47 protein-coding genes, 1 other RNA gene and 2 pseudogenes (2 of these 50 running past the window's edge) are annotated in these 57671 nt (G+C 43.2%); 25 read left to right on the top strand and 25 right to left on the bottom strand.

The features are described 5' to 3' along the window. From CW735_RS04130 to CW735_RS04115, 4 genes are all read left to right on the top strand, one after another. Positions 1-132, top strand: the final stretch of a protein-coding gene (locus CW735_RS04130) for a trehalase family glycosidase (protein ID WP_071978403.1). Its footprint begins 1410 nt before the window's first position; 132 of the gene's 1542 nt are visible here — the last part of the coding sequence; the start codon falls outside the window, past its left edge; its stop codon occupies positions 130-132. 508 nt (positions 133-640) lie between these two features. Then, on the top strand, positions 641-2098 hold the full coding sequence (locus tag CW735_RS04125; RefSeq protein WP_232368360.1) for an adenosine deaminase family protein: 1458 nt from the start codon (positions 641-643) through the stop codon (positions 2096-2098). 104 nt (positions 2099-2202) lie between these two features. Continuing rightward, positions 2203-3147 carry a 5'-methylthioadenosine/S-adenosylhomocysteine nucleosidase gene (locus CW735_RS04120; RefSeq protein WP_100971026.1) on the top strand — a complete coding sequence of 315 codons (945 nt, stop codon included), beginning with the start codon at positions 2203-2205 and terminating at the stop codon, positions 3145-3147. 318 nt (positions 3148-3465) lie between these two features. After that, positions 3466-4476: a carbohydrate porin gene (locus CW735_RS04115; protein ID WP_157812641.1), complete on the top strand. Its 1011-nt coding sequence runs from the start codon at positions 3466-3468 to the stop codon at positions 4474-4476. 61 nt (positions 4477-4537) lie between these two features. On the opposite strand, the gene CW735_RS04110 is transcribed toward CW735_RS04115, so the two are convergent. Both CW735_RS04110 and CW735_RS04105 read right to left on the bottom strand, forming a co-directional pair. Then, a complete protein-coding gene (locus CW735_RS04110; protein WP_100971021.1) occupies positions 4538-4975 on the bottom strand; it encodes an SRPBCC family protein in 438 nt (145 codons plus the stop codon). 165 nt (positions 4976-5140) lie between these two features. Then, positions 5141-6466 (bottom strand): TMEM143 family protein, encoded by a 1326-nt coding sequence (locus tag CW735_RS04105; protein WP_100971019.1) that lies wholly within the window; start codon positions 6464-6466, stop codon positions 5141-5143. Between the two features lie 206 nt (positions 6467-6672). Here CW735_RS04105 and CW735_RS04100 point away from each other — a divergent pair, with 206 nt between their 5' ends. The 3 genes from CW735_RS04100 to CW735_RS04090 are packed head-to-tail and all read left to right on the top strand — an operon-like array spanning position 6673 to position 8212. Beyond that, on the top strand, positions 6673-7329 hold the full coding sequence (locus CW735_RS04100; RefSeq protein ID WP_100973168.1) for a YigZ family protein: 657 nt from the start codon (positions 6673-6675) through the stop codon (positions 7327-7329). Between the two features lie 8 nt (positions 7330-7337). Then, a complete protein-coding gene (locus CW735_RS04095) occupies positions 7338-7862 on the top strand; it encodes a YgjP-like metallopeptidase domain-containing protein (RefSeq protein ID WP_071981102.1) in 525 nt (174 codons plus the stop codon). Further along, positions 7862-8212 carry a YacL family protein gene (locus CW735_RS04090; protein WP_071978408.1) on the top strand — a complete coding sequence of 117 codons (351 nt, stop codon included), beginning with the start codon at positions 7862-7864 and terminating at the stop codon, positions 8210-8212. Before CW735_RS04095 ends, CW735_RS04090 begins: the two co-directional genes overlap by 1 nt. Positions 8213-8220: 8 nt before the next feature. Here the strand turns inward: CW735_RS04090 and CW735_RS04085 are convergent, their stop codons facing one another. After that, on the bottom strand, positions 8221-9696 hold the full coding sequence (locus CW735_RS04085; RefSeq protein ID WP_100971017.1) for an esterase/lipase family protein: 1476 nt from the start codon (positions 9694-9696) through the stop codon (positions 8221-8223). A gap of 208 nt (positions 9697-9904) precedes the next feature. Here CW735_RS04085 and CW735_RS04080 point away from each other — a divergent pair, with 208 nt between their 5' ends. Together CW735_RS04080 and CW735_RS04075 are read left to right on the top strand one after the other, a co-directional pair. Further along, positions 9905-10825, top strand: coding sequence for a cation diffusion facilitator family transporter (locus CW735_RS04080; RefSeq protein ID WP_071978410.1), 921 nt, complete (start codon positions 9905-9907; stop codon positions 10823-10825). 480 nt (positions 10826-11305) lie between these two features. After that, positions 11306-11665: a hypothetical protein gene (locus tag CW735_RS04075; protein WP_071978778.1), complete on the top strand. Its 360-nt coding sequence runs from the start codon at positions 11306-11308 to the stop codon at positions 11663-11665. A 161-nt stretch (positions 11666-11826) separates the two neighbouring features. Here the strand turns inward: CW735_RS04075 and CW735_RS04070 are convergent, their stop codons facing one another. Both CW735_RS04070 and CW735_RS04065 read right to left on the bottom strand, forming a co-directional pair. Beyond that, positions 11827-13803 carry a M1 family metallopeptidase gene (locus CW735_RS04070; RefSeq protein WP_071978777.1) on the bottom strand — a complete coding sequence of 659 codons (1977 nt, stop codon included), beginning with the start codon at positions 13801-13803 and terminating at the stop codon, positions 11827-11829. Between the two features lie 189 nt (positions 13804-13992). After that, positions 13993-14421, bottom strand: a complete 429-nt coding sequence (locus CW735_RS04065) for an organic hydroperoxide resistance protein (protein WP_071978776.1) — start codon at positions 14419-14421, stop codon at positions 13993-13995. A 158-nt stretch (positions 14422-14579) separates the two neighbouring features. On the opposite strand from CW735_RS04065, the gene CW735_RS04060 reads away from it, so the two are divergent. Together CW735_RS04060 and CW735_RS04055 are read left to right on the top strand one after the other, a co-directional pair. Further along, entirely contained in the window at positions 14580-15020 is a 441-nt protein-coding gene (locus tag CW735_RS04060; protein WP_071978775.1) for a MarR family winged helix-turn-helix transcriptional regulator, read from the top strand. 200 nt (positions 15021-15220) lie between these two features. Further along, positions 15221-16389 (top strand): IS3 family transposase gene (locus tag CW735_RS04055; protein ID WP_100970886.1). Its coding sequence is split into 2 segments (ribosomal slippage): positions 15221-15470 and positions 15470-16389, totalling 1170 coding nucleotides; the frame shifts between segments, so codons are not numbered across the junction. A gap of 28 nt (positions 16390-16417) precedes the next feature. On the opposite strand, the gene CW735_RS04050 is transcribed toward CW735_RS04055, so the two are convergent. After that, positions 16418-16729, bottom strand: coding sequence for a hypothetical protein (locus CW735_RS04050; RefSeq protein ID WP_100971015.1), 312 nt, complete (start codon positions 16727-16729; stop codon positions 16418-16420). Positions 16730-17177: 448 nt separating this feature from the next. Between CW735_RS04050 and trhA the strand changes: the two genes are divergently transcribed. Both trhA and CW735_RS04040 read left to right on the top strand, forming a co-directional pair. Next, positions 17178-17834 (top strand): PAQR family membrane homeostasis protein TrhA, encoded by a 657-nt coding sequence (gene trhA / locus CW735_RS04045; protein WP_071978773.1) that lies wholly within the window; start codon positions 17178-17180, stop codon positions 17832-17834. Positions 17835-17842: 8 nt separating this feature from the next. After that, positions 17843-18361, top strand: coding sequence for a hypothetical protein (locus tag CW735_RS04040; RefSeq protein WP_100973167.1), 519 nt, complete (start codon positions 17843-17845; stop codon positions 18359-18361). 154 nt (positions 18362-18515) lie between these two features. On the opposite strand, the gene CW735_RS04035 is transcribed toward CW735_RS04040, so the two are convergent. Then, the gene (locus CW735_RS04035; protein ID WP_100971013.1) at positions 18516-19424 is read right to left on the bottom strand and encodes a hydrogen peroxide-inducible genes activator; all 909 of its coding nucleotides are present in this window, start codon (positions 19422-19424) and stop codon (positions 18516-18518) included. 202 nt (positions 19425-19626) lie between these two features. Between CW735_RS04035 and CW735_RS04030 the strand changes: the two genes are divergently transcribed. Beyond that, positions 19627-20607: a universal stress protein gene (locus CW735_RS04030; RefSeq protein ID WP_100971011.1), complete on the top strand. Its 981-nt coding sequence runs from the start codon at positions 19627-19629 to the stop codon at positions 20605-20607. A gap of 98 nt (positions 20608-20705) precedes the next feature. Here CW735_RS04030 and CW735_RS04025 read toward each other — a convergent pair whose 3' ends face one another. From CW735_RS04025 to CW735_RS04005, 5 genes are all read right to left on the bottom strand, one after another. After that, positions 20706-21977, bottom strand: coding sequence for an inorganic phosphate transporter (locus tag CW735_RS04025; protein ID WP_100971009.1), 1272 nt, complete (start codon positions 21975-21977; stop codon positions 20706-20708). 326 nt (positions 21978-22303) lie between these two features. Next, complete coding sequence (gene phoU / locus CW735_RS04020; protein WP_071978769.1) at positions 22304-23020, bottom strand: phosphate signaling complex protein PhoU; 717 nt, start codon at positions 23018-23020, stop codon at positions 22304-22306. 60 nt (positions 23021-23080) lie between these two features. Beyond that, the gene (pstB, locus tag CW735_RS04015; protein ID WP_100971007.1) at positions 23081-23887 is read right to left on the bottom strand and encodes a phosphate ABC transporter ATP-binding protein PstB; all 807 of its coding nucleotides are present in this window, start codon (positions 23885-23887) and stop codon (positions 23081-23083) included. An 8-nt stretch (positions 23888-23895) separates the two neighbouring features. Then, positions 23896-25458 carry a phosphate ABC transporter permease PstA gene (pstA, locus tag CW735_RS04010; protein WP_100971004.1) on the bottom strand — a complete coding sequence of 521 codons (1563 nt, stop codon included), beginning with the start codon at positions 25456-25458 and terminating at the stop codon, positions 23896-23898. Beyond that, complete coding sequence (locus CW735_RS04005) at positions 25451-27619, bottom strand: ABC transporter permease subunit (RefSeq protein ID WP_071978766.1); 2169 nt, start codon at positions 27617-27619, stop codon at positions 25451-25453. Before CW735_RS04005 ends, pstA begins: the two co-directional genes overlap by 8 nt. Before the next feature lie 220 nt (positions 27620-27839). On the opposite strand from CW735_RS04005, the gene CW735_RS04000 reads away from it, so the two are divergent. From CW735_RS04000 to CW735_RS03985, 4 genes are all read left to right on the top strand, one after another. Then, a complete protein-coding gene (locus CW735_RS04000) occupies positions 27840-28346 on the top strand; it encodes a glycine cleavage system protein R (RefSeq protein WP_071978765.1) in 507 nt (168 codons plus the stop codon). 113 nt (positions 28347-28459) lie between these two features. Then, positions 28460-30532, top strand: a complete 2073-nt coding sequence (ppk1, locus tag CW735_RS03995; protein ID WP_100971002.1) for a polyphosphate kinase 1 — start codon at positions 28460-28462, stop codon at positions 30530-30532. A 16-nt stretch (positions 30533-30548) separates the two neighbouring features. Next, a complete protein-coding gene (gene ppx, locus CW735_RS03990; RefSeq protein ID WP_100971000.1) occupies positions 30549-32081 on the top strand; it encodes an exopolyphosphatase in 1533 nt (510 codons plus the stop codon). Positions 32082-32369: 288 nt separating this feature from the next. Then, positions 32370-33536, top strand: coding sequence for a DUF418 domain-containing protein (locus CW735_RS03985; RefSeq protein WP_100970998.1), 1167 nt, complete (start codon positions 32370-32372; stop codon positions 33534-33536). Here the strand turns inward: CW735_RS03985 and CW735_RS03980 are convergent. Then, positions 33514-34269, bottom strand: a pseudogene (locus CW735_RS03980) (alpha/beta hydrolase family protein); the annotation flags it as partial. The gene CW735_RS03985 and the pseudogene CW735_RS03980 sit on opposite strands and share 23 nt — an antisense overlap. Before the next feature lie 968 nt (positions 34270-35237). Here CW735_RS03980 and CW735_RS03970 point away from each other — a divergent pair. The 3 genes from CW735_RS03970 to CW735_RS03960 all read left to right on the top strand — a co-directional run bounded on the left by CW735_RS03970 (position 35238) and on the right by CW735_RS03960 (position 38343). Continuing rightward, positions 35238-35891 (top strand): hypothetical protein, encoded by a 654-nt coding sequence (locus CW735_RS03970; RefSeq protein WP_100970994.1) that lies wholly within the window; start codon positions 35238-35240, stop codon positions 35889-35891. A gap of 134 nt (positions 35892-36025) precedes the next feature. Beyond that, on the top strand, positions 36026-37279 hold the full coding sequence (locus CW735_RS03965) for a hypothetical protein (protein ID WP_157812640.1): 1254 nt from the start codon (positions 36026-36028) through the stop codon (positions 37277-37279). A gap of 86 nt (positions 37280-37365) precedes the next feature. Beyond that, positions 37366-38343 carry a GIY-YIG nuclease family protein gene (locus CW735_RS03960; protein ID WP_100970990.1) on the top strand — a complete coding sequence of 326 codons (978 nt, stop codon included), beginning with the start codon at positions 37366-37368 and terminating at the stop codon, positions 38341-38343. A 46-nt stretch (positions 38344-38389) separates the two neighbouring features. On the opposite strand, the gene CW735_RS03955 is transcribed toward CW735_RS03960, so the two are convergent. From CW735_RS03955 to tkt, 9 genes and pseudogenes are all read right to left on the bottom strand, one after another. Further along, complete coding sequence (locus CW735_RS03955) at positions 38390-38920, bottom strand: hypothetical protein (RefSeq protein WP_100970988.1); 531 nt, start codon at positions 38918-38920, stop codon at positions 38390-38392. Positions 38921-38924: 4 nt separating this feature from the next. Beyond that, positions 38925-40943 carry a hypothetical protein gene (locus CW735_RS03950; protein WP_100970986.1) on the bottom strand — a complete coding sequence of 673 codons (2019 nt, stop codon included), beginning with the start codon at positions 40941-40943 and terminating at the stop codon, positions 38925-38927. Between the two features lie 9 nt (positions 40944-40952). Further along, positions 40953-42722: a hypothetical protein gene (locus tag CW735_RS03945; protein ID WP_100970983.1), complete on the bottom strand. Its 1770-nt coding sequence runs from the start codon at positions 42720-42722 to the stop codon at positions 40953-40955. Positions 42723-42724: 2 nt separating this feature from the next. Beyond that, complete coding sequence (locus CW735_RS03940) at positions 42725-44149, bottom strand: site-specific integrase (RefSeq protein WP_100970981.1); 1425 nt, start codon at positions 44147-44149, stop codon at positions 42725-42727. A 96-nt stretch (positions 44150-44245) separates the two neighbouring features. Next, positions 44246-45652, bottom strand: a pseudogene (locus CW735_RS03935) (DPP IV N-terminal domain-containing protein); the annotation flags it as partial. A gap of 300 nt (positions 45653-45952) precedes the next feature. Continuing rightward, positions 45953-46852 (bottom strand): fructose bisphosphate aldolase, encoded by a 900-nt coding sequence (locus tag CW735_RS03930; RefSeq protein ID WP_100970979.1) that lies wholly within the window; start codon positions 46850-46852, stop codon positions 45953-45955. 282 nt (positions 46853-47134) lie between these two features. Beyond that, entirely contained in the window at positions 47135-48310 is a 1176-nt protein-coding gene (locus CW735_RS03925) for a phosphoglycerate kinase (RefSeq protein WP_100970976.1), read from the bottom strand. Between the two features lie 93 nt (positions 48311-48403). Then, a complete protein-coding gene (gene epd / locus CW735_RS03920) occupies positions 48404-49414 on the bottom strand; it encodes an erythrose-4-phosphate dehydrogenase (protein WP_100970973.1) in 1011 nt (336 codons plus the stop codon). 17 nt (positions 49415-49431) lie between these two features. Continuing rightward, positions 49432-51423 (bottom strand): transketolase, encoded by a 1992-nt coding sequence (tkt, locus tag CW735_RS03915; RefSeq protein ID WP_100970971.1) that lies wholly within the window; start codon positions 51421-51423, stop codon positions 49432-49434. A 396-nt stretch (positions 51424-51819) separates the two neighbouring features. On the opposite strand from tkt, the gene metK reads away from it, so the two are divergent. Both metK and CW735_RS03905 read left to right on the top strand, forming a co-directional pair. After that, positions 51820-52965, top strand: coding sequence for a methionine adenosyltransferase (metK, locus tag CW735_RS03910; protein WP_100970970.1), 1146 nt, complete (start codon positions 51820-51822; stop codon positions 52963-52965). A gap of 332 nt (positions 52966-53297) precedes the next feature. Further along, entirely contained in the window at positions 53298-53768 is a 471-nt protein-coding gene (locus tag CW735_RS03905) for a hypothetical protein (RefSeq protein WP_100970968.1), read from the top strand. Positions 53769-53815: 47 nt separating this feature from the next. Here CW735_RS03905 and CW735_RS03900 read toward each other — a convergent pair whose 3' ends face one another. After that, a complete protein-coding gene (locus tag CW735_RS03900; RefSeq protein WP_100973166.1) occupies positions 53816-54325 on the bottom strand; it encodes a 3'-5' exonuclease in 510 nt (169 codons plus the stop codon). Between the two features lie 292 nt (positions 54326-54617). Beyond that, an RNA gene (rnpB, locus tag CW735_RS03895) (RNase P RNA component class A) lies at positions 54618-54969 on the bottom strand. A gap of 179 nt (positions 54970-55148) precedes the next feature. Between rnpB and CW735_RS03890 the strand changes: the two genes are divergently transcribed. Continuing rightward, positions 55149-55943: a peptidylprolyl isomerase gene (locus CW735_RS03890; protein WP_071978755.1), complete on the top strand. Its 795-nt coding sequence runs from the start codon at positions 55149-55151 to the stop codon at positions 55941-55943. A gap of 90 nt (positions 55944-56033) precedes the next feature. On the opposite strand, the gene CW735_RS03885 is transcribed toward CW735_RS03890, so the two are convergent. Further along, a complete protein-coding gene (locus tag CW735_RS03885) occupies positions 56034-57152 on the bottom strand; it encodes a zinc-binding dehydrogenase (protein WP_100970966.1) in 1119 nt (372 codons plus the stop codon). A gap of 269 nt (positions 57153-57421) precedes the next feature. On the opposite strand from CW735_RS03885, the gene CW735_RS03880 reads away from it, so the two are divergent. Beyond that, positions 57422-57671 carry the start of a M16 family metallopeptidase gene (locus CW735_RS03880; protein ID WP_100970964.1) on the top strand. It continues 2618 nt past the right edge of the window, so the window shows 250 of its 2868 coding nt (coding positions 1-250); the start codon lies at positions 57422-57424; its stop codon lies off the right edge, out of view.

Raw genomic sequence — 57671 nt, 5'->3', positions numbered from 1 at the left:
TTGTTGGAGAAATACAACGTCTGCACGCCGAATGAAACGGCTGGCGGTGGTGAATACGATGTTCAATTAGGCTTTGGCTGGACGAATGGTGTGTATACCTATTTCAAAAAAGCACTCAATAAGAAAAGTTAGGCTTTAGAAAGCCAAATAAATTTCTATCCAAACAATGGTTAAATTTTAGCTTTCGCTGAAGTTGCTATGTCATGCCCCAAAAGCTTATTTTTGGGGCATGATTTGCAGACGGCAATGGGAATCGCTCTATGGCTTCAGACCAAAAATATTTCTTGTTACTTATTACTGCGCACCATTTTTCACCACACTCTTACTTTAGGTGCAGTTAACATAATTTAGCTGTCAGCTATTTGCTTTAATCAGTTTTTATTAATATACAAAACAGTGTTTTACCACTAGTCTTTAAAATAGACTGAGTGGTCAGAGAATTGCACAGATAATTGCAACAACCTCCAACTAAGATTATAGCTTTGCCGAAGTAACATATAATATGGCACATAAGCGGCTGCAGCTGCACAGCAAAGCACAAATACCCAAGAAAAACAGTTGTGAATTGCTTACAGAATTATGACCCCAATCACTAAATTACAACATTAAACTCAATTATCAGTCTCATAGGAGATAGCTTTTGATAAATCGTATAAAGGTGTTTGTGTGCCTTTTTTTATACCTGCTAGTTTCGAGTATGCCCGCTGGAGCATCGAATACTTCATTGGTAATGTCCGATTGGTTTCGTGATTTTAAGCAGCAAGCCGCGCCAGCACAGCTATACGATTTTCTGCACGCTATGCCAAAAGGCGGCGACATTCATCATCATCTTTCCGGTTCTGGTATGGGAAATTGGTGGTGGGATATTGCCACTAATTTAAATAAAAATGGCGGCTACACCTACTACACCAAAACAGACCTTTCTCTGTGTCGAGGATACGGTACTAACGAATTTGGCACTAACCCACAATTATTGCTGTTCCATACTGTTTCAACGTTGAGTTATGAAAAGCTTTCAACATGTGAACAAGATAATTACACAGCGCTTAGCGAGCTAAACCAAAAACAAAAACAGGCATTTTTAAACAGCATAAAGTTAGATAAACCCCATGAAGGCAGAGATGAATTCTTTCAGGCGCACTGGCAACGCATGGGAGACATGCTGCAAAACCCATATATTTATGGCCATTTGCTGCTTAAAAATATGCAGGCTTATCAGCGCGAAAACGTATTGTATCTGGAGACTCAGCTACAAATATCGCAAATGCGCTATCCTGATGGCACTCCATACACGTCAGATGAAGTAGTTCAAATACTAAGTGACACGTTAAAAAGTGATGCTGCAAAAAAAACCAATGTTACGGTTCGCTTTCAGCTCGCTCTAGTACGCTTTCTACCTGATGCTGAACAGCAATTAGAAAAAACCTGGGCGACTGTAAATGCGCACAGAGAGTTATTCGTTGGCATAAACCTGGTGGGAAGGGAAGACAATGACAAGGGCTATCCTCTTCGATTTTTGCCCACGCTGCGCAAGCTTCGAGCTAAATCTGAGGCAATTCCGCTTAGTATTCACGCAGGTGAGTCGGATGAGCCCAATACACATATTAAAGATACCTTATTGCTAGGTGCCGACAGAATTGGACATGGATTTAACCTTATTGAAGACCCTGACACGCTATTGATGATGCGTAATGGACCGTACCTCATTGAGATAAATCTTATATCTAACCTTTTATTAGAGTATACAAACTCCCTAGACACGCATCCCTTTCCAGAGTACCTACGAACAGGCGTACCTGTTACTCTTTCAACCGATGACAGAGGCATGTGGAGCAGCAACTTAACCGATGAGTATTACCTTGCTGTAAAGCACTTTAATCTGTCGTGGGAGGAATTGGTCGCGCTTAATAGTAATGCAATTAAACACAGCTTTATTGGTGAAGAAAAGCGTCAGGCATTGTTGTTAAAGCTAGAGCAACAAACCGAAGACTTTATAAATGAGCGGTTGAACAATACACCGCTACCCAATATTGAAAACCATTTTCCGTTTATTTGCAGCTACGATCCGCAGGTTTGCAATAAAACCAGTAAGCGTTAAAAGCAATAGAGCGCTGCGTACTTAACACTTCGATTTAGGTAGTGTTTTCGGTGTAGCAGCGCAAAACATTCCTTTTCATATTCATTTATCTATTTGGGGTTTAAATGAGGGTTTCAAAATCAAAGGCTACAAAAACACTCACAGTATTGATTACGCTAGCAAGCTGGTTGTTCTGCGCGCTCAGTGTTGCTGCAGTGTCAGCAAACTCCGTAACTGGGAGTAATGATGATGTCGCACAACATCGCTTTAAAAAGATAGAAATCGATACTTCTGTGGCTAACCCCGCGCCTTTCATGATTCAAGGTCCAATGCCAATAGAGGCAGAATATTTTGCTGGCTTATTAACAGATGTGCGCATTGAAAAAGCAGGCCACGCTACTTTTTACCTTGGAAATCTCAATGGATATCCAATCGTTGTTGCGCAAACGGGAAAAGGGTTAGAAAACACTGCTGCCGCTACAGCAGTAGGTATAGAGCGTTATCACCCTGTAGCCATTATCAATCAAGGCACAAGCGGCGGTCATGATCCTACTCTCAATGTGGGCGATATTGTGCTGGGTAAGCGCGCTGTAAACGCAAGTAACTTTAAAACCCCGTTTAGAAAAAGAGGTGAAGGCTCTGCGCCATTGCAATGGTTACCTATGGATTTGCTGGCTTCACAAGGTAGCGCAGGTGAGGGTGACTCGGCAAAAGATGCCGAACGAATTCGCTATTATATGGGACACAAAGCCCTGCTTGATGCTGTACGAGAAGTAAAGCCAGAATACAAGCGAGGCAAAGTAGTAGAAGGCACTATAGCAAGCGGTAACTTTTGGAATAATGAACTAGATAGAATTGCATGGCTGCACGAGAAATTTGGTACTAGTACAGAAGAAATGGAAACCGCAGCAGCGGCGCAGATAGCTCATGGCTACGGTGTTCCCTTCCTAGGCGTTAGAGTGCTATCGAATAACCTTACCAACGAAGGCCACTACGACCCATCGACAGCAAAAGACTGCCAACAGTTCGTTAAAGCGCTTATAGAACACCTAATACAAAGCGGGTCATAACCACATTTACCAGCGCAGTCAAGAAGCTTTTAAGCTGACAGTTTATGCGCTGTTAATCTCTGCGCATTTTTCACCTGGGCAGTTAATTCGAGCCGCTTGTTTTAAAGCTGTTTTTACGGAGCTTATTTTTCAATAGTCGTTTCTTTTGAAAGTTCAGTTGAGCTAATTCATATCTGACCTACGTAGAAGGTGATATAAAAGCTGGTTGGTAGTGGTACTCAATCAGTAAATTGGAAGATAGGTTTTTCCCATTCTATTCGGTATTTCACAATTAAAAAAAGAGCTGCACGGCCTAACACGCTCAAGCTCAGTGTGATTTTGGCATCACACTTTTGTGCTGCCAACTCCTTGGCCAACCCCCTCTCACTTACTCTCGTTAACGACACAAGCTATGTGGCATCGGGTGGACTAGAGGAGCGCACTACGATAAATAGAACACTCGGTATTGTTGCCTATGAATATCGTATTAACGACAGCACGTTATTTTTTGCAGATGCTCAAGTATTACGGGGGAGCAATGCCAGTGACTCTGTTGGCGATCTTCAGGTATTTTCGAATATTGATGAAGCTGAGCTCACAAAAATATATGAAGTTTGGGTAGAGAAGTCATTTTATGAAGAAAGCCTGCGCTTCAAAATAGGTCAAGTCGATGCAAATAATGAATTCGCCTATGCTGAACATGCTGGAGAGTTTATTCAGTCGTCCATGGGTTTTAGCCCGACAGTTTCCTATTTCCCCACTTATCCAAGCCCCCGGCTATCGGTGAATGCGTTTTATAGCGCCACGCAAAATACACAGCTATCCATTGGACATTACGCCAATCAAAATCGCAGCTTTAGTAACGGTTTTACTGTGGGGCAATGGACCCAACACATGGGCTCTGTGACCGCTGCCATTGGCGGCTGGATTCAAACGGGCGACATTGCGCCATTAGTAGATAATGAAGGTGACGAATCAACGCCTCCTCAGGATGCAAGTGGGCTTTTCTCCACCCTGTCTGGTGAGTTTAGCTCTGAACTGTTTGCAGCACAAAATGGTGGTTGGTTTTTGCAGTATGGGCGAAGTAGCGATACAACCAGTGAGATAGACACCCATATTGGAGCTGGACTAACGTGGTACGGCATAAATAATCGAAAAGACGACGTGTTAGGACTTGGCATATCTCATATTACCACCAGCCCCCTTGTAGCATCTCAATACAAGCGAGACGAAACAGCGATAGAGCTGTTTTATCGTTTTCAGTTAACAGATACCCTTGCGCTTAAACCAGACATACAGTTTATTGAAATCCAGCCGCCGATAAGGAAGCAAAAGACGCCATTGTTTTAACAATGAGAGTGGAGTTTTCTATCTAAACATGCATCCTCTCAACGGAGCATTTTAGCCATAGTTATGAGTTGCCAATCTGCTTTAAAATACTACCAAACGCTCTTCCACCGTTTTTTTGAATTTGCTTATCGAAATACAAACTGCCCAGTAAGAAAATAGTAATGTGCCCCTTCGAACGCCAAGTGACATGGGTTTTGCCGTCTTGTTCTTTAAGCGTAATCTCGCCTAACTGATGATCGTAAGGAAGAGGTTTAGACTTTATAACTTTGTAGCCTAATTTGTAGGGCGGCTCAAAAGCCACTATTTCCTCATGCAAATTAGCGCCACCTGCGATAATTTCACGCACAGCGCCTAACCCGTTTTTGTCGTCTTTACCATGAACTAATAAGTTCGCTTCATCCACACCTTTAAACTGCGCATAGTTTTCGTGATCGCTCAGCATCGCAAACACATCGTGGATAGGTTTATCGATTACTCTTTCTACATGAATTGAAAACATTAGATACCTATTAGAAAAAACGTGAGCCTATTGGTTGCTTGAATATAGAGCAATGTGTGAATAGCTCAAATAACCACTTTTTATCTGCAACTATAGGCAATTCGGCCATCACTAGAATAGAACTGTTTATAGGGAAGCTGTGCCTTTTCAACTAAACCTACAAAGCTAGCCTTGGTAAATGTTGTCCCAATACTCGTCTAATTCATTAATAGCATTTTTTAACGGCTTTGCCGTGAAAAGCACGTAATTTTTATCTGCGAGCTTGGTTTCTACGAACTTTGTTGCTACGAGTCCTGTTTCTACTGGCTTTGTATCTACCAACTTCATTTTAACCAATTTATCGATAGCATCAGACACATCAAAGTCTAAGGTGCAATTGTGAGTGTGCTCAAACCAAGCTTCAATCTCTTTATCGAGTTCATCTGCGCTCATCCCTGCTCCTTCATGTTTTAATAAGAAGGTATAAGCCAATAAAGCTTCTTTACAGTCTTCCTCTTCTGCGGCATCTACCAGAGTGTGAAACACGCCAGCGTTGTTATCTAAATTCTTAAAATAAAGGTTGTCCGAAAGGGCTTTCATAAACCGTATTTTTCGATTTTTAAACTTCGTCCATTCTTTAAAGACAAAGCTACCGAACACTCCCATACCAATACCAAAGGTAATCAGGCTTTGCTTTGTAAGCTCTACCGACTCATCTTTAAGCCCTAACCAAAACGCTAAAAATGACGACAGCAGTAATATAGACGCCCCTAATTTCGTCACCAGCACAACAATGCCACCTACCGTTGCCGACGCCCCAATGATAAGTTTATCGAGCGGACGCATTTTCACTTCACTGTTTGGAAATAGCATTTCCAAATCTGCTTTGGGTACGTTTTGAAACAGCTTAATAATGGTGGCTCCAGGGGTGAAAGTGACAGGGAGCTGTTTTTTAGTACCTTTGCGTCGCTCGAAGTAGTCTTTATCTTTAAAGGTAATATAAACCGCCACTCGCTCGTAGTTGGTAAACGATATCGATTTTTTACGTAACCCAAAGAACGTACGTAGCGTTTCTGTTTTAACCGATTCACCTCGACGATAAAACACGACTTCTTGAAAATCGTCAAAACTTACCGCCAAACGAACTTTAAACAGCGACTCTTCATGCAGCGCATCTTCTAAATCAGTATCGGTGACTTTTTCAAAGTTTGCAGAATCTAATAATGTGGAAAACTCACTGGCGAATTCTTTTTGAACGGCCTTGCGTTCGCTATCTGTAATGTCTTTCAGCGTGCGGGTATCTTTGTTAGGGTCGAAAAGCGCGTAGCTGTTTTTCAAGCGCTCTAGCTGCTCGTGATACTGAAAGTGAATGCGGTTCACCAACAAATTGCAAAACACCTCAAAGGAGTTAGCAGTGCTATCAGCGTCAGCGGTTTCTTTGTTAATGAGGACATCGTTACACATGGAAACAACATCGGCCTTGCGAAAAGGAATAAATCGTTCTGAGGACATAACCGTTCTAACGTAGGTAATTCACTAACACTTGGCGCACCGTTTTTATCTAGTCAGTAGCGTTATACAAGTGGCTAACGAAACAAATTCATGTGCTCAGTAAACCATAAATAAGCGATAACACAATGCATCTAAAGGCTACATGCTCTGTACAGGTACGACTTAAGGCTCTTATTTGAATGAAGGCAATGGGGTATACTTACCAAATGAATTATCCCGTTCCCGCCAATCAGGTTGAAGTCCTGTTTGAAGTAAAAAAAAGCAAGTTTATTGCGATGGCATCATTTGCCAACTCTCGCGAGAGCGCAATGGCTGTGCTTGATGAAGTAAAGCAGCGCTACCCCGATGCACGACATCACTGCTGGGCCTATATTTTTGGTCCTCCAAGCTCTCCCGTAAGCGCTGCTATGGCCGATGATGGAGAGCCAAGTGGCACTGCCGGCAAACCTATTTTGAACGTGCTTCAGCATAAAGATATTGGCGATGTAATGATTGTAGTGACTCGTTACTTTGGCGGTGTAAAACTAGGCGCTGGTGGACTCGTGCGCGCTTATTCTGCGTCGGCGCAGCAAGCCATTGAACAACTTACAGTACGAGAAGAAGTTACTCTTCATACGCTTACCGTTGATGTAGACTTTAAACACGAACAATTTGTTAGACATTTGGTTCAGCAAGCGTCGGGGAATATTGCCGACTGTCGCTATGCACAGCAGGTAAGTATTGATATTCAAATACCCATTTCCCACGTAGAAGAAATAAAGCAGCAACTGGCGCCAATTGTTAATCAAGACATTAAGGACCAGCAAGGTGGCAGCCCGGACGTTGAAAGCAAGCAAGGCAAATTGAATGATTCGTCAATATGAGTGCCGATATGAGTAGCAGGCTTCAATATCTCTCACACTACCCTAAGAGACTGCAACAACAAATTCAACAGATGATTGACGACAACGCGTTGGGAGATTGGCTGCGCACTCGTTACCCTGCCACTCACTCAGTGGCAAACGACAACGACTTGCGCGAATATGTGATGGGACTTAAAAACCAGTATATGAAAAAAACTCAACCGTTGAGTAAGGTCATATACGATCAAAAAATTCATATAGTGAACCACGCCCTTGGATTGCATTCCTATGTATCGCGGGTACAAGGCGGTAAATTAAAGAGTAAAAATGAACTGCGAGTAAGCAGCCTGTTTAAAAACACGCCCGAGCCATTTTTGAACATGATAGTAGTGCATGAATTAGCCCACCTTAAAGAAAAAGAACATAACAAAGCCTTTTACAAGCTCTGCCAACACATGCTACCCGATTACCATCAAATTGAATTTGACGTGCGAGTCTATTTAACTGAACTAGAATTAACAGGGTATGTTTATGATGTTCCCAAGGAGGCCTGATGGATTTTCAATTTCGCACTGACATGTTAGGAGAGCCTTCCGCCAAATGTGATATTGAATGCGAAGCTTTTGGTGATTGGTTAAGTAACGATTTAGGCACCGATCGCGAAAGCATTAATACGGTGCTAGATGCCATTGAAAACCTGCTGTGTCGCAACATTCCTGAGTACCAATTTATTGGCAAGGAATATACGTTAACCATTGAAGACGACGAAGTAATACTCACCCTCAATCACAACGAAACCAGTCACAAAGAATTTGCCGAAGATTACGACGAAGAGATGCAAGCAGGTTGCGGCTTGGCAGATTTCAAACATTTACTGCAAGAATGGAAGGCATTCATTCGTTAAAAAACGATTTACGAAAGCCACCGGTGAATAACGTGGTAAATTGTTTTATTTCCCAGTAAACCAAGGTGGCTGATGTTATTCCCCACCCACTGATTCTCCGGTTTAAAATCTAGATTAAACGCTTCATTTTCATGAATACCTAGTGCGCTATTAAGGGGCACTAAACCATCACCAACGAGATGCTTATTAATAGCATTTGGCGATGCCGAGGACGTTGTTGCAATGGCAAAACACGCTACCCCATCAGGCAGTGGAATGGGTTCGCGTTGATCGTTAACAAAATCAAAAAGCCGTTCAGAGTGTGTGTCGCTTTCAACAATATATCCGTGCCGAAGGTCGGCAATACCTGCACTGCGAATTTGAGTAATGCGGGTTAGCGGAGCCGTGAAGTGATGCATACCTAAAAATAGGTCTACCCAGTTGCCTGCTTTTTCAAGAGGCGCACCGTGATGTGGGGTGCCAAGAAACACTATTTTTTGTAAATACTCGGCCCACTGTGCCTTTTCTTCGGCTGCCTCTGTAATTGCCGCCTCTTCTGATATTGCAGCTTTAGCATAATAAAGCGCGCTTCTTGTGACCAACCCGCCCATGCTATGGGCAACAACTGAAATATCTAATGAATGCTGGCTTTGTAGAGAGTGAAACTGGCTCGCCAACTCACCTAATAGCGCGTTTAACTCCATCCCATTTTGGTAAATGTGCCGCCCCGTATTGTAGTGCAAATAAACCGTGGTGCATGAGAGAGCATTAGCAAGGTGCTCACCATGATCGTGCTCACCTTGCCGCCACTGCACATCATTCATGCACAAGCCATGCACCATAATAAGAACCTTACCTTCGGAATCTACGATTTGCTGGGCCAATGCATCTAACTCTATATCGTTGCCGTGTTGACGAAATGTCATGGCGATGGACAGCGGATTTTGTTGTGTATGAAGGTAATCGCCGATAACGCCATTTATGGCTGAGAGTAATGTAGGCTTTATTGATGAAGGTGATGGTGAATGCGTTGATGATGGCGTTGCAGCTTCGCTTACATTGCCATTTACACTATTATCACTGTCACCAACATTGCCTTTAAGGCTGTCGCTACCTCTGTCATTCAAACAGTCATTCAAACTGTCGTTTAATACAGAAAGCGGCGTATTAATGCGCTTGCTTACCTCGCTAGTAATGCCACGAATACTTTCGTAAACCATGCCTGTAATACCACTGCTAAGCTGCTGCTTTGATTTTTGTGTTGATGATTGTGTTGATGGCGCCAGCCAATTCAGCGGATTAATACGGTTGTGCATTGTTTCAATTACCAAGGTAAGTTGAATAACCGCATCGGCAATTAGCCGATTAGCTTCTTGCGCCTGAGAGAGCTTTTTTGTTTGAGTTTGTTTGTCAGTATTTGAGACACCAGTACTTTTGGTATAAGTGCCCTTGGTATCAGTAGCCTTGGCATCAGTAGCTTGGACATCTGTTTTTGAGTTAGGCAAAGCATGCCCTTTCTATTATCAAGTTGATCTAAGCATAGCAGTATCAGCGCAAGGAGAACCTATTTATTAAACTGCGCTGTTTTTTGATAAAAAAGTGTACTAAATAAGGACAAAAAAATTATTTGTCACCCTGCATAAATTCGCTATCTTATTTTTAAAACAAGCGTATTATTCGCCGAATATTAACACCTGAGTCTTTGAGCCAAAAATGGCCATAGGTTTTCACCACACTAAAGAAAAAACCTTACTGCGGGTATCGTTTTACGTAGCGGGTTTGTTTGTATTTATCGCACTTGGCTTTGCTTTTATTACCCATTCAGCCGCCATCCTGTTTGACGGCGCCTACTCACTCATTGCCTTTTTCATGTCGTTGCTCACGCTAAAAGTAGCAAATTTAGTGCAGTTGCCCGATGACGACCGTTTTCATTTTGGCTACACGGCCATAGAGCCTACGTTAAACTTATTCAAATCCATTATTATCATTGCCACATGCTTATATGCCGTGGTGGGAGCTATTGGTAGCCTTGCAGACGGTGGCATAAAGGCTGAATATGGCTATGCAATAATTTACGGTGTTATTGCTACTACTGCGTGCTTTGCTGTGTCTGGCTACATGAAGTATCAAAGTAAGCCATTGCGTTCAGACCTAGTGGCAGTAGAAGCTCACACTTGGTTTGTAGATGGCGTATTGAGTGCGTCAATCTTACTGGGCTTTGCTATTGCATACGGAATTGAGCAAACCCGTTTTGCTGAGTATGCCTCCTTTATCGACCCCGTTTTGCTAATAATATTAGGGCTCGCGATATTGCCAGTGCCTTTTAAAATCATGCTTGACAGCCTTAAAGAAGTTATCAATAAAGCGCCACCAGAGTCGGTGACAGCCGTGATAGAAAAACGTTTAAAGCAAACCTTGATTGCAGTGCCCTATCAACATGTTGAAGTACGGATAAGTAAAAGCGGAAGAGACATTTATTTACTCGTGCATATTATTGTTGATAAATCGTTTTCCGTGGCAACCATTAGTGAATTAGACGATATCCGCATAGCCAGTGAGACCGCAATGCGACAGTGGGATCCAGCCATTATTATGGATATATTGTTTATCGCTAACCCAGCGCTGGCTGATTAGCGTTTGGGTACTGTTTGGGTACTATGCGCTAAATCGTACTTACAACAGTCTTGAAATGGGTCTCGAAAAAAAGTGCTTCGCACACAAGATATTGATCATCATGATTAAAGTAAGGGTGAGTGAAACAGCAAGTAAAAAGTGCTGTTGTCCATTTCGTAGTTATCACCAAATATTTTTACAAACCGTCCCTTTGCACAGATTACACATCAATTTCGGCATGCAAAAATTACTTTTCTTTGGCTATGGTGCTAAGGAAAACAATGCTTGAAATTGGAAAGTATTATGGAAATGGTAAAAGAGAATCAGATTAGAGAGCTTTCGATTGACGAAACCAACGCAGTAAATGAAGGTAACCCATAGGTATGGATGGCACTTGGATATGTAGGAAGAAAAACTCTAGATTCAGCTATGGGTATTTCTTGGGGGAGTGGGCAAACAAGTTAACACTGACGTTTGTGATTAACTTCTGAGGCGATGCACATGAATAAATACTTCTACCTCGCCTTGATAAGCACGATTGCAGGGATAGTTTCAAAAGTAGCAAGAGATATGAGTGTTGATAGCACTCCTGTCAATGTTCTTTTAGGCAGCGCCCCTTCATTTTTCTCTATTTTGGGCGTGCTATTTTTCTCGAAGGTAATGGTTGCCAAAGAAAAATATAGTTATAAATATCCTGCTTTTATTCTGCTTGGAACACTACTTTACGAGATCGAGCAAATTTGGAGCAACAGAGTTTTTGACGTATACGATATTCTAGCCCTGATTTTAGGGTATTTTCTATTTTTAATAATTACTGGGGCATCGGGAGTAGAGCTAAAAAAACAAGCATCTACAGAATAGTTTGGCTGATGTAGCGACAAAAGCAATCATGCTGGTCAATGCCGCGTTTAAACTGCATAAAAAAGCCCTACCTACCAAAGTTGATAGGGCCTTTATATAACGTACACTCTGAGAGAGCAGGCTTTACCTACTCACTCTTTAAGAGACTACTCATACAGCGCTTAGTTAACAAAACCTTCGTTGGCTCTTATCGTCAATGGATGGTAGCCAGGCTTTGCCTCTTCAAATGCTTTTTTCGCCAATGCTTTACCTTCGGGTGTTTGCGAAAGCGTGCGATAAAGCGGCTTAACCAGTTTGTTGCGACCAATGCTTACAAGGTAGGTGTATAAACGCTCGTATGCTGGCTTGTACTCATTGGCTACCGCAATCATCAGCCAGCTGTGGGCAATTTCGTTGTTTTGTGTTTCTGTTAGCGAGAACGCACTGTCTAATTCGACAAGCTGCGTGTCGGTCAACGACTCAGGCATGTTATTAAGGAAATACAACCACTCGTGCACAGTCCATTGCGCGGTTTCAATATCCGCTGCTTTTACGTCACCAGAAAGCCAAGCGCTTCGTGTATCATCGATTTTGGTAAAAGCATCAGACTCAGGCTTTGGTGCATCTTCTGGAATACCAGGCTCAAAAATCCACTGCTGAATACGCTCAGCATCTAGCTTTTCTGGATATTGCTTAAGTAGTGTCTCATCCAAATAGTCGATAAAGGTATCTGTAGTGATGCTTTTGAATGCAAAGTCTTCGAAGTACTGCATTAAAAATGCATCAAAATTCTCACGCCCAACTTTTTGCTCTAACTCTCGAAGGAAAAGCGCGCCTTTTTCGTAAGGGATATTTGAAAATACATCGTCAGGGTTACGACCACGTAAATCGATAGCAAGAATTTCATCGTTTTGTTCTAGTGAAGCGATATCGTTTCGCAAGTCTTGATAGCCTAGCATGGCCTCTTTTTTAAACCGCTCATGACCATAAATCATTTCCATGATGCGATAAGTTAAATAGGTGGTAAAGCCTTCGTTTAACCACAAATCACGCCACGTAGCGTTAGTGACGGTATTCCCAGACCAGCTATGAGCTAACTCATGGGCAATAAGAGATACTAGGCTCTTGTCACCCGCAATTACGGTTGGCGTGATAAACGACAGACGAGGGTTTTCCATGCCACCAAAGGGAAATGATGGGGGTAAAATTAATAGGTCGTATCTATCCCACTGATAAGGCCCGTAGGTCTCTTCAGTCACTTCAAGCATCGCCTCGGTGTCTTCAAACTCTTTTGCGGCACTTTCAAGAAGCGCAGGTTCGGCATACACCCCTGTTCTTTCTCCCATAGCCTTAAACTGCAAATCGCCAATGGCTAGAGCAATTAGGTAAGAAGGAATGGGTTGCGGCATGGTAAATGTGTATTCTCCATCGCGCTGCGTTTGCGGATCGTTTGCTGCGCTCATTACTGCCAATAGGCTTGGCGGTGTTTTAATGGTGGCCTCGTAAGTCACACGCACTTGTGGAGAATCTTGCAATGGTATAAAGCTTCGAGCGTGAACGGCCTGAGCTTGAGTAAATAAGAACGGATGCTTTTTACCTGCAGTTTGTGCTGGTGTGAGCCACTGAACGCCTGATGCATTCGGCGATGTGGCATAGTTCACCGTAACCTGATTGGCGTTCTCGGGTAACGAGATGGAAAGAGGCGTTCCTAGGTCAGCATCGGTTTCGCCTAAATCAAAAGGCACCGGCTCTCCATCAACACTAACACCTGAGATTTCAAGAGCTCTGGTATCAAGAACAAGTTGATTGTTGCCCGGAGCACTGCGCTCCACGCTTAAGGTTGCAGTACCTATTAATTGCTTTGTGTTGAAATTCGCAGTGAGGTCTAACGACAAATGCGTAACGCGTACTTCATCGGGATTAGAAAACGAGTGGTAATCTACACCCGAGGTCATAGCAGCGTCATTCACGTCTACTTTATTAGACATTTCAGACTTATCTAGGCTTTCGTTTGTTACAGCCGCCTTTGAATCTACGCTGCTTTTATTACTATTACTATTACTATTGCTGTTGTCGGTACACGCAAAAAGCGCGGGGACACAGATCAAAGTGGCAAGTAATCCACTTTTCTTCACAAATTGGTTCCCATTTGGTTTCATGTTGCTTCCTGTCTTTTATAATAATTCGTTCAACATCGTTATAGTAACAATTTGGCGCGAAAGGAGCGAAGGATAAACAAAGGGAATAAACCGGCTTGGTGAAAACGAAACAAGCAGCACCTGAATACCTTGCTTTAAAGTATTAGGTTTTCAGGCGCTAACTTATGAATTAAATGGTATTGCTACGCTTTACGCCAATGCAATATCTACTGCAATGTTTCCTCGGGTTGCATTTGAATAAGGGCAAACTTGATGTGCAGCGTCAACTAAGGCTTGGGCTTTTTCACGCTCCAGCTCGCCAAGATCTACAGTTAGTTTGACGGCAATAGCAAAGCCTTGTTCGATTGGGCCAATAGACACATCGCCCGTTACGTTTATATCGTCAGCTAGTTTAATTTTTTGCGAAGCCGCAACGTGTTTTAACGCTCCGATAAAACAGGCAGAGTACCCTGCTGCAAACATTTGCTCTGGGTTTGTGCCCTCACCACCTGCACCACCTAGCTCTTTCGGAGTCGAAAGTGCAAGCTCTAGTTTGCCATCGTCTGATTTCGCAGTACCTTCTCTGCCGCCTGTTGCTGTAGCCGTACCTGTATAAACAACCTGTTGTAATGTATGCATAATTTTCTCCTAATTCAAAGATAAAGGTGCAAAGTAAAATTTATTGCTCAAGCAAACACACGCGATTACTTTGCATGCAAAATAAAATAGCATTACGACGACTTGATAATCAAGTACTTTGCATACAAAATATATAAATTAAATGAGGAGTTTTGGTCGTGTCTGAATTATTGAAGCTAGAAAATCAACTTTGTCATCGCTTTTACACGCTGTCTAATGCGTTTACGCGTGCTTATCGACCACTGCTGCGAGAACTCGATATTACCTACCCGCAATATGTAACACTAATGGCGCTATGGGAAACCAATAACATCACAATTGCCGAGTTACTAGAGCGCACGGCTATCGACGGCGGTGCTATGACGCTTATTCTGAAGAAGCTTGAGGATAAGCAGTTTCTTAGTATTAAAAAAGATGAAAGCGACAAACGGGTTAAACGTGTGGTGCTCACCTCTAAAGGAATAGAGCAAAAACAAGTTGCTGAAAACGTACCCAAGCAAATGCTTTGCAAGTTACAAGGTATGAGTCAAGAGGAGAGTATTCAGCTACGTCATTTATTAGATAAACTGAGTGGGTGTTTCGATAACAGCAGCGACTAGAGAGAAGCAAAACTCCTGTCCTCGCCGCTCGCTGTTATTCAATAACTAGAATTCAATGGAAAATAAAAGCTTAGCGTGCAGATGCATAATTAACGGCAGTCGCATCAGATTCTTGTGCATATTGCGTTAGGTGATGAGCTGACGTGTTCCAATAGATTCACACACCCAGTTAAGAGATAATTATCTCAACTGGAGTGTATATGAAAACGCGAAAAAGCTACTCAAAAGAATTCAAACTAGATGCTGTGAGTCTGGTTACAGAGCAGAATTACAAAGTTGCTGAGGCAGCTCGTAGTCTTGGTATTAGTGCCAACATGTTAGGCCGCTGGCTTAAAGAGCAAGAATCTGAAGGTACCCACGCATTTCGAGGTAATGGCAAGTTGACGCCGGAACAGGAAGAAATTCGTCAGCTGCGAGAAGAAAATAAGCGCCTGAAAATGGAGAAAGAGATCTTAAAAAAGGCAACGGTCTTCTTTGCCAAAGAAACCATGTAAAATACGGTTTCATTACCCAATATAAGAAGACCTGGCCGATTAGCCTGATGTGCAGGGTTCTGGGAGTCAGCCGCCGTAATTACTACAGCGCCGTGCGGCGAAACGAGAAACTTGAACCAGACCCACAACATGATGAGCTAATTGATTGGGTACAGAAAATAGCTGATGCCAGTGATTTTACTTATGGCGTAAGGCGCATGAAACGCGCACTGAATTCGCTGGGTTATCCGGTTGGAACACAACGGACGCGTAGCTTGATGAACGAAGCCAACGTGAGCGTCAGAAGGCGTAAAAAATACAAAGTAACGACTGACAGCGACCATCAGAAACCTGTATTCGATAACGTGCTGTCACGCGACTTTGCTACAGAAAAAACCGACCAAGCGTATGTCTCGGATATTACCTATATCTGGACGCAAGAAGGCTGGCTGTATCTAGCCGTTGTCATTGATCTGTTCTCGCGCAAGGTCGTGGGCTGGAGTATGGCTTCACGGATGAATGCCCAACTGGTGTGTGATGCTTTAACAATGGCTTTATGGCAACGCAAGCCCAAGGCGGGCCTGATACATCATTCGGATCGTGGTTCACAATACGCAAGCCGACAATTTAGACAGCTACTGACGCGGTACAAGGTAACAGGCAGCATGAGTAGAAAAGGTGATTGCTGGGACAATGCCGTTGTAGAGAGCTTCTTCGGCACATTAAAACAAGAGCGAGTGCAATGGCGTTACTACCAGAGTCGCCGCGCTGCTCAGCAGGATATCCTGCAATACATCACTATGTTTTATAACAGCCAAAGAATGCACTCATACCTGGATTACAAAAGTCCAAATCAATATGAGGCTGATATGGCTAACTTAGGAAAAGCTGCTTAACTGGGTTGTGTGAATTTGCTTGACCACGTCAAGCTAACATATTTTCTACACGCTCTATCATCTGATCGCGCTTATAATCCCAACCACGCTTATCGGCTTGTTTTGCTTGCGCAATGTAGTAATCCATACGGCTTTTGCGTAAAAGGTGCGTTTTTTTACTTAGATCAAACTCGACTCTTGTGTATGTCTTCTCAATTTTCGTTATGTTTCCATGATAGGGCTTTGCCGTATCTTCGGCGGTAGCGCGACTAACAAATGTGTCTCCGTTACCTAAAACTCCCACCAATACAATTAGTAACGACACTACAATTCCAGAAAAAAACCAACGTAAAAAAGACATATATTACTCCTTGGGTGCACTTTATCATTACCGTCCCGACAAACCCCTCGTCAGTAATGATGGTCAAAACAATCAAATCAACGTTTTCCGTTGCAGCTTTCGCACCAAAAATAAACCTTCATAAAATCAGCAACATAAATAAAAACACAGTATTACGAATTCATTTATTGGAATTTTCTACACTCTACTCGGTAAATACGCGGTAAATACCCGCTTAAATGCATTAGCGCATTAAAGTGGCAGCTTTCACCAACAACAAATCAACCACACTTAATAATAAAAAGCGGTAACGTAAATATCATTTTGTTAGGCTCCTTTTCTGCTATCATTCTATTTCAGCGAACAAGTGTTCTCTGAAGTCTTTTTCAACCATTCTTTGCAGTGTTCAAAAAGATTAAACGGTTTCTTTAATCACCAGAGAGGAACAAAGGGTTCGATAGGAGGATTAATGTCAGCAGTAAAACATCAAATAGAACGCATACCTGCTAGAGCATATTCAATAATAGAAGAGTGGCTTAATAGTGTAAGTCATGGTGTGGGTTTAGTGGCCGCTATTGTTGGCCTCATATTTCTCCTCAATCGAGCAGACGACACCTTATCTCTCGTCACGGTTTCTATTTACGGCAGCACATTAATACTTATGTTCTTAAGCTCTACGCTTTATCACGCAATATCTCATCACAAGGCCAAAGAGTGGCTAAAGCTGTTCGACCACAGTGCAATATACTTATTGATAGCAGGTACTTACACACCGCTCTTATTGGTCTCTATTGGCGGCGTACTGGGCATTGTCATGACTACCCTAATATGGGCACTAGCGTTTGCTGGTGTTGCGTTTAAGCTGGTTGCGCAACATCGTTTTCCTAAGGTTTCGGTAATGACATACTTGCTTATGGGCTGGATAGCAATTGGCCTTATTTATCCGCTTTACGTAGCTTTACCGGGTGCAGGGCTTTGGCTACTCGTAGCAGGAGGGCTTTGTTTCAGCGTGGGTGTCTGTTTTTATGTGGCGAAAAAGGTAAAATACACACATGCAATATGGCATGTATTCGTAATTGGCGGGTGCGGTTGCCATTACTTTTCAATTTATTACTTTGTGGTGTAACACGCGCTGTGACTAAAAATGAATTTGCAAACGGCATTGAGGACAACGTCCCTCAGGCAATAGCTTGGTTTTCGCTAAAAGCAGGAAAAATATGCTTAGGTAAAAAACCTATAGCGAATGCATACGACAAACTGAAAATGCTAGGTGTAACCCACATTGCTACCGTTCAAACCGGCGAGGAAAATGCCCCGGAAGTGCGCGACGCTGCGTTAAATAGCGGGCTAGAGTGGCTTTGGGTGCCGTATTCTCACCCGTCTTCACCGTCGCTTACCGATGATGTTTACCTTCACCAGTATCTCAACGAGCTGTCAAAAATGCTCTCTGAATGTGCGAACATATATCTGCATTGCGACGGCTCTCAACATCGCTGCAGCCTTTTGTTTTACGCCTTGTGCCACTACTTAGGAATTCCCTCAAACAGCGCTTATAACGCATTACATAGCTTTGGGAGAAATGCCGCAAATGGGCTGTCTCGAGCTGAACTTACATGGGCAGCAGAGCTTGGCCATGCTGCCCCTAAGCTATAACTTTCACACTGATAAAGCGCACTGCAATATTGCTACTCACAAGGGCGTGCTGCTTGCTGTTTAATCAAAAAAGCAACACGCCCTGATGCAAATACGGAGTTTTAAATAGCTTTCTTACAAGTATAAGCGCAAGGCTTATAGCTTTACGCGAATGCTATTTAAGCGTTGGAACAGGCAGTAATGGAGAAACAATCTCGCCAATACGACGAAATAGCTGCATACGCGTAGTGCCTGATCGCCATACTAACCCAATTTCTCTGAAGCCTTTTTCTTCCGCAGGAAAACTTTTAAGTCCAGTGTGTTCCAAAATTGATTGGTTGATAGCTAACTCTGGTAAAAAGGTATAGCCCATTTTACTGTTAGCCAGCTGAACCAATGTATAAAGACTGCTTGCTGCAACACTGCTAATTTGGTCGCGATGCTGAAGATTACATGCACTAACCGCATGGTCGGTCATACAATGCTCTTGCTGAAGAAGAAAAATACTCTTCTTAGGAAGCGACGAAATGTCCACCGGATTTGGTAAAGCAGGCATCATATCTTCGTGCGCTATAAGGTGGAAAGGATCGTGACCAAGCACCATTTGCTTACATCCGGGTGTATTCATTGGAAGTGCAAGAATAAGTAAATCTAACCTTCCATCGGTAAGCTGCTGTAAAAGTTTTTCCGTGGTGTCTTCCTGCATTTCTAAATTAATGTCGGGAAGAAACGCCTTAAACGCTCCCATCATGCCTTCAAACAAAAACGGTGCAATGGTAGGAATAACACCTAACTTAAGCGTACCGCGCTGCCAGTTACCTGCATTTTGCGCGTACTCTACTAGTTCTCCCGCTTCCTGTAGCAGCACTTTGCTGCGCTCTACAATATCTATACCTAGTGATGTAAACACAAAGGTTTTGTGCTCTCTTTCTAGTAACTGGCTACCGAAGTGCTCTTCGAGATTTTGAATCGCCGTACTTAGAGTTGATTGGCTAACGTTGCAACGCTGAGCTGCTCGGTGAAAATGTTGTTCCTGATGCAGTGTGACAAGGTAGTGTAAATGTTTAAGATTTGGCCACTTCATGATCATCTCATAATAGATTGATAATATACTTTCTAATCTAGCATAAAGATTAACTTATCACACGCCCAAACCTTTCAACTGCAACAAAAAGTTCTTAAACCTTTTGTGGCACAGCAGGCATTCTGAGACTAGGATTATGGTGTGTTGCCACTTTTTAAAACATTGGAATTAGCACGGCGGCAACAGTGCTAACGAGGCTACCATGAAAGGACATTATAAGAATATTCTTTGCGTACTCAGTGACTCTCATCGCCAGAATGAGACTGTGGCGCAAGCAATTCATATTGCGAAAACCCATCAGGCTGAAATTACTATCATGCTTGCGCTAGAAGCCCTTCCCCCTAACGCCAACATGGTAATGGAATCTTTTTCGTATATAGAATCGCAACAGAATATGGAAACTCAAGCACAGCAATGGTTAAGCGAGCAGTCGAAAAGCTGGAGTCAGCAGTACCCAGTGAATACTGCAGTAGCTATAGGCGACCCATTGATCAATGTTGTTAGTCGTGTGGTGAACCATGATGTCGATCTTGTTATAAAACGCGCTGAAGAAAGCTTTTTAGACAGACTTTTTGGCAGCCTAGATATGCGCTTGCTGCGCAAATGCCCATGTCCTGTTTGGATAGTGGACCGCAAACCAAAAAGCCAATACAAAAACGTGGTGGCCGCCCTAGACTTGAATTACCACTACCCTGAACATGAAGCCGAGGTAAGGCGAGAACTCAACCGCGATGTATTGCGCCATGCAAGTCAAATTGCTCTCCTAGAATTCGCTCAGCTACACGTACTTCATGTATTCGACGCTATTCCAGAGAATATGACGAGAGATGGTTTTGTTACTGTAGATAACGAAAATATGGAAGACAATGTCGCCTCTTTTTTTGCCGAGCGTGATGCAGAGCTAACTCGACTGCTTGACGAACTAGAGAGTGACCTTGATGACCATGTTCTTGAATATTTAAAACCGCAAAAACATATTGTCCACGGCCACCCTAGACGTGATATCGCTGCCACTTCAACATCTGTTAACGCCGACGTGGTCGTTATGGGTACGGTGGCGCGCGTGGGCATTCCGGGCTTTATAATCGGTAATACAGCCGAAGAAACTATGCATCAGCTTCAGTGTGCTGTGGTAGGCATAAAACCGGCGGGATTTAAAACGCCCGTGTCAGTAGAAGAGTAAAAGGTTTTTCTATGACCAAAAACAGAAAAGCCACGTTGTTGTAGATTACTAAAGCAACCAACATCAACGCGGCTCTTGGTCTCATTAAGGCGCTTTTTCTAAGCTACGCCGAATGACGCCTTTAAGATATAGAAGAATATAATTGAGAGCACGGCACCTGCGGGTAAGGTAACAATCCAAGAAACAACAATGTTTCTTACAATACCTAGGTTTAACGCAGACACACCTCTTGCTAAACCAACACCCAGTACGGCACCGACAAGAGTTTGCGTAGTAGATATAGGCAGACCCGTGCCTGAGGCAATAACAACCGTACAGGCCGCGGCTAATTCTGCCGCAAAACCTCGACTAGGAGTAAGATGCGTAATGCCTTGACCGATGGTTTTTATGACTCGATGACCAAATAATGCCAAACCGGCAACAATGCCTAAGCCGCCTAACGGCAAGATCCACACGGCTAATTTTGCATTAGCATTTATTTCGCCGCCACTGCTTACTACGCTGACAACCGCAGCTAACGGACCAATAGCGTTTGCAACGTCATTAGAGCCGTGTGCAAATGCCATACAGCAAGCCGTTACTACCATAAGTAACGCAAATACTTTTTCAACATTAGCAGCCTGTAAATCTGCATCTTCAGAACCGCTGAATTTCATGCGGCCAATAAACCATTTACCAACAATACCTAGGGCAACAGCAATAGCCACAGCCAACAAGTAACCGTTTACAGCACTCATCTCTAAACCAACATGCTTAAGGCCTTTTTTGATGGTTACAAGAGACATAACAAAACCGGCCAACGCCATGTAAAAAGGCACGTACCGCTTTGCGCTTTCGAAAGGAGAAGAAGTTTGGAAAATGAGCTTATGAGCACTCATAAAGATGAGATAAGCAATAACACCAGAAATCGCGGGGGTTACCACCCAGCTACCAACAATACCGCCTACTTTACCCCACGCTACGGCATCCATACTGACACCCGTCGCGGTAAAACCGATAATTGCACCGATAATAGAATGCGTTGTCGATACCGGCCAACCTAACCATGAAGCTACCGCTAACCAAATGCCGGCAGCTAAAAGCGAGGCAATCATGCCTAACACCAACAATTCAGGTATGTCAGTGAAATAACTTGAGTCGATTATGCCTTTGCGAATCGTAGAGGTAACTTCCCCTCCAGCTAGGTATGCCCCAGCAAACTCAAAAATCATCGCAATGAAAATTGCTTGTTTTATCGTTAATGCTTTTGACCCTACAGATGTTCCCATAGCATTGGCAACATCATTCGCTCCAATTCCCCACGCCATGACGAAACCTACGCCACCGGCAAGAAGAATTAAAATCAGGCCATAACTTTCAAAAAAATCCACGAATTATCGCTCCCGAGCTTTTGCGATTTGGGCTTTACGCTACATCACCGTGTAGCACTTTCTCTACTCCAATTTGAGTAGAGTGTGATGTTAAAGACAGTTTCTATAATGGCACAATGTTCGTTTTTTGCACTACCTGTCCTCGGCTCCGGCGCATGATAACGTAATCATCTTCGAAGCCATAGCGAAAATCATCGAATTTCTGCAAAAGTTTAAAACTGCGACGATAATTCAAACAAATATTTCATTTTTGTGACAGAAAGATTTCAATCAGCTCGCCATGCCACGTCTTTCGGGCGCTTTGGCAATTTCATAGGCTGCTTAGCTTAGGTTAAATCTTCAATTTTTTGATGGATACTTTCAAGAGAAGTATGACGAACGTCGGTACCTCTGGTGAGATAAACAACATATTCGCACACGTTCTTGCATCTGTCCCCTATTCGCTCTAAAGAACGCAACGCCCAGAGCACATCTAGCCAGTCTTGCATGTCTTCAGTAATTTTTTCCATTTCGTGGGTGGTGTAGGTAATCAGCCTCTTATATTCACTATCAATTTGGTTGTCTTGACGGTAAACCTCAAGTGCGGCCGCTTCATCTTGACGAGCAAAGGCATCGAAGGTTCCACGCATCATATCGATTACACGCTCACCAATAAGCACCATGCTACTTTTTATTGTGTCAGATGATGGCAATTTGTTGCGGGTAACTAATTTGGCTATTCGTTCAATCTCATCACCCATACGTTCTATGTCAGTAATCGCCTTGGAGATCGTCATAATTAGGCGAAGATCACTTGCTGTAGGGTGGCGCTTCGCGATAATTCTTAAACACTCTTCGTCAATTTGAATTTCCATTGAGTTTATTTTCAGGTCATTCAACACGACTTTTTCGGCAAGTGCGGCATGATTGTGTTTAATGGCATAAAGCGTATCCACCATCTGCTGCTCAACCTCTCCCCCCATCGTTAGCACAGAGTTACGTAAATTCTCTAACTCAACGTTAAAGGTAGCGGAGATGTGCGTATTAAGAGCAACTTGGCGCATTGTGATATAACCCCATCAAAAATTTCGAACAAACCCAATAAATATACTCTATCAAGCAGCCTAACCATACCGACCAGTTATATAATCTTCGGTCTGCTTTTTCTCTGGCATGGTAAAAAGCGTGTCGCTGTCTGCATATTCTACCAACTTCCCCTGATGGAAAAATGCAGTATAGTCGCTCACGCGTGCCGCCTGCTGCATGTTGTGCGTAACAATAACAATAGTGCACTGCTTTTTAAGCGACTCCATCAACTCTTCAATAAACAAGGTAGTGAGAGGGTCGAGCGCAGAGGTTGGCTCATCGAGCAACAATACCTTAGGTTTAAGCGACAGCGCCCGAGCAATCACCAAGCGCTGCTGCTGCCCTCCAGATAGCGTCATTGCAGGGTCGAAAAGTCTATCTTTTACTTCATCCCACAATGCCGCCTGCCTCAATGCTTTTTCTACCGCATCGTCAAGGTGCCGCCGTACTTTTACGCCTTGCAGTTTAAGCCCGTAACACACATTTTCGTAAATGCTCATAGGAAAGGGGTTGGGCCGTTGAAACACCATGCCGACCTTGGCGCGAAGTCGAGATACATTAACCTTTTTACTGTTAATATTTTTACCATCTATGATTACCTCACCGTTATAAGAACAGCCGTCGTACAAGTCATTAAGTCGATTAAAACAATTGATTAGCGTCGACTTTCCACAGCCGCTTTGTCCTATCAGCGCGGTTACCTTGTTTTCCGGAATACGCATGGTGATGTCTTTCAGCACATGTTTCTCGCCAAACCATAGGTTTAAGTCTTTTACTTCTACTGCGGTTTGCTCGCTAGTTAGCTCATTGACAGGCTTTGAATTATTTTTAAACAACGTAAGCATGTTGATATTTACCCTTCTAAATAGCGTTTGCGCAAGCGCGTTCTTAATAGCACGGCCAAAATATTAAGAACGAATACGACTATCAGCAACAATAAACATGCAGCAAACATCATAGAGGCACTTTTCGCGTCAGTCTGGCTATGGAATGCACTGTCATAAATTAACACGCCTAAATGCATAAACTGGCGATCTAGGTGTAAAAATGGAAACTCTCCGTCTATTGGCAGTGCGGGCGCAAACTTCACCGCACCAACCAACATTAAAGGAGCAACTTCACCAGCAGCTCGGGCAATAGCAAGTATTACACCGGTCATAATACCCGGCGACGCTATGGGCAAAATAGTGCGCACGATTGTTTCAATTTTGGTGGCGCCCAAAGCATAACTGCCCGCTTTAAGACCCTCAGGCACTCGCCGTAGGCCCTCTTCGGTAGCGACAATAACCACCGGCAGTGTGAGTATGGCCATGGTGAGTGCGGCCCAAAATATTCCCGGGCTTCCCATAGTAGGAGATGGAAGAGTATCGCTAAATAAGAGACTATCTATACTGCCACCTAGGGTATATACGAAAAAGCCGAGACCAAATACCCCATAAACAATGGATGGCACCCCCGCCATATTGCTTACGCTTACCCTGATGACTGTGGTCAATGCTGTGTTGGGGGCGTATTCACTTAAATAGATTGCCGCTAACACACCAAAGGGCGTTACTATTATGGTCATGATAAATACCATCAGCACTGTTCCAAATAACGCAGGAAACACGCCTCCCGAGGTATTTGCCTGCTTAGGTGATTCGGTTAAAAAAATGATGACTTCACTAATGGCAACCTGCCATTTTTCAAGCAGCGATAAACGGCCAACAAAGTCGACGCTTTGAATATTAGAAACCGGAATGATAAATGATTGCCCATCAGCAAATTTAACCGCCAGTTGATATTGCTCTCGTTGACGTTCAAGGTTTAGCACTTGCTGTTGATACTGATTGAATTCAGCAACCCGTTTTTCGCGTGCTGGTGCATCTGCAGCTACGTCTCGATTGTCAAAGCGAGAAAGTGCCTCATGAATAGGGGCAAGAAATTGTGTATTCAGCGTGGTAATTTTCTCAGAGAGAAGTGCTACTTTCTGCATAACTTGTGGCAGCTCTGACAGCTGATTGTTTGTCCCCTCTGGGGTGATAACATGATCGGGTATAGCAAGTACCTGCCTGCCGTCATTCAACTTTATTTGTGCGCTATCTTTGGCGAGTGCAATTCGCTCTACCCTTTCTCGCTCAACAAGTAATTGTGTACCGTAAGGGTTGTTCACATCTGCATATTTTAGCCGTATTTCTTTTTTCGCATCATCGTCGAATACATTGGCGAGCAGCGTTGTAGACTGCTGGCCGTTATCCGACTTTATCGATACGGCATAAATAGGCTCTGGCCAGAAATAGGCTCCGCCGCGAGCAGTTATCAGAACAAGTACGCTTATTAGCGCAATAACCAACAAACCGGTAAAAAAAGCGGTGAGACTGATAACGAGTGATTGACGCTGAACCGCGTTCAAGCCTAAGAAGGACGGTTTAACCATGCTTTTTCCTCGTCGCAAGCCTTTGACGCATTACCTCGGCAACCGTATTTACCACAAACGTGAATGCAAACAGTATGCAGGCAGTGAAAAAGAGAATTTGATAATGTGCGGAAGACACATCAGCCTCTGGTAGCTCTATGGCTAAATTGGCCGTGAGCGCGCGCAATCCCTCAATAAGGCCCCAACTGGAAATAGGGGTATTTCCCGTTACCATCAATACAATCATGGTTTCACCAAACGCTCGGCCAAAACCTAGCATAATGGCAGCGATAATACCGGGAAGTGCTACATGCAACACCACATGCATTAGAGTTTGTAGTCTCGTAGCACCTAAGGCAAACGACGCATTTTTTAAATCGTCTGGCACGCCGTTTATGGCGTCTTCAGCCAGAGAATAAATGGTTGGTGAAATAGCAATACCCAATGCAATCGCTACCACAATGGTAGTCTTGCCAATAGGGCTGTCAGACTCAGACGCTAGTACTGCAAACCCGTCAACACCCAACAAGGAGAAAATAAAATCAGGAGCCAATTCAACGCTGATAAACCCTAAAAATAAAGTGCCTACTAATGCGCATACCAACTCACTTCCGTGGCGCAGGCGCTTGGGAAGGTATTCAGCAACTCTTCGTTGAAATAAAGCCACAATAATAAGCGCAATAGGCACAAAAATAATGAAAAAAGCGACTGAGAATAAAAACTGCTCTGCCTTAGGCGATAACCAAATAGCGGCGATAAAGCCAATGAGCACGCTTGGGATTGCTTCCAACATCTCAATGGCAGGTTTAATCAAGTGTCGAAGTCTGGCTTTGGCAAAATAAGCAGTGTAAATGGCTGCGCCTATGGCAACGGGAATTGCAATAGCCAATGCCAATAATGACGCTTTCATACTGCCAATAATTAAGGGCGTTAAGCTAAATTTTGCCTCTTGATAGTCGGACGCGCTGGTAGTTTGCCATACGGTCGCCTGGGAGTCGTACCCCTCATACTGTTGCGGTTCAAACAACGACGACCATGTTGTAATTCCGCTTAAATACTTTCCTTGCCACGCGACAATACGATTGTCGCCTCGCCCTATTAGTGTATCGCCATGCCATGCAATATCCGACACCGTTTCATCACTTTTATAAGAGCGAATAACTTCTCCGGTTATGCGATTAAGCAGCAAAATCTTTTGCTTACTGGTCAGCACCGCCACAATGTTCATACTGGCATGTTCGGCCACATCATAAGTGTATTCATTGTTTTCTAGTGCAACACTGTAGGTATCCTGAAACACCAAGCCAGCTTGGGTTTTGCTAAGTACCCAGCGAGTGAGCGTGTTGGTTTCGCTGTTTTGTAAATAAAACGTGCGCTGTTTTGCTAGCGGGAATATGAAAGTTTGGTTGTTTTGATAGGGAATACCGGTAATCATTGCACTTGGCGCAGTTTCATTATCGGTCAGCCTATGCAGAAAGAACTTATCTCCCTTGTGTAAGATCATGCTTTCACTACCGGGCAGCAGCGTTACGTTATCTACATCAATAAACTGCTTATCAATTACTTTGGTGGGTGTTTTTCGATTTACCCAGCGCACAAAAACGCTTCCCTCATTTTCAATTTTCGCTGCAATCCATTGAGTAGACATGCTCATGCCCCATCCATCGTTTTTACGCCAGAGCTTTTTGGGTAGCGCAAATGTTAATGCACTTGATGGCCCGCTCTGCGTCACGCCTTTTCCAAGAAGTCTATTGGCAGAATAGGTTCGCACCGGAATAATTCGCACTTGCCCGGCAGCTGAAATATCTACAATGTAATCTTCGCCCATTACGGTCTGCGACGACAAGGTGTGCGAACATGGCTTTGTATAGTCTTGGGTATTGCGCAGCGCTTTATTAGAAAGCACTTTAAGGCCAATTCGGCAATTCTGTTTTTGAACTAGAAGGGGCTGGCCATTGAATATATCGCCTGTACTTATAATGACTTCGTCATTTGCCACTGACACCGTTGACACTTTTTCTAGCGTAGGGGTATAGGTAAGCGGCAAGGCTTGACTGAGAAGGTGAGAAACAAGAATAACCAGTGTCAGCAATACAAGACCACCAAAGCCGGTCACGAGAATGCGAGACCGTGTGTCGGTCCGCTGGCGTCTCTTATTTATGCTGTCGCTGTTAAAAGTCATTATTCTTTTTAGTGTTTTATGTATACAAACTCATCTATAACAACGAATTTGGAGTAAATTGCACTGGTGAGCAGTGTAAGTTTTGTTATGCTAATAGCAAGCGAAAATTTCGCGCGTAGCCTATGCTACCGAATCTATTACCAAATCTGCCTTTCGGTATGGTATTACCCTGTGAGAACACGTTCAAAGTATTTCTCAGCCAGTCATTAAGGAGCTTTACATGCAATCAATAGTCATCAATATCATGGGCAAAGACAAACCCGGATTAGTCGATGCATTAGCTAAGTGTATTTATACCCACAAGGGTAACTGGTTAGGCTCTAGCTTTGCACATATGGCGGGCATGTTCACTGGTTTTGTCGAAGTGCACGTAAACTCTGAAGAAAAACAGCCGCTGATCGACGCTATTGAGGCCCTTCCAGATATCACTGTTCAACATGTAGCGGCAGCAAGTTCTCAGGGAGACAATCACGTAAAATGTACGGTAGATGTTATGGGCAATGATAAACCCGGCATAGTTCAAGAACTGACGTCGGTATTGAATCAGTTCAACCTCAATATACTTACCTTTGCCTCACACTGCGAAAGTGCGCCTAACTGGGGCAGCTTAATGTTTAAAGCAAAAGCAGAAATAGCGGTGCCCGAAGGTTTCGACGATGGCGCTTTACAAGATGCGTTAGAAGCACTAGCAAATGACTTGGTTGTAGACATCACCACAACCCGCTAATGTCGCCAAAGGGCAAGTAGACTCCTTACATAAGGATAAGAGGCAGTTTGTCATCAAAATGTCACTCACTAATGACAGCCTTTGACCATTTTTGTACATGTGATTGAGAGATTATGGATAGCAACGTTTTATATTATCCCGCAGAGCTAAGTTGGTTAGCATTCAACGAGCGAGTGTTACAAGAAGCCGCCGATAAAAACACCCCCGCGGTAGAGCGTATACGCTTTTTAGGTATTTACTCAAACAACTTAGATGAGTTTTACCGCGTACGGGCAGCGGGCGTTAAGCGACAAATTACCATAGCGCAAAATGACGGCAATGAAGAAGAAGCAGAGCGTCAGATAAAGCTGATGGCCCAAATTCAACAGAAAGTGGTACAGCTTTCTGAAAAGTTTGATGAAATTCACAAAGACGTAGTGAAAGAACTCGCTCGCTATAATATCTATATTTTGCGCAAAAACGATTTAAACGACTATCAGCAACAGTGGGTACGCAACTTTTTTATCAACAAAGTTTTGCGACATATCGCGCCCATAATTATTGATAAGAAAACTGACCTGCTGAAGCGGCTCAACGGCACATCTGTATATCTCTACGTAGCGCTTAGACGTAAAGAGCGAAACACGCGATATGCGGTTATCCAAGTTCCCACTACCGAAATGTCGCGCTTCATGCTTATACCGCCTGAAAAGAGCAAGAAGAAAAAGCATATTATTATGCTAGACGACATGATTCAGCTTTGTCTTGAGGATATTTTCCGCGGCTTTATTAAATACGATGAACTTGAGTCTTTCTCATTCAAAATGACGCGAGATGCAGAATATTCCATTAACGATGAGATAGACGAAAGCTACGTAGAAAAAATGTCAGAAAGCATGAAGCAGCGCCTTATTGCAGAACCGGTTCGCGTTATTTACGACACCGATATGCCTGATGACATGATGCAGGACTTGCGCAAGCGCTTAAAAATTACAAAGCTTGATACCATGCATGCTGCCGGGCACTATCGTAATTTTAAAGACTTTATCGGCTTCCCCAATGTAGGTCGCGAATACTTAGAACATACTCCACTGCCGGCTATTGATAGCAAGGCGTTTTCTAAACACAACACTGTGTTTGATGCGATATCCGCAAACGATATTTTGCTGCACTACCCCTATCATCGGTTTTTGCATTTTACTGAGTTTTTACGTCAGGCAGCTTTCGACCCTAATGTTCGCACAATACGTATTAACATATACCGCGTGGCCAGTAACTCGCGCATCATCAACTCACTCATTGATGCTGTGGACAACGGTAAAAAAGTGACAGTAGTGGTAGAAATACGTGCCCGATTTGACGAAGAGGCGAATATAGAGTGGTCGAAACGAATGACCGAAGCGGGGATCCGGGTTGTACTGGGCGTACCAACACTAAAGATACACTCTAAGCTTTGCATTGTAAGCCGAGAGGAACGCGGTAGCTTAATTCACTATGCCCACTTTGGTACCGGTAACTTCAACGAAAAAACCGCAAAGATATATACCGACTACAGCTTGTTTACCCGCAACCAAGAACTTGCGGATGAAGGCGTGGCTGTATTTGATCTTATTCAATACCCATACCGCCGTTATAAGTTTCAGCACCTGCAGATCTCGCCGCTTAACTCGAGAACTAAAATTCAGTCACTGATAAGACAAGAGATCCAGCATTTAAACCAAGGGCAGAACGCACAAATAACCTTCAAAATTAATAACCTCGTTGATAAAGAGCTTATTGATGATTTATATCGCGCTAGCCAGTCGGGTGTAAAAATTCGCGGTATTGTTCGCGGTATGTGTTCGCTAAACCCCGGCATTAAAGGGGTTAGCGATAACATCGAAATTATCTCTATTGTCGACAGATTTTTAGAGCACCCCAGAGTTATGATTTTTGAAGGTGGCGGGGACAGAAAAGTATTTATTTCTTCTGCTGACTGGATGACACGAAATATGGATAACCGAATTGAAGTAGGTTGCCCGGTGTATGACCGCGAACTTCAGCAGCGCATTGTTGACATAATGGAGCTTCAGTTTAACGACACCTTGAAAGCACGGGTCATTGACACAGAGCAAACCAACCAGTACGTTCCAAGAGGGAATCGCAAAAAAGTGCGCTCTCAAGTGGAAATATATAACTACCTTAAACAACTTGAAGCTGACCTTTAGGATAACGTAAACATTAATGACCGAGCATGAATCCATCTTTGACGGTGTAACGTCCCGTGAAGTTAGCAAAGTAGCCGCTTTAGATATTGGCTCAAACAGTTTTCACCTGGTGGTGGCGAGAATTGTGGCCGATTCTGTTCAAATTCTTCATCGAGTGAAGCAAAAAGTACGGCTGGCCGACGGGCTCGACGATGATGATATTTTATCTGACGAGGCCATTGCCCGTGGCCTCTCCATGCTTAAAGTGATTGCTGAAAGCTTAAAAGGCTTCGAACCTGACTCGGTGCGTATTGTTGCTACCCATACGCTGCGCAAAGCGCGTAACGCCAGGCACTTTATTAAAGCGGCAAAAGAGGTGCTTCCCTATCCTATCGAGGTTATCTCCGGCGTAGAAGAAGCTCGCTTAATTTACTCAGGTGTTGCGCACACTAATCATGCCGATGGACAGCAACTGGTTGTAGATATCGGTGGCGGCTCTACCGAGTTTGTTATAGGAAAAGGCTTCACCCCGTTGCTTTGCCGCAGTTTACAAATGGGATGCGTAAGCTACACACAAAGGTTCTTTTCAACAGGAGAACTTAAACGGAGCGCGTTTAACAAAGCGATCACCGCCGCTGCTCAAGAACTGGAGATGATTGACGCTAAATATCGTAAATTAGGGTGGGTGCAGTGTATTGGCACATCAGGCACTATCCGCTCATTGTTTACGTTATGCCAGAGCGATAGAACCAATGAGCACGATGTGCCGGTTACGCTAAAGCGACTGCAAAGCTTGATGGAACAATTCATTGAGGCAAAGCATGTCGAAAAGCTCGATTTCCCTAACTTGAGTGACGATCGTCGTATAGTCATCGCTGGTGGTATCGCTATTTTAATTGCGGTTTTCAAAGCATTAAAAATAGATACTTTAGTGTATTCCCCTGCGGCACTGCGCGAAGGTGTGCTTTATCAAATGGAAGATGAACTGCATCACGCCGATATTCGCGGTAGAACCGCGAGCAGTTTAGCTACCCGTTACGATGTAGATACCTCGCAGGCGACTATGGTGCTCAACACATCGTTAATGCTATTGAGCGAAGTGGAAAAAGCGTGGAAATTAAAAGGCCAAGACTTTAAAAATATGCTTGGTTGGGCCGCGCTTCTTCACGAAGTGGGCATTCAAATTAATTCACGAGGTGTGCAGCGACACAGCGCCTATATTCTTGCTAACGTTGATATGCCCGGCTTTACCCAAGAGCAACAGCTTTTGTTGGCCACTCTGGTGCGCTTTCATCGCAAGAAAATACGCATTAGCGACCTGCCAAGTTTCAACCTTTTTGATAATAACGCGGTTAAACGCTTAATAGCGTTACTGAGGTTAGGTGTACTTCTTAACCTTAAAAGACAAGAGCAATTTTTGCCGGAAATAGACTTTCAGGTCTCGCATTCTGAGCTTACGCTTAACTTCCCGAAAGGATGGTTAGAGGAAAAACCCATTTTATCTGCTGATTTAGCCAGTGAGAGCCAGCATTGGAAGGCGCTAGATTTAGAGCTATTAATTAATAGTTAGCGGGACTTTCTCTCTGCAGCGTTTGACATCTAGAGAGTAGCTAGCGGTAGTGCTAGCTACTTTCTGAACTTTAAGAAGTAAGTCAATTTGACGAGTAACAGACCAGTGTCGCTTGTGGCGCATATTGCCCTGAACACATTCCAGAAAAAATCATAGGCGCAAAACGAATAAACGTTTCGATACATTTTTCATTTCGATTTTACTTATAAGACTCGCTACACTGCTGTAACACCAAACTGCTATTATTCCAAACTACTGGCACTCCATTTTCTTTTACAAGGAATGTAAATGCGAATTCATTCAATAGACGCCATTCGAGGCCTAGCGATCCTCGGTATACTCTTTTTAAATATTACGTTTCACCAAAATTTTTACACTGGCTACGCGTTTTTCGAAGAACCGCTTTTATCTGATGATATCATTTCGCTCATCAATGCCCTTTTCTTAGATGGAAGATTCCGTTCGTTATTTTGCTTGCTTTTTGGTGCAGGCTTGGCTATTCAGTTTGAACACTGCCAATCGCGAGGATACGACTTTTTAACGTTTGCTAAGTCTCGATTAAAGTGGCTTTTTGTATTTGGGTTAATGCACAGCGTATTTATTTTTGGTGGCGATATTCTGCTTTACTACAGTATTTGTGGGTTTCTGATTCTAAAGAGCTTTTTCCTTAGCCAAGACGAACTGAAAAAGAGAAGCCTCAATTTTTTAGTGATTGGCAGCGTTATTATGCTTGTCGTTGGCGTGATATCAGCATTTCTTTATGACTTCGGCGGCGAACTTCCACTTAGGGCAAGTGAAGTGCACGGCGAAGAAGTGGCGCAGTGGCAGAGCAGTTATTTATTCCAAATTGAAACACAAATTACCTTTCAAGCAATAAGCATTATTGTCGCTCCATTTACCATGCTATGGCAATCTATGGGACTTATGATGTTCGGCGCTTACCTTTATCGAAATGGCTTTTTCAACCAAGGCTTTTCTTCAGCAACGTTTATAAAGGTAGCCGCCATTGCAATAGTGACATCCATCGTTACTGCCCTTCCTTTGATGTTGATTGAGCAGATGACAGCAGACGTTACACCGATGCTGTCGAGTGTCTCCGCTATCTTCTGTGCGTTGGTATACGCTCACTTGTTAGTTAAGGTAAAAAATACAGCAGCGTGGTGGTATCAGTCGCTAGTTAACTGCGGAAAAGTCGCGTTTACGCTATACCTCACTCAATCAATTGCGATGGCGGTCCTCTTTCGAATAGTCATGCCCGCTTACTTCCCTGACTTTGCTTTTACAGTCACCTTGCTCGATTTGCTTATGATTACGTTAGCCTTTACTGCTATTCAGATAGTGCTGGCGAATGTAATAACGAGACACTTCCGCCAAGGCCCTTTTGAAGCCATTTGGCGAAAGTTGTATTTACATAGCTTTTATAAGAAACGCTCTAAGGAGCATCTGGCGTTGTAGCTTCATCAGCACCGCTGTACTTTTTAAACCACGCTAAGATATTTTCTACCTTGCCAATCATTCGCGACGGTTTTGCGGCAATGCCATGGGACGATTCAGGTACCTTTACTAGTACCGTATCAACTTTCTGAATTTTAAGCGCTTGGTAAAACTGCTCAGTTTCTGACATGGGCGTACGTTTATCGTTCACCCCGGTAATAAGCATGGTAGGGGTTGTAACATTGCCAACTAGCGACAGTGGTGAGCGTTTCCAATAATGCTCTACATTGTCCCAAGGCTTGCCAGGAAACTGAAAAGGTATTTGATATAGCCCTGAGTCAGCAGTAAGTACTTTCGATAGCCAATTAATAACAGGCTTTGCCACTACTGCAGCTTTAAATCTGTCTGTGAGTCCAATTGCATAAGCCGATGCAATTCCACCTGCTGAACCACCTGTTATATACAGGCGCTCTGGGTCGGCAATTCCTTTTTCAATAAGCGCATCAACACCCGACATATGGTCTGCAAAGTCGTACTTCGAGCTGTATTTCCCTTGTAACAACAAGGCAAAACGTTCGCCATACCCCGTACTTCCGCGATGATTATCATAAAAAACAACATAGCCTTCTGCCGCCATTCTTTGTAGCTCTGCTGTAAATACCGGGCCATACGCTAAGTTTGGTCCACCGTGAATTTCTAGAATAAGCGGATAAGTTTTACTGCTATCGTAATCTGGCGGAAGAATATACAAGCCCATCCTTACGATTCGAAAACCTCTCAAAACTCTCAATTACTTGCCAATACAAGGCTGCGGCTTAATCTGTTATTCGAGAGGTGTTTTGAAATATATCTCTCGAATTTTTAATTTGAGCGCTAGGTTTCCGTTGATTTCGAGAGAATTTCCGCGTAGTAATGAATGAGCATTCTAACTACAGTCTCACTTTGTGCAAGATTACAATTTAAACGGAAAACGTGTAAGTGTTATCGTAACATGGTTTGATTTGCAGCTTATATAACCCAAAATATATATTCGAGTTTTAAAAAGATATATCAAATAATTTAGTTATGTTTTCTTACCTACAAAATTGTTATCACCTTCGAAAAAAGTTTTGACGTCACTCCACAGAAAGGAAATGCCTACATGTAAGAGAAGTAGAAATAAACTTTTTTCAACTAACATTATGGATCAAAAAATTACAGCTATTTTGTTTACGAAGAAATACCAGGCATAATAATAAACTGAAAGATTCTTATAAAACTAATAGGGGTAGAAAGTCAAAACTTAAAATACTGTTCCTGCATGATTTTTTCTTATCCATCTTATAGAAGCAAAATACAATAACAATCTTTGCTCTGGCTAGTGGTCTCGGAAATGCATTAAAGTGTTTGACTAAAAAACACATTCCCGTTAGCGTATAGAATAAAAAAGGAAGTAAAAATGATTACATGGATATTTACACTCATAATCCTCGCTTTATTTTTACGACTATGTAAAAGTGCAAAAAAAGCTAAAAGCAAATCTTCAAAGTTGTATCATTATTCGTCTATTGCTTTATCGCTTGCAGTGGTTTTCTGCGCCACTGTAGATGTAGTAATCGGTGAGCAAACGGGTATGGAAGGTCTCTATTTCTTCGTTATTTGCGCGCTACTTTTTGTTTTGAACTGCATCGGAGTTATTTTTAGCTCTCCTTAAAAAACCTATGATTACTACAAGGAATGTACATGAAGTTTTCTGTTAAAGCATTATCTTTTTTGATGATGTATCTTGTCTCATCAATGTTTTTGGTTGTTAAAGACGGAACTGTAACGTTGGGATACGCTGAGCTTATCGCTGACGACACTATCGAGATTATCGAGGTAAGCGGTAAACGAACACCACGCCCTAATTACAACTTGTTTATCGTCGACATGAGAACTTTCGCACAAATGGCAGGCTGGGGGTCAACTGAAGCCGAAGATATCTATTACGAAGAAATGGCAAAACAATGTGAGAAAAATGAACGAAAGCGACCTGAAAACTGCAACTGGAGAAACCCTCCCAGTATATCTCCTGATGGTTGCTCAGTTCCTACACTTCTTCGTCCTGTTTACTCTGAGTCGATAGCATTTTTTGAAAACGCATGCCAAAGTCATGATATATGCTATGTTGACAGACGATCAAATAAATCTACATGTGACAGTAGTTTTTTTAACGATATGCTAGATTTATGCTTAGACGGCAACAGAAACAACGCATTTGGTCTAAGTCGTTGCAGAAACCGAGCTACGGAGTTTTATGCTAGTATGTTCACGTGGATTTCAGCTGATAAATATCTTGAGGCTCAGCAAAAGGCAGCATGCGTTGCTTGGTCCGAAGCGTATAAAGAAACATGCTAGTCATGCTTTACAGAAGAGTGGTTACGTTGTTGCTTTTGGCTATTTGCACGACAAGTCAGGTTTTATACGCCAACGATTCGTGTCATGAATTCATCTATCTGGACTTCCAAGGTTCTCACTCGGAACCCTTGGTCTTGTCGCAAGATTTGCTAGACGGATTTGATAGTGGGTCGAATGTTTCAAACGAAGACAATTTATTGCAGCAGTTTAATAGCGGAATCAAAGTTTTATATACAGATGGAGTCGAATACTACATTGAAGCGATTAAGAATGGTTCGGTTGACGATAATTACGTGGTTAGAGGCAATTATGTAAGTCCCTTGGACGTGCTTATATCTTATGGTGCAACCGAACCGCAGTTAGATAAGCTGTACAGGTTAGGATATTCAATAAGTAATTTTGGCGTTGCCCAACTGATAGATTCTAAAAGTCCAGAGCAGTTTGTTTTGATGATGAATAAATACTATGCTGGAGACCTTAATAAAGTAATCATACCAATGGAAGCGAAATCATACTCAGTTGCTAACTATATTTTGAAAAAAAGAGGGGAAAGTTTTTTCCGTAAAGTTTTTTCTTCAAACCTTTTTTCTGTGCATACTTTGAGTAACTCATTATTTTCCGGCGACTTACTTGATTTATCCGCTTTAGAAAGTGGAAAAGAGGTATTGAAAAATCTAATCGATGTGGATCAATATATTGAAAAATATGACAATCAAAGAGCAAAATCGCTTGAGGATTTAGAATATAGGAAAAGTTATAAAGAATATATTCTCTATAATGAATGCGAAACGAACAATATTGTATTTAGTTCAAACTCTGTTATTACGAATGCACCTCCAATTTCTGACATTCTAGATGAAATAAAGAACGCAAATCTAGCTCCCGAAAATATTAAATTTAAAGACTTAGAAGAAGCAGATTTGTCGCTTTTTGCAGAAGAATATGTCCTTTTTACTTTAAGATCGAAGGAGAACGCTAAATTAAAATACAAATTTATCGGTGAGTTGGAAGATCTTTCTCCTGATATGATTGAAAAAATGTTGGAAGATAAAGAAACAATTTATATGTTAACTTCTGGTATTTCTTTGCATGAAAAAATGTTTTTAATTGGAAAAGCTAGACACCATGAACTCCCATACTTCGACCTTGAACGTTTAGCATATTTCTTAGTTTTCCGAGAGGGAGTAACATTTGAAAATGAAAAGTACCTGAACCTAATAGAGTCTGCAACAGTGTTGCAATTTTCTCGAAATATTGAATATTATCTAAGCAAATACTTGTTACAGAAAAATATTAGTAGCTCAAATTATCGTGTAAAGACTTACCCTGACTCATATAGTCATTATGGATTTTCTATTGACGATTTAGTTGAGCTATATTCCTTATAAAACGTGTGGTCTATGGTTGAAATATTTAATGCAACCTTGATTGTCTTTAAGAGACCTTGCTATTTCGCAATAAAACAGATTAATTCGTGACAAATATTATAAAGAACAATGACAAATGGAATGGTTCATACCTTGAAGATGATGAGATTGTTAGGGTTGCTGGACGGATGGAAGGTATTTTGCTTAGTAGCGCAGGATTGGATTTCCGCACCCTCATAATTGCACTTCAGGAAAGTAATATCGAGCTAGGAATTCAGCGCTTTACAGATGAATATTTAATGGTTGGAGGTCGAATTTACACTCCTGACGGTTATTGTAAATTGAGTGATATTGTAAATTGCATAAAACCGATTTGCGAAGTGGAGTTGCAAGGAAGTTCCTTTTCAGAACTGCTTAGCAGTGCATATAAAATTCACCCCGCTTGCTCTGATGAGGGTTTAAGGAATAAACTAAAACGCACTTATAAACGTAATTCCGTAGCTTCTCACTGTATTAATGAGCCACAGCTTGGCGATTCAACATTGGCACAAACAAAAACTGTCTTTAGGTCAACACCTTCGGCCAGAACAAAGTCACAAAATGCAAATAAAACAAAACCATCCTACTGTTACATCCTCAGATTACAAAACGGAAAATACTACATTGGCTCAGCATTTGATCCTTCAAAACGATATTCTGAGCACCTAAAGGGCAAAGGATCTACGTGGACTAAGTTACACCCACCTATTGAACAGATAAAGCAAATCAAATGCGCATCACTTGGTGAGTCGCTCATAACCGAAGATGCACTGACCTTATGGATGATGGTAACTTATGGCAAAGACAATGTAAGAGGTGGAAGGTGGCTGAAGGAGGGAACGAAACACCTTCCCGAACTTTATGATGCGCGAAATATAATGGATTTACATCGGAAAGATAAAGCTACAATCAGGGATGAGCTGATGATTCTAGCTCTTAAAAGTGGCCTTAAATACAGTTGGTATTGGAGAGACTTTCTAGAAAAATACCCCTCAATTAAAGAAGGTAGGTTTTTTGTTAATCTGCTTTCAAAGTGCAGTATTTAGCTTGAAACTCCCCATACTATCTAGGGAACTTGCAAAGTTCAGCTCTCTATATCTTTTCAATCTGTAGGTTGCGTGGCAATACAGATATCTTACTTCCATGTGGCTGACATTGATCGGGATGAACCCCAGTCGCTCTCTCAAATATTTCTTCCAACTCTTTAATTCTGGCGGTAGCTTCATAAAGATCGTGCTCTACAGCGCCCCTATCAGCACACATAACCTTTAATTGCTCCTTCAACTCATCACGCTCACCTCTATACTTAACCTTTAGCTCTTTTTCATTGTCGCGTTCTGCACGAAGGTTTTTAACTGTGTCGGTGTTGGCATCGACGCTACCACTTGTTTGAGAGGATGGGTTATTGTTGAACTCATCCATTAGTTTGTTGGCTTTTTCGCGGAAGTTCTTATATGGCTTGTAGTACAATGTCCCACTACCTACTCCTGACTCAAGGGCTAGCTTAGCCATAGATAGCTTGGTGCCAGGTTTTACTATTTGGCCTTCGTTAGTCAATAGTCGCTTTAGTGCTTCTTCAAAAATAGCCAACTGAATCTCTGTTTTGCTTAGTTTGTCACTCATACGATCACTCTTGGGTAACTTCGATTAACTGGCCGTAAGGCTCAAAAGGGATATTGTGTTCGCGAAGAACCTGCTCACATGCCCTAATTCCAACAAGTGTTTTGGTAAGTAGATTAGGTTGTTTAAGTCCAGCATCGACCGCACTTTTATGTCTTTTGATAAGTCGATCTCTAAGTTCAAAACGTTTATTAGCGTGTGAGGGCATAATAACGTCATGGCTACACGTTACAGAATTTACAGCGGGATCGATTGTACAATCCAGACGGCTACACTGTGGATTCAAACAAAGACTGTGGCCGTTATCAATTATCGTCAGCGAACCGCTTTTAATTGCTGCTTCAACTTCTTCTCTGCTTTCAAATACAATATTGCCATTACCTATTTGATCTCTAATGCGCTTACCGCCACCACCAGAGATAGGGGTATCCCCTAAAAATATCTGCTCCGCAACATCAGTCATCAGGAGCGCGTTCATTTCAGCGATTTCAGCCTGTATCTCTGAATCTTGCGCCAAGTCTAACGTGATAGCTACATCAGCATTGCGACCATACCAAATAGACATACTAATGTTCGCATGAGCGAACTGCTCTTTGACTTGTATAAATGATCCAAATCCATTGCGTATTAAGAATACAGCAAATGTCCTTCTGAATTGGTGAGTTAGAAGAGGCCAGTATTCGCCTACCAAAACGGCATCTGAATTATCCCTATTAAGAACCTTAAACTCTTCCAAATGCTCTTCGCGAAGCCTTGCGCCTGTCGTGCCGTCATCATTAGGGCACGATTCAACCAATCGCTTCATTGCCTTTCTTAGTGCTGCATTTCCTAACGTTAGGGCTTTACCTTCTATACCAAGGGATAAGAATAAACATTGAGATACATCTTTTAGTTTTTCTGCTTTTTTGAGATATCCACTACCAGCCTCAACATTTGAGGTTGCAAGAACTCTCTCGCGTCTTGCTTGAGTGATTGAAGACAGAAGTTCTATTGCAAGTCTAGCTATGGGAGCAGTCACCCAAGCGTGCCTTGTTGGAATGCCGTTATTCAGCTTACTTGTTTTGCCAACCAGTATGTGATGGGTTATACCCCTATACTTCTCCACCTGATAAGAGTCTGCGTCCAGTTCAAACCACTCGGTCATTCTCATGCCGCTTACAGCGCCAATAACAGTGCCACAAGCAATAAGTATGTCGTTATACAGCGCTGTTACGCTTTTTGAACCATATTTGTTGGTTTTCTGATTCGGCCTAATGTCAGGCGACAAAAAGTCTGACGCATCAAAAAACGCTCTAAAATATTCGAAAGGCTTTTCAAGCTCAATCAAGGAAATATAGTCGCGGAAATATGCCGATAACTCTTCCCGACGCATATGCCAGGACTCCACTTTATCTATTGCGTGAGCGTAGATCTGTGCCGCCAGTGCTTGAGGTATAGCAAGTGTCTGTCCGTTACCCTTAGAGGCATCAGATAGCCTTTTCGCAAGCTTCGAAATACTACCAATTTCGAATGACGTAAAACCTAACTTCGCCGCGATATTGATTGATGTCAGATATCTTTCAACTGTCCCAAAAGAAAGCTTTCGGCCATACAAACCTGCGAGCAGCTTCCTCTGCATTTTTGGAGAACGCAAAGAGGCAAGTGATGGCACGCCGCGCTGTTCACAAATTTTAGACATCACAGACCAATTAACGAAAGTGTTATAAACACTACTTAAGCCATTAGGCGTTGTCCTTCTCTTCTCAAATAAATGTAAGTACATCATCTTTTTAAGAGAGAGCTTAAACAGGGGTGCTACATTCTCCCAGTCCCAAATAGCCCTAGCGCTTCCTGATTCAGTCTTAGATGATGAATAGGCACTAAAATCCCATACATCGTCAGATAAATAACTTAGCGGCTTGCCGTCTCTGTCGTAGCTCACAACCACGTTAGTGAACTCGGCAGAACTATCGATAGAGCAATCTATTACCACCAACTCAGGAACTTTAACGTCGTCAGCGCCCACCGACGGTTTGAATGCAATCATACAGCCTCCTTACCACACCGTGTACAGATCAAAAATTGCATCATCATCATCCCAAATAGGGTGTGCCTCTTTATTAAACTTATCTTCTGCATCACTGCATATGCTTGGATAATCGGCCTTAATATCCCCTAACATCAACTCTATCTTGTGTAAGACACTAGAAACTTTATTGTTCGGTAGTTGATTCACCGAAGGCCGCTGCATGGCTTCCACTAAGCTTTCCCTGAAGCTCAACATACACCAGATATCATCTACTTCTGCAACCAACGCCATCTCATCGCATTCAAAACAGTCTAAGAACTTAAAGCAAGCTACACTTTCATGTTCAGCTACTAGGCCATTCTTAACTAATTGCTTTTTGAGCTTTTCAGCCTTTTCACTGAATGGATTTTTACACCTAGAACCTACCTTTGTTTGATAAGGCTCTGGCTCGCCTTGATTTGTAATGTCCACAACTCTCAGTGGTTTTCCGTATTTCTTTTCCACGCTAGCTTTTGACTCTGCGATAGTTGAACCTTTTGCAGTCATAACGATTGCTTCGGCAGCAGATCCAATCCTGTTTTTGTTTTCTTGTGGGTTGCCATTCAAGTAGCTTTTTTCGACGGTGGATTTGAGGTTGTTAAGCCCCTCAGAAACCATTGCTATTGAGTTTGTGTCTGACATCAGTCCGTCGCTTTTACTTTGCCTAAAACGACTGACTACAGGCTTTATTCCGTGAGGGCATTTGGGTTCAAACCAACGAAAGAAGTTGCTAATCAGAGGCTGAGATATTGGCCCAATATATGAACCATGCAAAAAAGCAGGGAATAGGTACGCATCATCATTCAACCCCCACAATTTTACACACTTTAAATACGCCTCAAAAAAATCCCTCCCACGCTTTGTGAACCCTAAGTCCCATAAGTTTTCTTGGTCATCTTGTCGGCCCTTTGTTGTTTTTAATCTATAGAGGTTGGTAGTTTTGTCGAAACGGTATTCACGACCCACAACGTCTTTATGTTTTATTTCCATTAATGGTGTCGTGTTATCACCAACAAAACTAGCTGTAAGGTAGTAGGCTGAAATTGAAAGCTTGTTGTACCATGCTGTTTTGTTCGATGTGCAAGAGTCCCAACCTCTGCTTGGCTGATCAAAAGGACAATCTGTTGGAACACCTGTTTTTAAGCGGCTTGCCAGCGTGTTGAATACTCTAAACAAATCCCTGACAACTCCGATCTGCTCATCTTCAGAGTACGCGGCGGTTTTCCTACAATGGGTGTTTTTTTGAGATATAGATGGAATAAATTCGATAAGTGATTCTTCACCTAGCCAAGTCAAAAAGAGGCTTAAGGAAGTTATACGCAAGTGAAGCGTTCCTGAAGACAATTCGCTAGTCGCGTTTTGCTGGCGTATCTCATTTCCGTAGCTTTCTACACAATGTCGAGATATCTGAGCATCTTTCTCTTTATCGTCACAATATCTAAAGAATGGGACGATGTAATTGAAGTAGTTGTCTGCTGTTGCACCGTTTTCATTTGCAACATGAGAAATCCATTCAAACACCTTAGTCACTAAACCATAGCGACTTGTTATAGGCTCCATAGATCCTAATTTTTTAGCATTGGGAACACCTCGGTAAAGCAATCGGTTTACGTATATTTTTTTATTTCCACCATGTCTCGCACCGTAATGAGGCACTTCCAATATCATGCCTTCGGCGTTGATAGGCTTTACTGCATAGTGATTGACTATTTTTTTGTTCTGCTCACTGCTAAGCGACGCTCTTCTTAACTGGGCCAATGCTATTCAACCCCTTCCATCAAACTATCCCAAACCATCAGAGTTTGATCATCACCGTATATTTGATCCAGCCCTTCTTGGTAAATCCTATCTGAATTTCTCCCCAGTTCTGCGTCTTCCCAGAACTTTACATATAGCGCTGTTGTTGAGGGAGCTGAATGCCTAAGTCTAGCTTGTACTTCAGCTTCGACCTGATCTCTAGTTAATACTGGTTCCCCTGCTTTCTTATGGCCTTGCGGATGACGCAATTGCAATAGTGCGACTGTTAGATAGGTCGCATATGTAGGTCTAAGATTATGAAACTTGTGAGAGAACGTGGGTAATGCACAATCTATCTGAATAGCTTTTCTGATTTCTCCCCAGCGTGCATTTAAAGTGTTCTCGCTATATTGCTCACCTTGATTGTTGAGTAGCAGCGGAGGATATTTTTTGGCGAATGAAGAAGTGCTACTTTCATTGAACTTCTTCAAGCGCTTCTTGTATCTCGATGAGCGCTTGTACTTCAGTAGCACACGCATCAACCAATGAGGTATTTTGATCTCACCGCTTTCACCACCTTTTGTGTGGCAATTAATAGATGGCCCGATAAAGATAGTAGTGGCTCCTGAAGCGCTCTTAGGTGTATCTATTACCTCACTTGTGAGAGTAAGTATCTCCATTCTTCTTAAGCCCGTATAAAGACCGATGAGCACCGCGAGCGTTGTTTCTATTGATATTGCCTTTTTTGAAATAACACCTTTAACTTCAACATAGCCAACACCTCGCGACAACACTGAAATCAACGATTGTAACTCTGGAGTGCTATTTTTTAGAAGTGGACGAAGATGGTTCGGAATCTTACTTCCTTTTGATTTGTCACGAGCTTTAATCTTAAGATCGGTCATCTGAACACTAATCGATTTAGTGACATGACCAAGCATACGATCATCTTTAATTGATGCTTCGTAAAATCGGCAGGGATCACGCTCGAATACATTACCTACAGACAACCAGTAAGAGTACATACCTACAGCCGCACCTCTATAGCTCTTAGCTGTTGTACTTGCCAATCCACGCTTACCTGTTGTTGGATCTACGCTGTCATGAAGTGCCTGTAGATAGTCCCTGAATAAATATAGAGGGCGCTTATGCCTTGGTCTTGGCATCTTATCCCATTGAAGATTGTTGGACTCAAGAAAGTCAAAGAAGTGCATCAACCCTTTAGCTGTACTTTTAATGTCTACATTCTTATCAACAGCCTTACAGTGTATTAGATACTCATTTGCCGCGTTAATTGGCCGATGGTTAGAGTCGAACAACAAGTACATGTTAGGCACTGTCACACCATCATTCTGACGCTCTTTATGCAACTCTCCATTCTCATCAATGTTAAATCGATAACTCGAATCAATTCGCATATCGCCAACATCAACATACCTAACTGCCATACAACTTCCTGAAATTATTCTTATTGTTGAAATAATACTGATTATATTCTAGAGGCCAATAGTGTGAGGGTAGATTTAGTGATGTAGGGTGTAGGGGTGCCAGCCCTGTATTTCCTCGCCGTCAATTGAGGAGTTGTAAACAATTTCTTTTACTTCACCTAACTGTTTATGTCCTAACACATCTTCATTAAGGTAAGTGAGCTGTCGCTCCTTTTTGTCAGATACATACAAGTCGGCGGGTCTGTCTGTAGCTCCTTTTGTGTATGCAACTACATCGTCGGAGGCGTGATAGGTAGCAAATACATAGGGACGCCCTAGGGTAGTTCCACCAAGTCCTTTTGCTTTCGTTCTTATTTTACCGCTTAAGGTTACACTGTTCACTTGCGCCAGCCCGCGAACAGACTGCTGAAAGTATAAGGTTTTGTTATCTTTCCATTGAATATTGCTGACCGAGTTATCTACATCTTCGGTAAGGTTTTTATGGTCGCTTCCGTCAGCGTTCATTACGTACAAATAGCTATTTTTGTACATCACTTTTTCATCGCTTCGACGTTCGTAAGCCACATACTTTCCGTTTGGTGACACAACGGGTGATGCTTCACGGCCTTTAAAATTGGTGACTTGCTCTATATTGCCACCCATATCTACTGTGTAGATATCCGCCTCAACTGGTTCGTATTCCCAGTTGTCACTTCTATTTGCCGAAAAGTAAATTTTCTCTGCATCGGGTGAAAAGCTTAAACTCCCCCTGTGATGATAATTACCAGAAGTTAATTGCCTTGCTGTGCCACCATGGGTGGGTACAACAAATATGTGCGTGTAAGCTGGCTCTAGTATGCCTTTTCCATCTGCCTGATATCGAGCTTTCGTAATATACTCAAAGCCTGGCGACCATTTAGCCCCCTTTGGCTTTTTAGGCATCTTAACGCTTAATGGCTTTTCATTTGCATCAACACTCATAGTAAAAGCAATATATTTACCATCTGGTGACCACGTAATGGAACTAGGCGAAGAAGTAACATTAGTAACTAGTGCGGTCTGGCCGGTGTCCATCCAACGAATATAAAGCTGAGGCTTTCCATTTTCGTTCGATAAATATGCCAAACGTTTGCCGTCTGGTGACCAGCGGGGAGAATAAAAGTTATGACTCGCTGAAAGCAAAGGGCGATGACTACGCCCGTCGACAGTTGCTACCCATATATTTGAACGGGTGCTGTCTGACATAATATCGTTAGAACGTCGTACATAAGCCACCTCCTCACCATTGGGCGACACCTGCACTTCACTTACATACTCCAAGTTAAAAATATCTTCCGACGCAAAGTGATGGGCATTTTTTGCTGCAGATATATTTGTTGTAGCACTGGCATTATCACTGTGGCTTGTTGCTTTTACTGCAAAGCTACTTACGAATAGAGAACCGAGTAACGCCACTACAACACGGCTTTTTCTCGTTGGTTTTATGCTTTTTTTGCGATGTATCAGAAAATCGTAATATGTCATCTTCGCCCTTTTCTTGTTGTTCGAATTTATAGGTCTGTAAACGTTTTATACTAGCGTATTCCAACTTGCTGACGAGAACGCATTTGCCAATATGCGGCGATTGACGCTATTTAATAGATAAAACGTACGTACCTCAAAGAGAAGATGCTATTTGTCATATATGATTGAGAGCTTTTAAATGTTGTCACAAATATGGAGCAACGTTTAACACAGACACAAAAAAGGAGAGCGCTGCTCTCCTTCTCTCATATACGTTTTTTACATGCTAACGTAAGTGTAAAGCGCTCACGCTGCCTTAAACTAAGACTTTGACGCCTGATATATACCTTCAATAGCAGTATCTAGTGTTGCTTCAAACTCTTCTTCAGACTGCTTAGCAGACACGCCCTCAGTCAATGCACGAGAAAAGCTTGCTATCATGCCTTGGTTTTCAGCTAACTTGGCGTTTGCCTCGTCGCGGCTGTAGCCACCTGAAAGCGCAACCACTTTTAATACACGAGGATGATCGATAAGCTCTTTGTAGAAGTTTGCCTCGTTAGGTAACGTTAGCTTTAACATTACCTCTTGACCTTCACTTAACAGGTTAAGCTGCGTAAGAATTTCAAGTTTAAGCAGCGCCTCGGCTTCCGCCTTTTCTGGGCTATGAATGTCAACTTCCGGCTCTATGATAGGCACAAGCCCTGCAGCTAAGATTTGCTTACCCACTTCAAACTGCTGCTCTACAACTGCTTTAATACCTTGTTGATTGGCCAGCTTCACAACACTGCGCATTTTTGTACCAAATACGTCTTGTGCTACTGCTTTAGCAAGCAGAGCATCGAGTTCTGGCATAGGCTTCATTACCTGCACGCCATCACTTTCTTCCGCCAGTCCTTTGTCCACCTTCAAAAAAGGAATAACACGCTTCTTCTGCCACAAGTAGTGGGCCGTAGGCATGCCTTCAATTTCTCTATCAAGAGTGTTTTCAAACAGAATAGCGCCCAGAACACGCACGCCGTTAAACGGCTCGCTAGTAATAATGCGTGTGCGCATATCATGGACAAGGTTGAACATTTCTTCGTCTGAACTGTATTCAGACTCTTCAATGCCATAAAGGCGTAACGCTTTTGGTGTACTGCCGCCACTTTGATCTAGGGCTGCAATAAAGCCGACCTGTGTGTTGAGTTTATCCAGCATAGATTGCTGAGCTTGTGATGCCATTGCAACACTCCTTTTGTTTTATTCTGCCTTTACGACAGTTGTAGGGTTTATAGTTATTTCGCCAGCAAACGTCACTGTAAAGCTGGCTATATTATTTCCGGAAAAGTTGACTCCTTAAAAAGGCTATTTCCGAAAAGGAGCTTACACACACCATACTGTTTTTGCTGTTTTCAGTATATGTAAGCACCGGTAGCATACTATGCGCTATTTCTTTCGTTACTTCTTTAAGTAAGCTAACGAGGGCCTTTGGCTTAAACAGCTTACTTGAGGTAACGACAGCGCTTATTTATTTTTTTCTTCTAGTATAGCTACAGCAGGCAGTGTTTTTCCTTCAAGAAACTCAAGAAATGCACCACCGCCAGTTGATATGTAAGAGACCTTATCGGCAATCCCATACTTATCTACTGCTGCAAGTGTATCACCGCCCCCTGCAATAGAGAATGCATCACTTGCTGCAATTGCTTCAGACAGGGCTTTCGTACCTGCGCTGAATTGTTCAAACTCAAATACACCCACTGGGCCATTCCACACAATTGTTCCTGCATTTTTAATAATGCTTTCTAAGGCTTTTGATGAGTCTGGACCAATATCGAAAATCATATCTTCATCGCTTACCTCAGAGACATGCTTTAACGTGGCCTCGGTATTTTCATCAAATGCTGCGCCTACTACTACATCTGTTGGTACGGGAATGTTTCCGCCGTTAGCCTGAGCGTCGTTCATCAACTGCGTGGCTTGTTCAGTTAGGTCCATCTCAACAAGAGACTTGCCTACATTGTGACCCTGTGCAGCAATAAAGGTATTTGCGATACCGCCACCTACAATTAACTGGTCTACTTTTTCAGCCAGAGTTTTTAGTACGGTTAGCTTGGTAGATACCTTTGAGCCACCCACAATCGCGACCATTGGGCGCTTAGGGTTATCTAGCGCCTTGCCAAGCGCATCGAGTTCAGCGGCTAATAGTGGGCCTGCACATGCTTGCGTGGCGAATTTGGCTACGCCATGGGTAGACGCTTGTGCGCGGTGAGCCGTACCAAACGCATCCATTACGAAAATATCGCACAGCGCTGCATATTGCTTAGCAAGGGTTTCATCATCTTTCTTTTCGCCTTTATTAAAGCGAACATTTTCCAAAATAACTAATTCACCTTCAGCAAGTTCTACGCCGTCTAGGTAGTCTTTAACTAGCTTTACTGGAACGTCCAACGCTTCGTTAAGGTAATCAACCACAGGTTGCAATGAAAATTCTTCTGCAGGCTCGCCTTCTGTGGGACGGCCTAAATGCGACATCACCATAACGGCGGCACCAGCGTCTAACGCTGCTTTAATAGTGGGGATAGATGCTTTTATACGAGCATCTGAGGTTACTTTACCGTTCTTAACAGGTACGTTTAAATCTTGTCTAATGAGAACACGCTGACCGTTTAAGGCCATATCGTTCATACTTGGAATTGCCATCATCTTTCCTATGTTAATTTAAAAATGTTGTCATTAATTAACGTGTGAAAGCTGCGCGGGTTGGTGCCACCAACCCTGGCAGCATTAAACGGTTTATTTTGCTTCAAACATCACTTTAGCTGTGTCGAGCATTCGGTTTGCAAAACCCCATTCGTTATCGCACCACACCAATGTTTTTACTAATTGCTTATGGCTTACGCGAGTTTGTGTTCCATCTACAATACACGAGTGTGGGTCGTGATTGAAATCTACTGATACAAGAGGCTCTTCCGTATAGTCTAAAATACCCTGTAAACGACCGTCTTTGGCATTGCGTAAAGCCTGGTTTACTTGCTCAATAGACACCTCGCTTTTCAAGCTAACACTTAAGTCCATAGCAGTGACATTAATGGTTGGCACTCGTACCGCTATTGCCTCGAACTTGCCGGCAAACTTGGGCAAAATGCGCTCAATTCCCGCCGCTAAGCGCGTATCTACTGGAATAATAGATTGGCTAGCCGCACGAGTTCTGCGCAAATCTTCATGGTAGGCATCGATAACCTGCTGGTCGTGCATAGACGCATGAATAGTGGTAATAGTGCCACTTTCCACCCCAAAAGCGGCATCGAGGGCCTGAATAACCGGAACGATACAATTTGTAGTGCACGAGCCATTAGAGACTAATTTATGGTCACTGGTTAAGGTATCTTCGTTGGTGCCAAAAATCACCGTGTTGTCTAAATCAGGAGAACCGGGAGATGAAAACAGCACTTTTTTCGAACCCGCATCGAGATGAGACTGCCCTGAGGCTCGGTCGTCAAATTTGCCGGTACATTCAAGAACAATATCTACACCCAGCGCTTCCCAAGGCAGAGCACTAATGTCGGCTTCAGCAAGTAACTGAATGTCATCACCGGCTACCGTTAGCGTTTTATTTTCTAAGGCCACATCGAAACGAAACCGCCCGTGGGCGGTATCGTATTTGAGTAAATGTGCAATGCCCTCGGGCTTGGCAATGTCGTTAATGGCCACAACGTTAAACTCGTTATTACGCCCACTCTCGTAGAGTGCGCGTAATACGTTACGACCAATTCGACCAAACCCATTTATGGCAATGTTTACCATTGGCTTTTATTTACCTCTTAAAGAGACAGCGCTGCCTCTACAACAGCATCGGTAGTGATACCAAAGTGTTTGAACAAGTCGCCCGCAGGTGCCGATTCGCCGAAGGTATCCATACCGATAATTGCGCCATTAAGGCCAACGTATTTGTACCAGCTGTCTTTCGACAATGCTTCAACCGCAACACGCTTAGTCACTGAAGAAGGCAGTACACTCTCGCGATAGTCTTTAGACTGGCGATCGAATACGTCTGTTGATGGCATTGATACTACGCGCACCGATTTACCTTGTTCTCTTAACTTGTCTGCCGCTTCCACAGCAAGTTGAACTTCAGAGCCAGTGGCAATAAGAATAATCTCTGGAGCAGCATCACTATCGCTAAGTACGTAACCGCCTTTCGCGATGCTAGCAACTTGCTCTTGAGTACGCTCTTGCTGAGCTAAACCTTGACGCGTAAAGATAAGCGTTGTTGGCCCGTCAGTGCGCTCGATAGCTGCTTTCCAAGACACGGCAGATTCAACTTGGTCACAAGGACGCCAGTTATCTAGGTTTGGTGTAGAACGAAGCGCAACCACTTGCTCAACCGGCTGGTGAGTTGGACCATCTTCTCCTAAACCAATTGAATCGTGCGTGTACACAAATATAGCAGGCTGTTTCATCAGTGCTGCCATACGCACTGCATTACGAGCGTACTCCATAAACATCAAGAATGTTGCGCCGTAAGCCTTGAAGCCGCCGTGTAGCGTGATGCCGTTCATCATGGCTGACATACCAAATTCACGTACGCCATAGTAGATGTAGTTACCCGATGCATCGTTCGCTTCTACGCCTTTACTGCCTTCCCAAATAGTTAGGTTAGAACCTGCAAGGTCAGCAGAGCCGCCTAGCAATTCAGGCAACAGTGGACCGAATGCATTTAGCGCATTTTGAGATGCTTTACGAGACGCAATGTTCTGCGGGTTAGCTTGAAGATCTGCAATAATTGCATCAGCTTTCTCGCTGAAATCGGCCGGCAGTTCGCCGTTTACACGACGTTTAAATTCTGCGGCTAGCTCAGGGTAAGCGGCTTCATAAGCGGCAAATGCTTGGTTCCACTGTGATTCTGCTTCATTGCCCTTGGCTTTATTATCCCACTGAGCGTAGATGTCGTCAGGAATTTCAAACGCGCCGTGTTTCCAGCCTAACTTTTCACGGGTTGCAACAATTTCGTCGTCACCTAGTGGTGCACCGTGACAAGACTCTGTGCCTTCTTTATTTGGCGACCCAAACCCAATAGTTGTTTTACAACAAATAAGCGTAGGCTGAGCGCTGTTTGCTTGCGCTTTTTCAATAGCCGTTTTTACTTGCTCTGCGTCGTGGCCATCTACGCCTTCAATAACTTCCCAGCCGTAGCTTTTAAAACGTGCAGGCGTGTCATCAGTAAACCAACCTTCTACTTCACCGTCGATAGAAATGCCGTTGTCATCCCAAAATGCGATAAGCTTACCTAGCCCCAATGTACCGGCAAGCGAGCATGTCTCGTGCGAGATACCTTCCATTAAGCAGCCATCGCCAAGAAATGCGTAAGTGTAATGATCGACTATGTTGTGACCTTCGCGGTTAAACTGTGCAGCAAGAACTTTTTCTGCTAGCGCCATGCCCACAGCATTACTCACGCCTTGGCCTAATGGGCCAGTGGTGGTTTCTACACCTGGTGCATAGCCATACTCAGGGTGACCAGGCGTTTTCGAATGAAGCTGGCGGAAGTTCTTCAATTCTTCAATTGGTAGTTCATAACCAGAGAGGTGAAGCAGTGAGTATAAAAGCATTGAGCCGTGACCGTTCGATAACACGAAACGATCGCGGTTTGCCCATGAAGGGTTCTCTGGGTTGTGCGATAGAAAATCTTGCCACAATACCTGGGCAATATCGGCCATTCCCATAGGTGCACCTGGGTGACCTGATTTAGCTTGTTGAACAGCGTCCATACTTAATGCACGGATGGCATTGGCAAGTTCACGACGAGAGGGCATGTTGTCTCCTGATTATAATTCGTATCAAAGTGAGCGTGGAGGTAAGCCGCGCGTTCGGCCTAAGCTCTACTTTTATGTACGTTTGAATGTGGCGTTATTCTTACCCATGCCACCTCACAGTTCAATGGCTTTTCATTGCCAATAGCGAAACTAAATACAAAAAATGGTCTATTACGCAAAACGCACGTAAATGCACTACGCTAAAACACAATTTTGTACCTGATAACTCACTATTCTCAGTTTAGTAAAAACAATGAAGCTGATCGTAACGTGTCAAGAATTCGTAACGATGTATAGCAAAAAGACTTTTAGACGTCTAGAAGTAAAGACTGGTATTTGTAGTTTGTTTTAGTACAATACTCAAAATTTAGAATTTTAAATGCAAACGGAGCACATATGGCCACGAATCTATTCACCTCTGAATCGGTCTCTGAAGGACATCCGGATAAAATCGCTGACCAAATTTCTGATGCGGTTCTCGACGCTATTTTAGAGCAAGATTCACGGGCTCGCGTGGCCTGCGAAACCTATGTTAAAACAGGTATGGTTCTTGTTGGCGGTGAAGTGACCACTTCAGCGTGGGTCGATATTGAAGAGATTACTCGCAATACCGTAAAAGAAATTGGATACACCCATTCAGACATGGGTTTTGATGCCGATTCATGTGCAGTGCTTAACGCCATTGGAAAGCAATCTCCTGATATTAATCAGGGCGTAGACCGCGAGAGCTTGGAAGAGCAAGGTGCAGGCGACCAAGGTTTGATGTTTGGTTATGCAAGCGACGAAACAGACGTGCTTATGCCAGCACCTATTACCTATTCACATCGCTTGGTTCAAAAGCAGGCTGAGGTGCGTAAATCGGGTAAGTTAGACTGGCTTCGTCCTGACGCGAAAAGTCAGATTACTTTTAAGTATGAAAACGACAAGGCTGTGGGGATCGACGCAGTTGTGCTTTCTACTCAGCACTGCGACTCAGTGTCTACCGACACCGTACGCGAGGCGGTAATGGAAGAAATTATTAAACCAGTGCTTCCAAGCGAGTGGATTGATGGTAACACCCAATTCCACATTAACCCGACAGGTCGATTTGTTATTGGCGGCCCAATGGGCGACTGTGGGCTTACAGGCCGTAAAATTATTGTTGATACCTACGGCGGTATGGCACGTCACGGTGGTGGTGCATTTTCGGGTAAAGATCCATCGAAAGTTGACCGCAGCGCCGCTTACGCAGGCCGTTATGTAGCAAAGAACATCGTAGCTGCTGGGCTAGCAAAGCGCTGTGAAATTCAAATTTCTTACGCTATTGGCGTAGCGCAGCCTACATCAATTAGCATCGATACTTTTGGTACAGGTGTGGTTGATGAGAAAACATTGGTTGCGCTAGTGCGCGAGCATTTTGACCTTCGCCCATACGGCCTAATTAAGATGTTAGACCTAGAGCGTCCAATTTACCGTGCAACTGCGGCATATGGACACTTTGGCCGCGAAGCCTTCCCTTGGGAAGCGACGGACAAAGCTGAAGCGCTTAAAGCATCGGTTTAAATAGCACGTTAGTAACGTTCAAATTGTAGAAGCCTCCACGTCGGAGGCTTTTTGCATTAGTGAAAATTTTAATTATCGTATTTGTTTAATTTCCATTCACTTTTCTTCAGCTTATTTTTGTCTATGCTTAAAATAACAGTGGGTATGGAAAACTAAACATATCTTCAAGCGTTGATAAAAATTTGCACGATGCCTTCTGTAATCACATTCTGTGTAATGATGCGTTTTGCAAATAAACATGCTATATCTAAACTAAAATAAAAAACGTTGCTTACTGCGTGGTAACAAGTTGTTTGTAAAAAGCAATGACTTTCATAGGCTAAGTGGAACACATGACAACAATACGCATCTTGCTTTTGTTACTGATATGCGGAGTTTACTTCACCGCTAGTAGCGCCTATGCAAGCAGCGTAGAGTCTAACTATGGCCCAATACACTTTCAAAGCGCCAAGGTAGCAAATTGGCAACTTAAAAGTCGCTTCAGACCCCATTCGATTACCGAAACTCATTACTACGACAGTAGCTTTACCTATCCTGCAGGTTCGCAAACCCTTGTCAGCGCAAAGCGCACATTTAATACGCGATTGCCACAACAGGTATATGCCACCTACAACACAAACAACACGGCATTTCGACACTATGCCGAGTGGTTATATTTACCCACAGACATTGGCACCTTTACGCGATTAGGCTGGCTTCTTGGCGACAATAAGGGGCTTAATATGGCTGTGGAGCTAGAGCACAGGCAGGTGGGTGAAGAAGAAAATATGGGGTTGTCTCTTGGTGTTCACTACTTCTTCTAATGCACTTTTATCTCGCACTCTATTTTTGTCCTCTGTTTCTTAAATACTTACTTTCCATGTAAAGAAGCCTCGTAAGTTTTAATAAAGGTTTGCTGTATTAGGAAAGCATCGGTACTTGCACGGTGACGTTTCGTATCACACTGCTCCAACAAATCATCTTTTACTTCATGCCATAGACACATTTGGGTTTCATTTAAGATGTATTCCATAGCTCTGCAGGTAAATGTCATATCTATTTGTGCCGCAGAGAACAACTTAATTAGCCACGGATTGTCTACTACCCAACCATCGCTATACACAACCGTGTTGCCCAAAAAATGGTTGAGTTCTTGGCACACTTTTGCGGGCTCTAAACCTCGTGTATGCAACATCTCTCTGCTAATGCCATGTAATGCTTCTGCTTTTTCATCCCAATGCATCCATGCGTCGTAGGGACGGATCAACTTGCACCACTTTGCACCATCATAGCGCACAACCCCTATTTCAATTGGATAACTCGCCGCACCAAAACCACTGGCTTCGATATCGACAATAGACGGGAGCCATTTTTTCTGCACTTGTTCTCCGCGTGAATAATCACTCACTAATCACTTACATCACATCGTAAATTGATACTGAAATCGCTTTCTGACTCGGCGATATATTCCAGTAAGGTGTAAATGCCAACACTCAATGTCGAATTTACTCCATCTTAATACCAGTTTTGATAGCAGAATCATGCCACTTTTCCTGTAACCGGTTTTCAATGTCACGAATTAGCCACTATTAGCCGTAAAATCTGAGTGTTCACGCCGCAAGGGAGGGGATATTTGGTAAATAGATAAGCGGCGCCAACCGCGTAAGTTTGAAAGGTGGAGTTGGCCGATAAGCCGGGTTCTGTCGTGGGCAACCATTCCTCTAGATCAGCAATCACTCACTGATTCAAGCAACCTACCCGATCCCCATGCGGGCCGCACGTTGAGGGATCCTATTTGGTCTTGCTCCGGGTGGAGTTTACCTCGCCACACTCTGTTACCAGAGGTGCGGTGCGCTCTTACCGCACCCTTTCAGCCTTACCGGCATGTAAACATGCTTAGGCGGTCTTCTCTCTGCTGCACTTGTCGTCGGCTCTCGCCGCCCAGACGTTATCTGGCACCCTGCCCTGTGGAGCCCGGACTTTCCTCCCCTTTCTTACGAAAGCGGCGATTGCCTGGCCAACTCCGCGGCGCATTCTACATGAAGCCCCCTTTAATAGCGAACAACTTACAGCATTAACGTTGATATTCGCACGGTAAAATGAATGCCTTCTAATCCAAAGATCATAAGACAGCATGTTTATTTGATAAAGATTGCGTTTTTCACTTAGACTGACCACTTTATTTTTCACAAGCGTAATCAGTAATGTTAACACTAGCTAAATCTACCTCTTTGCAAGCTATGGGCGTTTTATGCCTGCTTGCAGCCGCCTCTGCGCACGCCACTGTTGTTGAAGTACGAACCGCACTAGGCAACGTACAAATAAACCTCTTCGATGAAGAGACTCCTGAAACCGTCGAGAACTTTTTGGACTATGTAAACTCAGGGGCTTATGCAAATACAGTGGTACATCGTCTAGAGCCAGGCTTTGTAGCGCAAAGCGGCGGTTTTGTTTATAACGGTATGTTCCCTCTTGATAGCGTACCCACAGGAACGCCTGTTATTAATGAGCCAACGTTGTCTAACGTTCGCGGCACTATTGCAATGGCAAAACTCGCCAGCTCTCCTGATAGCGCCACATCACAATGGTTTATTAACTTATCTGACAACAGCGCAAACTTAGACGTGCAAAATGGTGGGTTTACCGTGTTCGGCCAAGTACTGGGAAATGGAATGGAAGTGTTTGATGCAATTGAAGCACTACCACGTTTTGATTTAGGCGGTGCGGCCTCGTCTATTCCACTGAGAGATTACACCAGCACCGATGCAAGTAACGAGGTTGAGATAACGGGCGACAACTTGGTGATTATTACTGATATTGTAGTGACAGATAGCGCAACGGTTACCAATCCAGATATTGTACCGGTTGAAAATACGCTGCTAGACGCGGGCTCACCTAATGTACCGGGTTCTAACAACAATTCGTCTGGCGGTGGAAGCTTAGGCTTTTTCCTGCTTAGCTTAGCGCTGGTATGTCGCTGCGTTAAGTTTAAGCGTTAATAAGCCTTTAGCCGGCTATAAGACGCCTTTAGAGACTATAGGAAGCCACCTTTAATCAAAAGGTGGCTTTTTTACTCATAAAATTAAAATCTATTTCTGTGGATTAATTAAATACTTCTCGCCGGTTTTTTTCGCATTGTATTGAGCAATTTTTTCAGGCTGCAATGCTTCTTCTAAGCTTAATATATCTGTGAAGTCGCTCTTAAACGTGGTGTTAATTTCATTTGCTACACGATGATGTAGCGCACCCACTTTTTCTGGGGCTAGCTTGCCTAAGAAGCGCATTAATAGCCATCCGCCAATTCCCCAAGTCATGCCGTAGGCACGGTTTAATATAGTAGGTGAAAAGTCTAGGCCGCCATAAATGTACACTTGTTTGTTGGCGTCTGAGCCATAGGTATTGAAACCTTCGGCGTCTTTGCTTCCAACCGCTTCCATTGCCGTTAGTATGTCGCTTACTAACTCGCCCCCACCAATGGCATCAAACGCCAATGTAGCACCGGTTTCTTCAATGGCTTTGTAGAGATCTTTTTTGAAACTATCGCTTGATGAGTTGCACACGTATTTCGCGCCAATCTCAGTGAGTAAATCAGCTTGAGACTGCTTACGTACTATATTGACCAAGGGCACGCCTTCGGCAATACAAATTTTGTTTAGCATAATACCTAAGTTAGAGGCCGCTGCTGTATGAACCAATGCACTATGACCTTCCATGCGCATGGTTTCTACCATACCCAATGCCGTTAGCGGGTTTACAAATGAAGACGCGGCTTGCTGTGGCGTAGTCTCTTCTTTATGAACAATGCACGCTTGAACCGGAACGCAGCAATACTGCGCAAAACATGCACCCGATAATACTGCTACTGTTTTACCTAACATAGACTGCGCCGCTTCACTTTCACCGGCAGCGACTACTACGCCAGCCCCTTCATTACCGATAGGCAGTGACATATCCAAGCGAGATTTTATACGAGGTAGTAAACCAGGGTGCACAGGTGCTGTTAACTGGCCCTTGTCTGCATCGAAGGTGGCCTCATTTAAATTTGCTGGGCCAAACATGGGCCACATATCCGACGGATTGATAGGTGTGGCTTCAATTTTAACAACAACCTGGTGCGCTTTTGGCTCAGGAATATCAGAATCAACTAGGTTAATTTCTAGCTGACCTTGTGAAGTGATTTTTGTTAGTAGTTGTTTTGATGTTGTCACAGTAATTCTTCTCCGTGTAATTATATAAAGTAATAACGTTTGCCCATAACCTTACGCTAGCACTAAGAAAAGCCTCATGCGAATAAATTAGGTGGATAGGCAATCATAAGAGTTTATCGGTACACGGTCGGCTGTTGTACTTATACAGTCAGTTGAACTTTACAAAAAGGCACTTTCGCCTACTTCTAAAACCACCAGCAACTTGTACCCATCACCAATAATCACTATTGTAGAGCGATTAGCATCCACTTAAAAAAAGGATTTACTCCATGAAAGCAGGTACTTACCTCTTAGGTATTTTTGCTTTGGCAACGGCGGTAACCGCATGTGCCCCTACTGCGCCTTCCTCTAACGATATCGCAAAAAAAGAAACGAAGGCCGAAGAACCAGGTCTTAAAATCGATTACGAGAAATATCAATTAGACAACGGCTTAACGGTCATTTTGCACGAAGATAAGTCTGACCCTATTGTATCCCTTGCCACTGTGGTGCACGTAGGCTCTAACAGAGAAAAGCCCG

Source organism: Alteromonas sp. MB-3u-76, assembly GCF_002831605.1.
Lineage (GTDB): Bacteria > Pseudomonadota > Gammaproteobacteria > Enterobacterales > Alteromonadaceae > Alteromonas > Alteromonas hispanica.
This window is presented reverse-complemented; position numbering and strand designations above follow the sequence as displayed.

Coding starts and splice junctions, on each gene's coding strand:
- CW735_RS04120 (WP_100971026.1), top strand. CDS start 2,203: ATGAGGGTTTCAAAATCAAAGGCTACAAAAACACTCACAGTATTGATT.
- CW735_RS03950 (WP_100970986.1), bottom strand. CDS start 40,943: ATGATTGCATTCAAACCGTCGGTGGGCGCTGACGACGTTAAAGTTCCT.
- ppx (WP_100971000.1), top strand. CDS start 30,549: ATGACCGAGCATGAATCCATCTTTGACGGTGTAACGTCCCGTGAAGTT.
- epd (WP_100970973.1), bottom strand. CDS start 49,414: ATGGTAAACATTGCCATAAATGGGTTTGGTCGAATTGGTCGTAACGTA.
- CW735_RS04065 (WP_071978776.1), bottom strand. CDS start 14,421: ATGCATACATTACAACAGGTTGTTTATACAGGTACGGCTACAGCAACA.
- CW735_RS04030 (WP_100971011.1), top strand. CDS start 19,627: ATGAAAGGACATTATAAGAATATTCTTTGCGTACTCAGTGACTCTCAT.
- CW735_RS04100 (WP_100973168.1), top strand. CDS start 6,673: ATGAATTATCCCGTTCCCGCCAATCAGGTTGAAGTCCTGTTTGAAGTA.
- CW735_RS04000 (WP_071978765.1), top strand. CDS start 27,840: ATGCAATCAATAGTCATCAATATCATGGGCAAAGACAAACCCGGATTA.
- CW735_RS03925 (WP_100970976.1), bottom strand. CDS start 48,310: ATGGCAATTCCAAGTATGAACGATATGGCCTTAAACGGTCAGCGTGTT.
- CW735_RS04070 (WP_071978777.1), bottom strand. CDS start 13,803: ATGAAACCAAATGGGAACCAATTTGTGAAGAAAAGTGGATTACTTGCC.
- CW735_RS04095 (WP_071981102.1), top strand. CDS start 7,338: ATGAGTAGCAGGCTTCAATATCTCTCACACTACCCTAAGAGACTGCAA.
- CW735_RS04110 (WP_100971021.1), bottom strand. CDS start 4,975: ATGTTTTCAATTCATGTAGAAAGAGTAATCGATAAACCTATCCACGAT.
- metK (WP_100970970.1), top strand. CDS start 51,820: ATGGCCACGAATCTATTCACCTCTGAATCGGTCTCTGAAGGACATCCG.
- ppk1 (WP_100971002.1), top strand. CDS start 28,460: ATGGATAGCAACGTTTTATATTATCCCGCAGAGCTAAGTTGGTTAGCA.
- CW735_RS04005 (WP_071978766.1), bottom strand. CDS start 27,619: ATGACTTTTAACAGCGACAGCATAAATAAGAGACGCCAGCGGACCGAC.
- CW735_RS03890 (WP_071978755.1), top strand. CDS start 55,149: ATGTTAACACTAGCTAAATCTACCTCTTTGCAAGCTATGGGCGTTTTA.
- CW735_RS03985 (WP_100970998.1), top strand. CDS start 32,370: ATGCGAATTCATTCAATAGACGCCATTCGAGGCCTAGCGATCCTCGGT.
- CW735_RS03905 (WP_100970968.1), top strand. CDS start 53,298: ATGACAACAATACGCATCTTGCTTTTGTTACTGATATGCGGAGTTTAC.
- tkt (WP_100970971.1), bottom strand. CDS start 51,423: ATGCCCTCTCGTCGTGAACTTGCCAATGCCATCCGTGCATTAAGTATG.
- CW735_RS04075 (WP_071978778.1), top strand. CDS start 11,306: ATGAATAAATACTTCTACCTCGCCTTGATAAGCACGATTGCAGGGATA.
- pstB (WP_100971007.1), bottom strand. CDS start 23,887: ATGCTTACGTTGTTTAAAAATAATTCAAAGCCTGTCAATGAGCTAACT.
- CW735_RS03930 (WP_100970979.1), bottom strand. CDS start 46,852: ATGGCATCACAAGCTCAGCAATCTATGCTGGATAAACTCAACACACAG.
- CW735_RS04080 (WP_071978410.1), top strand. CDS start 9,905: ATGGCCATAGGTTTTCACCACACTAAAGAAAAAACCTTACTGCGGGTA.
- CW735_RS04090 (WP_071978408.1), top strand. CDS start 7,862: ATGGATTTTCAATTTCGCACTGACATGTTAGGAGAGCCTTCCGCCAAA.
- CW735_RS04035 (WP_100971013.1), bottom strand. CDS start 19,424: ATGAAGTGGCCAAATCTTAAACATTTACACTACCTTGTCACACTGCAT.
- CW735_RS03940 (WP_100970981.1), bottom strand. CDS start 44,149: ATGGCAGTTAGGTATGTTGATGTTGGCGATATGCGAATTGATTCGAGT.
- trhA (WP_071978773.1), top strand. CDS start 17,178: ATGTCAGCAGTAAAACATCAAATAGAACGCATACCTGCTAGAGCATAT.
- pstA (WP_100971004.1), bottom strand. CDS start 25,458: ATGGTTAAACCGTCCTTCTTAGGCTTGAACGCGGTTCAGCGTCAATCA.
- CW735_RS03955 (WP_100970988.1), bottom strand. CDS start 38,920: ATGAGTGACAAACTAAGCAAAACAGAGATTCAGTTGGCTATTTTTGAA.
- CW735_RS03970 (WP_100970994.1), top strand. CDS start 35,238: ATGAAGTTTTCTGTTAAAGCATTATCTTTTTTGATGATGTATCTTGTC.
- CW735_RS04105 (WP_100971019.1), bottom strand. CDS start 6,466: ATGTCCTCAGAACGATTTATTCCTTTTCGCAAGGCCGATGTTGTTTCC.
- phoU (WP_071978769.1), bottom strand. CDS start 23,020: ATGCGCCAAGTTGCTCTTAATACGCACATCTCCGCTACCTTTAACGTT.
- CW735_RS04050 (WP_100971015.1), bottom strand. CDS start 16,729: ATGTCTTTTTTACGTTGGTTTTTTTCTGGAATTGTAGTGTCGTTACTA.